Source organism: Streptomyces tendae (assembly GCF_014650435.1).
In the GTDB taxonomy this organism is placed as follows: Bacteria; Actinomycetota; Actinomycetes; order Streptomycetales; family Streptomycetaceae; genus Streptomyces; species Streptomyces tendae.
In genome coordinates this window covers 1-55165 of record NZ_BMUY01000021.1, presented here as the reverse complement: position 1 = coordinate 55165, position 55165 = coordinate 1, and the positions used below count along the sequence as shown (strand labels likewise).

The following is a 55165-nucleotide window of genomic DNA, read 5'->3' as shown; positions in this document are numbered from 1 at the left end:
GAGCTCGGGGCGTTCCTCCGCAGCCGCCGCGAGCGGCTCCGGCCGGAGGACGTCGGCCTGCCCTCGGGCCCGCGGCGCCGGACACCGGGTCTTCGCCGCGAGGAGGTGGCGGTTCTCGCGCACATCTCCACCGAGTACTACGTCCGGCTCGAACAGGGCAGGGCGCCGCGGCCGTCGGCCGAGGTCCTCGCCGGGATCGCGGGTGCCCTGCGGCTCACGGACGCCGAGTCCGACCACCTCCACGTCCTCGCGGGCACCGCGCCGGGCCGTACCGGACTGCACCGGCGCGACGTCCCCCCGAGCATTCTCGCGCTCGTCGAGCGGCTGCCGCAGACGGCCGCCTTCGTGGTCTCCGCCGCGTGCGACGTGCTCGCGTGGAACGGTCTCGCGGCCGCGCTCATGGAGGACTTCGCCGCACTCGCCCCCAGGGACCGCAATCTCGCGCGCTGGGCGTTCCTCGGCGCCACGCACACCGGTGCGGAGCTGTACGGGACCTCCCACGGCGCGGACTTCCGGCTGCACGTCGTCAGGTCACTGCGGTCCGCCGTCGCCCGGTACCCGTCGGATCCCGCGGTGCGGGAACTCGTCGACGAGCTGCACGACGCCAGTCCGGAATTCGCCCGGCTGTGGGAGCGGCACGACGTCCAGGCCACGCCGACGCTCACGAAGACGTTCCGGCACCCGGTCGTCGGGGAGGTCACCGTCGACTGCGACTCGCTCGTCCTCGACGACCGCGACCAGCGCCTCGTCCTCTACTCCGCGCCGGCCGGATCCCCGGCCGCCGAGGCCCTGGCGCTCCTGGACATGCTGGGCGGCCGGGCGGACGGGCATCTCAGCGCGGCGTCCCGGCCCGCCTTGAACTGACCGAGTAAAATATGTAACTCGGTAACTTCATTCCGGTAGGCTTGCCGGAATGACGTCGACCGACACCGCCCTCCAGCGCGCTCTCGACCACGAACGCGCCCACCACGACCACTGCCGGGCCGTCCTCGCCGCGATGGTCGAAGGCGCCCAGGAGCACGTCGTCACCGGCGAGGACGTCTCCGCCTCCGGTGCCGACGCCGAGGTCCTCGGGTACCGGCTGCGCAGCCGGGCCAAGGAGATGCGCGAACTGCCGCCGGGCCCGCTGTTCTTCGGACGGCTCGACTTCGCGGAGGGGGAGGAGACCGGTCGGGCGCTGCACATCGGGCGGCTGCGGATCACCGAGCACCCGGCCGCCCCGCCCCTCGTCGTCGACTGGCGCGCTCCCGTCTCCCGCGCCTTCTACCAAGCCACCGCGGGCGACCCCCGCGGCGTGGCCGTCCGGCGCCGCTTCGGCTGGGCACCCGGCAGCCGCGGCGAGAGCGCCGACCTCACCGGCATGGAGGACGAGCACCTCGGCCGGGGCGAGTCCCGGGCCAGCGCCATCGTCGCGCGGGAGATCGAACGGCCCCGCGTCGGGCCCATGCGGGACATCGCCGCCACCATCCAGCCCGAGCAGGACGACCTGGTCCGCGCCGGTCTCGGCACCACCGTCTGCGTCCAGGGCGCCCCGGGCACCGGCAAGACCGCCGTCGGCCTGCACCGGGCCGCGTACCTGCTCTACACCCACCCGCAGCGCATCAAGCGGGGCGGCCTGCTGATCCTCGGCCCCAACCCGACCTTCCTCTCCTACATCGCCGAGGTGCTCCCCGCCCTCGGCGAGAGCGGCGTACGGCAGTCCACGCTGGACCGCGAGATCGCCCGGCACCCGGTCACCCGCACCGACGACGTGCGGGCCGCCGCGCTCAAGCACGACGCCCGGACGGCCGAGGTGCTGCGCCGCGCCCTGTACGCGCGCGTGGACCCCGGCGCCGCGGGCGATCTCATCGTGCCGGACGGCTCCTACCGCTGGCGCGTCCCGGCCGAGGCGCTGGCCCGCGTCGTCGCGGACGTACGGCGGGAGCAGCCGCCGTACACCGTCGGGCGTGAGCGGGTCAGGGCGCGGATCGTGCGGTACGTCCAGGAGCGGGCCGAACGGCGCGCCGGGCCGCGGACCAACGCCTGGCTGCGCCGGGTGGAGCGGGCCCGGCCGGTCGGCGCGGTCCTCGACGCCGTATGGCCCCGGGTGCGCCCGGAGGAGGTCCTCGCACCGCTGCTCGGCGACCCGGCCGAGCTGGCGCGGGCGGCCGACGGTGTGCTCGACGACGAGGAGCAGCGGGCCCTGCTGTGGACGGGGCGGGCGCCGCGGTCGTGGAAGTCGGCGCGCTGGTCCGCCGCCGACCTGCTCCTCCTGGACGAGGTCGCCGGTTTCCTCGAACATCCCGAGGGCTACGGCCACGTCGTCGTCGACGAGGCCCAGGACCTCTCCCCGATGGAGTGCCGGGCCATCGCCCGCCGGTCCGCCTTCGGTTCGCTCACCGTCCTCGGCGACCTGGCCCAGGGGACCACGCCGTGGGCCGCGCGGTCCTGGCGTACCGTCCTCGCCCACCTGGGTCGCCCGGACGCCGCCGTGGTGCCGCTGACCACCGGATTCCGGGTGCCGAAGAAGGTGGGGGGCCTCACCAACCGGCTGCTGGAGCGGCTCGACGTGGACGTGCCCCCGGCCCGCTCGCTGCGCGGCGACGGCGAGCTGACCCTGCGCGAGGCCGCGCCCGGCGCCGTGCCGGAGACGGTCGTGGACGCCGTACGGCACGCGCTCACCCGGGAGGGCTCGGTGGGCGTCGTCGCCGCCGGCCCGGACGTGCCGGGGTTGCGGGCGGCGCTCGAGGCGGCCGGCATCGCGGCGGCGGGACCCGAGGCGCTGGGTGCCCGGGTCGCCGTCGTACCGGCGAGCGTGGTCAAGGGCCTGGAGTACGACCACGTCGTCGCCGTCGAACCGGCGGCGATCGCGGCGGCGGAGGGACCTGGAGGGCGGGGCCTGCACCGGCTGTACGTGGTACTCACCCGCGCGGTGTCCCGCCTCGACGTGGTGCACGCGCGGCCGCTGCCCTTCTGACGCCCGACTCCGCCCGGTCGGCGCCCCGCTCGACGCCCGTCCGGCGCCCGCTCGACGCCCGGTCAGCGCCCGGTGATCACGTCCGCGACCCGCGAGTACCCGTCGGAGCCGTGCCCCCGCGCGACGACCCGGCGGGCCTGCCCCTCGATCACCCGCATCAGGCTCGTGTCGATGCCGTGCGCCTCGGCGGCGTGGACGACGTGCGTCATGGTCGACACGGCCGAGGTGATCGGGTTGATCGCGCCCGAGTACGTACCGGCGTCCGTGTCGGCGGCGAACTCCGTGAACAGCGGCGGCAGGATCGCGGCGATGCCCTGCGCGAACGGCGCGAGTTCCGCGCCGGTGACACCCTCCGCCCGGGCCACCGCGAGGGCGTGCACGTAGCCCGCCATCGCCGTCCAGAAGATGTCGAGCAGGGCGATGTCGTAGGCCGCCGCCCGCCCGGGGTCCTCGCCCAGGTGGGTGTGGGTGCCGCCGAGCGCCGCCAGCACCGGCCGGTGCTCCTCGTACAGCTCCTCGGGGCCGCTGTGCAGGAACACCGCGTCGTCCGTGCCGATGGTCGGAGCGGGCGTCATGATCGCGCCGTCCAGGTAGCGGACGCCGTGCCGGGCGGCCCACTCGGCGGTGTCCCGGGCGCGGCCGGGGGTGTCGGCGCTCAGGTTCACGAGTGTCCGGCCCTTGAGCGCGGCGGTGACGGTCTCCTCGCGCAGTACGGCGTCAGAGGCGTCGTAGTTCACCACGCAGACCACCGTCAGCGGCGAGGCGGCGACCGCCTCCGCGGCCGAGGCCGCGGCCCTCGCACCGGCCGCGACCAGGTCGGCGTCCCGCCCCGGCGTGCGGTTCCAGACGGTGGTGGGCACTCCCGCGGCCAGGAAGGCGGCGGCCAGCGCCCGGCCCATCGGGCCCAGGCCGACGACGGTGACGGCCGAGGACCGGCCGGTGTGTGCGGACATGCTTCAACTCCCGTAACGTGAAGAACAATTGCTGATGAATGGGGGCACCTCATGGCACACCGGCGCCACGATCCGAACGTCTGCGGAGTGACCGCCGCGATCGCCGTGATCGAGGGCAAGTGGAAGACCACGCTGCTGTGGCTGCTGGAGTCCGGCCCGCACCGGCCGGCCGAACTGCGCCGGAAGGCGCCGGGACTCACCGAGAAGGTGCTGACCCAGGCACTGCGCGAGATGGAGGCGGACGGCCTGGTGGACCGACGGGTGTACGACGTGCTGCCGCTGCGGACCGAGTACTCGCTGACCGCGTTCGGCCGCGATCTCGCGGAGGCCCTCTCTCCCCTCTCCGACTGGGGCCACCGCCGCCTGGACCGGCTGACGGGACCGGAGGCCGCCGCCCGCACGCCTTCCTGACGCCCGCCTGCCCCCTCAGTCTCGGACGGGCACGGCGCGTTGCCCAGTACGCACAAAAAAGTGGGTACGGAGACCGGAGCCGCGCCTGTGGGACCCGGCGCGGAGGCCCGGGCTCGGCACGGAGGCCCGGGGTCCCGGGGTCCGGGGGTCCGGCGGGACACACTATTGCAAGCAGGTGCTTGCAATAGTTAGCGGTAGGCGGCATGCTGGACGCATGGCATCGCTCAACGTCGGCAATCTCGGTGAGTACCTGCGCGAGCAGCGGCGCAACGCGCAGCTGTCGTTGCGGCAGCTCGCCGACGCCGCGGGCGTTTCCAACCCGTACCTGAGCCAGATCGAGCGCGGGCTGCGCAAGCCGAGCGCGGAGGTGCTCCAGCAGGTCGCCAAGGCGCTGCGGATCTCCGCCGAGACGCTGTACGTCCGCGCGGGGATCCTCGACGCGGAGCGGGACCGGGACGACGTGGAGACGCGTGCGGTCATCCTCGCCGACCCCTCGCTGAACGAGCGGCAGAAGCAGGTGCTGCTCCAGGTCTACGAGTCCTTCCGCAAGGAGAACGGGTTCGGGGCCGACGCGGATGCGGACGCGGACGTGGACGTGAAGGCGGATGCGGGCACGGGCACGGGTGCCGGTGTCGACGCCGATGCCGCTGTCGACGGGGCGGAAACAGTAAAAAACCCTCATTCATAAGCAATTCCGGAGGACCATCACCATGGCCATCACCGACGACCTGCGCAAGACCTTCAGCGACCCCACCCCGCTCTACTTCGCAGCGGGCACCGCCGACCTCGCCTTCCAGCAGGCCAAGAAGGTGCCGGTGCTGGTGGAGCAGCTGCGCGCGGAGGCCCCGGCGCGGATCGACGCCGTACGCAACACCGACCCGAAGGCCGTCCAGGAGAAGGCGACGGCCCGCGTCAAGGAGACCCAGGGCAGCCTCCAGGCCAAGGCCAACGAGCTCTTCGGCTCCCTCGACGCCGACTTCAAGAAGCTCGGCGAGACCGCCCAGGACCTCGCGCTGCGTTCCGTCGGCGTCGCCGCCGAGTACGCCGTCAAGGCCCGGGAGACCTACGAGAAGGTCGCCGAGCGCGGCGAGCACGCGGTGCGCACCTGGCGCGGTCAGGCCGCCGACGGCATCGAGGACCTGGCCGAGGACGTGGAGGACTTCGCCGTGGCCGTCGAGCCGGCCAAGCCCGCCCCGGCCAAGCCCGCGGCCGCCAAGCCCGAGCCGGTCCGGGTCACCGAGGACAAGACCGCGGCGGCGAAGAAGACGCCCGCCCCGCGCAAGGCCCCGGCGAAGAAGTCCACCACCGCCAAGAAGACGACGCCGCCCGCCAAGTAGTGCGCTGCGTCACGAGTGCGGAGCGGCCGGGCACCCTTGGGGTGTCCGGCTCGTTCTGCGGGTACGGTGACCGCGTAATGAAGAACCGAGTCTGGTGGTGGACGTTGTGCTGATGCAGGGGTTCGCGAACTTCCTGGGGCTGCTGAACATCGCCCTGATGGTTTTCACCGGCTTCGCGTTGATCGACGCCGCCACGCGTCGCGAGGACGCCTACCGCGCGGCGGACAAGAAGACCAAGCCGTTCTGGCTGATCATCCTCGGGCTCGCCTTCGTGGTGAGCCTGATCTTCCCGATCCTGTCGTTCCTGCCGATCATCGGCCTGATCGCGGCGATCGTGTACATGGTCGACGTACGGCCCGCCCTGCGCGGCCTGTCCGGCGGCGGCCGCAGCAGCCGCCGCGGCTCCAGCAGCGACGGCCCGTACGGCCCGTACAACGGCGGCCGCTGACCCGTACGACGGGCAGCCCGCGGGCAGTCCCCGCGCCGGGTCACCGGGGACCGGGCGGCTCAGGCCGTCCGGTCCAGCAGGACCACCGCGACGTCGTCGGCCAGCTCGCCGCCGTTGAGTTCGCGGACCTCGTTGACGGTTGCCCGCAGCAGCTCCTCGCCCGCCAGACCCTCGGCGAGCTGGCGGCGGACCATCTCCACCATGCCGTCCTGGCCGAGCCGCTCCCGGCCCTCGCCGACGTGGCCCTCGATCAGGCCGTCGGTGTAGAGCATCAGGCTCCACTCGGCGCCCAGCTCCACCTGCATCCGCGGCCAGCGGGCGCCCGGCAGCAGCCCCAGCGCCGGGCCGTTGTTGTCGTAGGGCAGCAGGCGTGCGGGCTCGCCCGGGCGGCTGAGCAGCGGGGACGGGTGCCCGGCCAGGCACAGGCCCGCGCGACGTCCGTCCGGGGAGATGTCCACGGCGCACAGCGTCGCGAAGATCTCGTCGTCCGAGCGCTCGTGCTCCAGCACCTGCTGGAGCGTGCCCAGCAGCTCGTCGCCGCACAGGCCCGCCAGCGTCAGCGCCCGCCAGGCGATCCGCAGCTCCACGCCGAGCGCCGCCTCGTCCGGGCCGTGCCCGCAGACGTCGCCGATCATGGCGTGCACGGTGCCGTCCGGGGTGCGCACGACGTCGTAGAAGTCGCCGCCGAGCAGCGCGCGCGAGCGGCCCGGGCGGTAGCGGGCGGCGAAGCGCAGCGGAGAGCCCGCCAGCAGCGGGGTGGGCAGCAGGCCCCGTTCCAGACGGCGGTTCTCCTGGGCCCGCAGCCGGCCCTCGGCCAGCCGCCGCTCCGCCGAGTCGGACCGCTTGCGCTCGACGGCGTAGCGGATCGCCCGGCTCAGCAGGCGGCCGTCCAGCTCGTCGCGGAACAGGTAGTCCTGCGCGCCGACCGCCACGGCCTCGGCGCCGCGCTCGGCGTCGCTGGAGGAGGTGAGCGCGAGCACGGCGTGCCGGGGCGCGAGCTCCAGGACGTGCCGGAGCACCGCCAGCTCGTCGTGGTCCTCGGCGTCACCGTTGCCATGGGCCGGCGTCGACAGGGCGAGGTCCAGCAGGATGCAGTGGACGTCGTCGGTCAGCAGCCGTCCGGCCTCGGTGAGGTTGCGCGCGGTGCGGACGCGGATCGGCTTGCCGGCCTGGTCGAGCAGGTCGGGCACGATCGGCGAACCAGCCGGGTCGTCCTCTATCAGCAGCACGGTGAGGTTCGTGGGTGCCGCGCTCTGCGTCGTCCGGTCGGTGTGCGTCCGGCCGGCGCCGGTGTCCGTGCCGGTGCGGCTGTCCGTGCCGGTGCTGGTGTCGGGGCTGGTGTCCGTGGGCTTCTCGCGCTTCTCCGTGGGGTTCTCTCGCCGGGTGGTGGGGTGCTCGGCCGGGTGCGTCCCGGGCGGGGCCTGTTCCTTGGAAGGGCCGCTGTCCGGGGACGCGGCGGGCGCCTGACCACACTCCACGGCCGGGATCGCCCTCTGCCGCGGTACGGGTACGGGCATTGTCTTGGTTTCCTTCCCTCCCCCCGAGGGCATGGCGGGGCGAGGGACCTCGACCCACCGACGGGGACCATAGCGGGTGACCGCACCGCTGCGGAATGGTCCAGAACACGTCGGCCGGCCATCGGCCACTGTCATATGCCGCGTTATCCCCCGCAGTTGGACACCTCGGCCGGGGACCTGGGATGACGAACGTCACGCGGGGCGGTGCGCCGGGCGTGGACTGGGTCACGTGGCCCGTCTCACGCGCCCGGAACGGGGCGCGTGGCCCGCGTCACCCCTTGGGCGTGGACGCCTGCTCCGGGGCGGTGTCCGGGCGGACCACGCCGAGGATCGGCATCGAACCCGCGCCCGCGACGGTGATCGAACGCCCAGGACGCGGGGCGTGCACCATGGAGCCGTCGCCGACGTACATGCCGACGTGGCTGGCGTCGTCGAAGTAGATGATCAGGTCGCCGGGGCGCATGTCCTCGACGTCGACGTGCCTGAGCTGCTTCCACTGCTGCTGCGAGGTGCGGGGGATCGTCTGCCCGGCCCACACCCATGCCTGCGAGGTCAGGCCGGAGCAGTCGTAGGACGTCGGGCCCTCGGCGCCCCACTGGTACGGCTTTCCGAGCTGGGCGGTGGCGTACTCGACCGCCTTGCGGCCCCGCTCGGTCGCCTCGGTGTCGAGGTCCTCGAGGATGCCGGAGTCGAGCCAGGCGGTCTGCGCCTTGGCCTGCGCCTCCCGCTCCAGCCGGGCGAGGCGCTCCTTCTCCTCCGTCTCCAGCTCGGACTCCAGCTTCTCGGCCGCCGCGATCTGCTTCTCGATCTTCTTCTGGGCGGTGGCCTTGGCCTTGCGGTTCGCCTCCAGCTCCTTGAAGCGGGCGGAGGCGTCCGCCGCGTAGGTCTTCAGGTCCTCCTGGGTGCGGGTCAAGTCGCCGAGCAGGCCCTTGGTGGCGCGCTGGCCCTGGATCACCCGGCCCGTGCCGTCGAGGAAGTCCTCCGGGTCGTCACTCAGCACCAGCTTGGCCCCGTCGGGCAGGCCGCCGGTGCGGTACTGGGCGCGGGCCGCGGCTCCGGCGCGCTCCTTGAGGCCGTCCAGCTTCTCCTGGCCCTTCACGATCTTCTTGGCCAGCTCGACGATCTCGGCGTTCTGCTTCTCGGCCTTCTCCTCGGCGGCGTTGTACTGCTCCGTGGCCGAGGCCGCCGCGCGGTAGAGCTTGTCGAGCGTCTTGCGCACGGCCTCCAGGTCCTTGCCGGGAGTGGCGGCCGGGGCGCCGGCCGACGACGACGGTGCGGGCGACGACGGTGCCGGCGACGATGACGGGCCGGGGTCCGCGAACGCCGTGCCCGGCGCCGCCAGCACGGTGATCGCGCAGACCACGGTCACGGCAGCGGTCGTCAAGCCATGCTTCCCCGTGCGCATACCTCGCCCCCAAACTGATTAACCGTCAGTAACTTAGCCCGCTCGGGGGATCGTGCCATGCCGGCGCGAAAAGCGACAGAGGCCGTGCTTGGCCTGCTTTCCTCCTGCTTCCGCTCGATTGCTTCCGCTCGGTTGCTTCCCCCGATTGCTTGCCACGACTGCTCCCGGGTGTGTGACGAACGCCGCACGGAGATCGTTCCCGGGTCACGGTCACGGTCACGGTCGCGGTCGTCCGCGTCCGTCCCGGGTCCCAGGCCGTCCCCGACCGCCCCGGGCCCCAGGCCGTCCCCGACCGCCCCGCCGGTTCACGCGCGGGGCGCCAACGCCTCCCACCGCACCGTCACTTCGCCCTGCCGCCAGCGCACCGGCCCGTCCGTCACCGGCCAGTCGGCCGTCAGGTCCCGCACGGCCCGGATCCAGCGCTGCCGGGCGCCGTAGGAGGCGTACGGCGCGGCGGCGGCCCAGGCGCGGTCGAAGTCGCGCAGGAAGGCGTGCACGGGCTCGCCGGGGACATTGCGGTGGATGAGCGCCTTCGGCAGCCGTTCGGCCAGGTCGGAAGGGTGGTCCAGTGAGCCGAGCCGGGTCGCGAAGGTGACCGTGCGCGGCCCCTCGGGACCGAGCGCCACCCACACGTGCCGCCGCCCGACCTCGTCGCACGTACCCTCGACCAGGAGCCCGCCGCGCGAGGACCCCGACGCCGGCGCGAGCCGCGCGCACAGCAGCCGCCAGACGCCGGCCACCTCGCCCTCGTCGTACTGGCGCAGCACGTTCGCCGCGCGGATCAGCAGCGGCGGCCGGGAGACGGGGACCTCGAACCCGCCGTGCCGGAAATCGAGCCCCGCGCGCGCGTACGGCCGGGCCGCCGCCACCCGCGCCGGGTCGATCTCGACGCCCACCACGCGCGCGTGCGGCGCGACCGTGCGCAGGCGGAGCAGCAGTTCGACGGCCGTCCAGGGGGCCGCGCCGTAGCCGAGGTCGACGGCGACGGGCTCGGCGGCGCGGCGCAGTTCGGCGCCGTGCACGGCCGCGATCCAGCGGTCCATGCGGCGCAGCCGGTTGGGGTTCGTCGTCCCGCGCGTGACCGTGCCCACGGGGCGGGTGGCGGTGGCGCGGGGTGGCATACCTACGAGGGTATGCGGCCGAGGGCACGCGGCCGACCGCGCGGCATTCGTCCACGGGATGGTGGTACCCGCACACCACGGCAGGGCGCCCGCCGCCACCGACCCGGGTGGGGGACCCGAGGGCCCATCGAACGGTTGAGCGATCGACGGTAATGATTCGGCAAAGGTCCGAGAATCGGAATGGAGCACTGCCCCTTTGGTGTTCCCACCCCTTGGAGGGCATGGCAGGCCCTCCGACCGGCATGCCCGCAGCGAGGAGGAACGGCTCGTGAGCCAGTACGTCAGCAGGCTCGGGCGTCGCTCAGTGGCGGCCTCCCCGCGGCTCCGGCTCCTGCGCAGGCCCCGCCGCGTCGCCATGCTGTCCGTGCACACCTCACCGCTCCACCAGCCCGGCACCGGCGACGCCGGAGGCATGAACGTCTACATCGTGGAGCTGGCGCAGCGCCTCGCCGAGATAAACATCGAGGTCGAGATCTTCACGCGGGCGACCACCGCCGCCCTCCCGCCCGCCGTCGAGCTGGCCCCCGGCGTCCTGGTCCGGCACGTCGACGCGGGCCCGTACGAGGGACTGGCCAAGGAGGACCTGCCCGCCCAGCTCTGCGCCTTCACCCACGGCGTGATGCAGGCGTGGGCCGGACACCGCCCCGGCCACTACGACCTCGTGCACTCCCACTACTGGCTCTCCGGCCACGTCGGCTGGCTCGCCGCCCAGCGCTGGGGCGCGCCCCTGGTGCACGCCATGCACACCATGGCCAAGGTCAAGAACGCCAACCTGGCCGACGGCGACACCCCCGAACCGGCCGCCCGCGTCATCGGCGAGACCCAGATCGTCGCCGCCTCCGACCGGCTGATCGCCAACACGGCCGAGGAGGCCGACGAACTCGTCCGGCACTACGCCGCCGACCCCGACAAGGTCGCCGTCGTCCACCCCGGCGTGAACCTCGACCGGTTCCGCCCCTTCCCCAAGGGCACCGTCCCGGGACCCGGCCGGCACGGCAACGCCCGCGCCGCCGCCCGCGCCCGCCTCGGCCTGCCCCAGGACGCGCTGATCCCGCTCTTCGCGGGCCGCATACAGCCCCTGAAGGCGCCGGACGTCCTGCTGCGCGCCGTCGCCGTGCTCCTCGACCAGCGCCCCGACCTGCGCTCCCGCATCGTCGTCCCCATCGTCGGCGGGCCCAGCGGCAGCGGCCTCGCCAAGCCGGAGGGCCTGCAGAAACTCGCCGCGCGGCTCGGCATCGCCGACGTCGTGCGCTTCCGCCCGCCGGTCGGCCAGGAGCAGCTCGCCGACTGGTTCCGGGCCGCGTCCGTCCTCGTCATGCCGTCCTACAGCGAGTCCTTCGGGCTCGTCGCCATAGAGGCCCAGGCGGCCGGTACGCCGGTGCTGGCCGCCGCGGTGGGCGGGCTCCCGGTCGCGGTGCGCGACGGACACACCGGGCGCCTCGTCGACGGCCACGATCCCGCCGCGTACGCGCGCGTGCTGCGCGATTTCGCCGACAACCCCGAGCTGACGCCCCGGATGGGCGACGCCGCCGCCCGGCACGCCCAGTCCTTCGGCTGGGACAGCGCCGCGGCCGCCACCGCCGACGTCTACACGGCCGCGGTCCAGTCGCACCGCCGTCGCGTACGCTCGCTCCATGGCTGAGGCACCACAGCAGAAGGCAGCACAGGTCCTCGAGGCGGCGCTCAAGGACGCCGACCTGGAGTGGGAGAGCCCCGAGGCCGGCAACTACGTCGTCAAGCTCCCCGGCACCCGCAAGCTGTCGACGACGGTCTCCCTCCTCGTGGGCCGGCACTCGCTCTCCCTGAACGCCTTCGTCATCCGCCACCCCGACGAGAACGAACCGGCCGTCCACCGCTGGCTGCTGGAGCGCAACCTCAAGCTCTACGGCGTCGGTTACGCCGTCGACCGCCTCGGCGACGTCTACGTCACCGCGAAACTCCCGCTGGCCGCCGTCACCCCCGACGAGGTCGACCGCCTCCTCGGCCAGGTCCTGGAGGCCGCCGACGGCGCCTTCAACACCCTGCTGGAGCTGGGCTTCGCCTCCGCCATCCGCAAGGAGTACGAGTGGCGGACCTCGCGCGGCGAGTCGACGCGCAACCTGGAGGCGTTCCAGCACCTCGTCGAGCGCTCCGGCGACTGACCGGCGGCGTCAGGTCCGGGCGCCGCTCGCCCGGTAGCGCCCGGGCGTGACCCCCACCAACCGCTTGAAGTGCCGGGTCAGATGGGCCTGGTCGTAGAAGCCGGTGGCGCCCGCCACCTCCGCCGGGGAGTCCCCGGCGAGCAGCAGCCGCCGCGCCCGGTCGACCCGCCGGGACATCAGGTACTGGTGCGGCGCGATGCCGTACGCGCCGCTGAACGCCCGTACCAGGTGCGCCGGATGCGCGGGCACGAGCGCGGCCGCCTCCTCCAGCCCGATCCCCGGGACGACCCGCTCGTCGAGCAGCTCCCGCAGCCGCCGGGCGAGCACGGGGTCCCGGCGGGCCCCGGGTGCGCCGGCCCCGGACCCCAGGTGCGCGTGCAGCCGGTCGCCGATGAGCGTCAGCCGGCTCTCCGCCTCCAGCTCGTCGCCGGGCAGCGCGAGCGCGGCGTGCAGCTGCCCGACCCGCCGCCGCAGCACCGGGTCCCGCAGGTCGGGCGCGTCCACCGCCGGGCCGATCAGCTCGTCGCCCAGCCGGGAGGCGTCCAGGTACAGGACGCGCTTGCGGAAGCCGTCCGGGGTCGCCGGGGAGCCGTTGTGCGGCACGTGCGGCGGCAGCAGCGACACCGTGTCGTGCGGGGTGCCGTGCTCGTGCCGGTCCAGGTCGTACCGTACGGCGCCGTCGTCGACGATGAGCAGCGTCCAGGCGTCGTGGACGTGCATGGGATAGGCGTACTCGGTGTAGTGGGCGTGGAAGACCTCGACGACGCCGGGGACGCGGGGCCGCCACGCGGAGACGCTCCGCTTGTCCTTCGATCGGCCGCCCATGCAAAAAACGTACAAGACCGGGCGGGGTGCGGGTCGGCAGTCTTACCGTATGAGCACGCACGAAGCAGCCCCCGAGACTCCCAAGGCTCCCGAGACCGAGACCCCCGTCCGCTTCGACACCAAGATCGCCGTACTGCTGCGCGAGGACCTGGAGACCTGGCAGCGCCTCAACGTCACGGCGTTCCTGGTCAGCGGCCTGGGCAAGCAGTTCCCCGAGGTGATCGGGGAGCCGTACGAGGACGCGGACGCCGTGGGCTACCTGCCGATGTTCCGCCAGCCGGTGCTGGTCTTCGAGGGCACGAAGGAGACCCTGACCACCGCCCACGCGCGCGTACTGTCCCGCGCCTTGCCCCGGGCCCTCTTCACCTCGGACCTCTTCACCACGGGCAACGACCGCGACAACCGCGCGGCGGTACGGGCGGTGGCGACGGCGGACCTGGACCTGGTGGGCCTCGCGGTGTACGGCCCGAAGAACGCGGTGGACAAGGTGCTGAAGGGTGCGCGGATGCATCCGTGACGGGACGCATCCGCGAGCGAGCGGCGGGAGCAGAGGGCGCTCGGGGTCAGGCGGTGCTGGTGTCGGCCAGGGGCGCGGGGGCGGCGGACGTGTCCTGTGCCACGGGCGTCTCGCTGCTGTCGCTGTCGCTGTTGCTTGTGCCCTTGCCCTTGCCCTTGCCGTTGCCGTCGCCGTCGTCCGGCAGGCCCCGCATGAGCCCCCAGTACCCGGCCGCCGCCAGGGTGCCGACGACCGCGCAGATGCCCCACAGCCACTCGGCGCCCCAGTGGTCGATGACGAACCCGGACATCAGCGGGGCGACGAGGGCGGCGACCGCCCAGGACATGGTGTATATGCCCTGGTAGCGCCCGCGTCCGTGCACGGGCGACAGCCGGACGACGAGCCCGGTCTGGGTCGGCGCGTTGACGACCTCGGCCAGCGTCCACACGCACACGGTGAGGGCGAAGACGCCCACCGACCCGGCGAAGGCGGTGAGCCCGAAGCCGTACCCGGCCAGCAGCGACGAGGCGACGAGCAGCAGTCGCGGATCGCGGTGCTGGATGAACCGCGTGACGGGGATCTGCAGTACGACGATCAGGATGCCGTTGACGGCGATGGCCAGCCCGAAGTCCGCGGGCGTGAACCCGGCCTCGCCCATGGCGACGGGCAGCCCGACGTACGCCTGCTGGAAGATCAGCGCGATCAGGAAGGACAGCCCGACGACACTCATGTACCGCCCGTCGCGCAGCACGGTCCACAGGGAGACGGCCGCGTCCTTGCCCGGGACGTCGTCGAAGGCCGTCTCCTGCTGGGGCCGGGACTCGGGCAGCTTCACGAAGACGAGGACGGCGCAGACGAGCGTCATCCCGGCCTCGATCATGAACCCGGCGAGATAGCTGACCTCGGCGATGAACCCGGCCGCCATGGAGGAGATCGCGAAGCCGAGGTTGATCGCCCAGTAGTTGAGCGAGAAGGCCCGGATACGGTCCTCGGGCCGCACGATGTCCGCCATCATCGCCTGCACCGCGGGCCGGGAGGCGTTGCTGGCCATGCCGACCAGGAAGGCGACGGCGGCGATGGCCACCGGGTCCCGCATGAAGCCGAGCAGCGCGACGGAGAGTGCGGTGGAGGTCTGCGCCACCAGCAGCGTCGGCCGCCGCCCGAGCCGGTCGGTCATCACCCCGGCGCCCAGCGAGGAGATGACCCCGCCGAGCCCGTGCAGGGCGGCGACCAGACCGGCGTACGAGGCGGAGTAGCCGCGGTCGATGGTGAGGTAGAGCGCCATGAAGGTGGCGACGAAGGCACCGAGCCGGTTGACCAGGGTGCTGGTCCACAGCCACCAGAACTCGCGGGGGAGCCCGGAGACGGTCTCGCGTGTGGCACGTCTGAGTCCGGTGAGTCCGGCGACTGACATGGGTCCCCCGAGGTGGATGTAAGCGGCTGATGCGGCAAGCACAACTTACAAACGCCTCGTTCGAGGAGGCCACCCAATTAACACTTCCCGTCAACCGTCCGCCCACCGGGCGCACGCGCGGGGAATCAGGGCCTTGGATTACGCTCGGGAGCATGGCCGACGCACCGTACAAGCTGATCCTCCTCCGCCACGGCGAGAGCGAGTGGAACGAGAAGAACCTGTTCACCGGCTGGGTGGACGTCAACCTCACCCCGAAGGGCGAGAAGGAGGCGACGCGCGGCGGTGAGCTGCTCAAGGACGCCGGCCTGCTGCCCGACGTGGTCCACACGTCCGTCCAGAAGCGCGCGATCCGCACGGCCCAGCTCGCGCTGGAGGCCGCCGACCGCCACTGGATCCCGGTCCACCGCCACTGGCGCCTGAACGAGCGCCACTACGGCGCCCTCCAGGGCAAGGACAAGGCCCAGACCCTCGCCGAGTTCGGCGAGGAGCAGTTCATGCTGTGGCGCCGCTCCTACGACACCCCGCCGCCCGCGCTGGACCGCGACGCCGAGTACTCCCAGTTCTCCGACCCGCGCTACGCGATGCTCCCACCGGAGCTGCGCCCGCAGACGGAGTGCCTGAAGGACGTCGTCGGCCGGATGCTCCCGTATTGGTTCGACGCGATCGTCCCCGACCTCCTGACGGGCCGCACGGTCCTGGTCGCCGCCCACGGCAACTCGCTCCGCGCCCTGGTCAAGCACCTCGACGGCATCTCCGACGCCGACATCGCGGGCCTGAACATCCCGACGGGCATCCCGCTGTCCTACGAACTGGACGCCGAGTTCAAGCCCCTGAACCCGGGCGGCACGTACCTGGACCCGGACGCGGCGGCGGCAGCCATCGAGGCCGTGAAGAACCAGGGCAAGAAGAAGTAAGCGCCCACGAATAAGCCCCCTACCTGCGGGTTCTCCGCGAGTAGGGGGCTTGTCGCTGTCTCTGGGGCGTCAGGTGCGGGGCGACTCCGGCCGGGCCGTGTCGAAGACGGCGGCGACCGAGTTGCGGGTCCGCTCCTGGCTCGACGGCATGAGGTGCGCATACACGCGGAGCGTCAGGCCCGGTCCGAGTGACCTAGGTACTCGGCGAGGGCCTTGATGCTCTCGCCCGTGTCCAGGAGCACCGAGGCGTAGGAGTGGCGGAGCGCGTGCGTGCCGCTCTCGCGTGACTCTGCGCACGGCCGACCCCGCTCGGGCACGGGGATGACGCCCACCTCGGTGAGCGCCCGCTTCCACGCCTCCTCGTTGAGTGGTGTGCGCCAGACGTGCCCGCCGCCCGGCCCGGTGAAGATCAGCCGCTTGGTCACCGGAGGCCCGTCCGCCACCCTCCACGGCAAGGTGACCTCGACCGGAGGGAACCGCTTCATGTGCCCCGGAGCGCATCAGCGGCAGGGCTGGGGAGCGGCACGTCCCGCAGCTTGCCGCCCTTCGACGGGGCGAACACGGCGTTGCTGCGGCTCAGTTTCAGTCGCTGGACCACGTGGAGCGTGTCCGACTCGAAGTCGATCGCGTCGACGGCCACGCCCAGTATCTCGCCCTGGCGAAGCCCGCAGTCGGCGCCCAGGGAACGACGCGTTTGGGGTCGACGGTCGGCGGACGTTCGGACCGAGCGGCACACGGATTGCGGGGAAGGCGACCGTCGTCCACGGCCGCGCTCAGTGCTGCTCGCACGTTGGAGTGTCCGTGATCCACGAGACCACCCGAATCACCTGGACCATCCGGCCGGTGGCGTACCTAGCGCTGGCTCATCGAACAGAGCTCCCGCCCTGTGCTTACGAGTTCAGACCCGGGCCCGGGGTCCCCCTCTCAGCGGACACCGAAGGCCGGCCTCGTACCTGAAGCCGGGCCTCAGGCATGCTCAGGTACATGAGCGCCTACAGCAGCGACCAGGACCTGAAGGTCACGGATGCCACCGGCAACGGCGTCGAGGTGGACGTGGCAACGAACCTGCTCAACGGCACCGTCCGCCTGTCCGTGCTGTGGACCCAGGAGATCTACCTGCACCCCGACGCGGCCGAACAGGTAGCTCAGTCCTTGCTACGAGCTGCCGAACACGGCCGGCGCATAGCGAGAGCCCAAAGCCCGGAGCCTGATCAAAGCCCCTGCTCCAGCGTGTCGAGTCCCAGCTGATGCTTGACGATTCGGCCCCAGGTGATGCTTGACGTCTGACCTAGACATCGTGGCTTACTGGCTGCCATGACGGACCGTTTCCCTGAGATCACCTCCGTGGAGGAGTTCATCCGGCTGCGGGAGAGCGAGGATCCGGCGGAGTACAACCGCTCGGCGTGGGCGGCCATGCCGCTGTCAGTCTGGTGGGACCTGGTGCGCAACCGTCCCGACATGCGTGTCTGGGCTGCCCAGAACAGGACGGCGCCGTCGGAGATCCTGGCCGAGCTGATCAAGGATCCGGATTGGCGGGTCCGAGACCGGGTGGCCAGCAAACGCAACTGCCCGCCTGAGCTGCTGGAACGGCTGGTCGACGATCCGCATGACGCCGTGCGGAGGCTCGTAGCAAACCATCCGCACTCGCCGCGGGCGACGGTTGCGGGCTTGGTTGATGACCCGTGGCCGGTCATTGCTCAGGAAGCCCGCGCCCGACTGGCCAACTGGCCGTCCAAGCAGCCGTCCGAACCTTCCTGACACAGCGATCACACGATCTTCCGGCGGTTGTGTTCGCCCGACTTACGGACCACCACATCCTTCCTGGTGACACGCGGGACGGTGGTGATCAGATCCTGGCCGTGGAAGACCCGGATCGATGTCTCGTCCAAGTGGACGGTGACGGCCTGGTGGGCATAGCCGCGGCCGAGCTGGACGCGCTGTCCGGCGACCATGAAGCCGCCGACGCTGCTGACCGTCCGCTCGGCGATCTGCTGGCCGGGCGGAGGCAGCAGCGGTGGCGGCCCGGCCGGACGGCCCCCTTGCAGGCGACCGCAGGCCGAGGGCGGCAGCGGGCTGGGCAGGGTGGCCTGCAGGACACGCTGCTCGTCCAGGACCTGCAAAACCTTCCCGTCGAGGCGGAGGGTGACCCGCTGTCCCGCGAACGGCCAGCCGACCAGGACCTTGTCACCGCCCAGCCCGACGTAGCCGACCGCGTTCACGGTCCGGTCCACCTCCACCACCCCCTTCGCATCCTGGACCGGTCCGGGATCGTCCGCCCAGGGCCCGGCGGGTCGGGCGTCCCCGCCTGCCAGCAGGGTCTTGAGGTCCCGGCCGGACAGCTTCGAGGGCAGCGTCTTGTGCCGTCCGCCGCCGATCAGGACGTGCAGCCGGTTCACGTCGACCCGCAGGGTCACCGTGATGCCGGCCAGGGCCGGGCCGAACCAGATCTGCTGACCGCGCAGGCTCAGGTTCCCCGACGCGGGCACCACCCGCTCCACCTCGATCGCACCGACCTCCCCCTCCGCCATCGGCCAGACCGCCGCGACAGGCTCGGGTGGAGGCTCTGGGACATCAGGTTGGGGGACAGGGTCGAGGCGGGCGGGCAGCACCACCGGCAGCGCATCCTGCTCGGACCGCGGGCGGGGAACGAAGCGGCTGGCCGGAACGGCCATGTCCAGTCCCTGGTGCGGCCGCATCCGGTTGTAGTCCTCCAGCCAGGCATCCACCACCGCCTGCGCGGTAGCCAGGTCGGTGAACGGATCACGCCGGTCGAGGAGTTCGCGCCGCAGAGTCTGGTGGAAGCGTTCGATCTTGCCCGTGGTCGTCGGGGACTGCGGCTTCGTCAGCCGGTGGGTGATGCCGTTCTCCCGGCAGATCCGGTCGAACATCGTCTCTCCGGGCTTGCCAGGACTGAAGCGGGCGGTGAACTGCTTGCCGTTGTCCGTCAGCACCTCGCCGGGCACTCCGAACCGCACCAGTGCCTCGCCGAAGGCCAGACACACCGCTCGGGCCGTGGCCCGCTGCACCACTTTCGCGATCACCATGAACCGGGAGTGGTCGTCGATCCCGGTGACCATCTTGCACTCGCTGCCGTCCGCCAACAGGATGCCGCCGACGATGTCCATCTGCCACAGTTCCATCGCCTCCGACCGCTCCCACCTGCGGTAATCCGACCGGCGACGCTTACGCACCCCGGGCTCAATGAGTCCGTTGCGGACCAGGACCCGGTAGATAGTCGCCCGGGACGGCAACGGCGTGACGCCCCTGCGTCCCAGCTCGTGCACCAGCCTGCGCGGACCCCAGCCCGGATGCCGGCGCCGCAGTTCACACACCAGAGCCTCCACCTCCGGCGCTGTCCGGTGCGGACACGAATCCGGCCGGTGCGACCGGTCCGTCAGACCCGGCAAACCCGACTGCTCGTACTTGCGCACCCAGGAGTGCACCGACTGCCTCGACACCCCATACCGGGCGGCGACTTGAGTGACCGGGACCCCCGCGGCGACCTCCATCACCGCGTGATACCGCTGCTCGACCACGCTCAACTCCACCAGCACGGCCCCGGCCCTCCCTGCACGCGGATACGACGCGCACAGCCAAGCCGAGACAAGCGGTGTCAAGCATCAGGTGACGCCACAGCGTCAAGCATCAACCGAGACAAGACAGCCCCTGCTCCAGCGACTGAGTTACAACTTTCCCTACTGGTTCAAGGCGGCTCACTCCGCTCCCCGCGCGCGGCCCGGCCCCCGACCGGTCCTGCGCTCCTGTCTCCGCCCCGCTCCAGCCCGGCTGGCGCCCGTGCCGCGCTCGCAACAATCAGTCGCCTGATGCGAGAGAAGGGGTACATCGCGGCTGGGGCGGCCGGCTCCACGGCTTTACGGAGCCACTTTGGCGCGAGCCTCGAAGATCATGGCCTCAACTTCGTGCTTTACCGGGCAGGTCCATAGACTGCCCGACGCGCCGGAAGCTTACGGGGCCATGATCGCTCGCGCCAAAGCAGCGCCACCCCAAAGCCGCTCCGCCGACCGCTTGTGTATCTGCGGCTCGCAGAGGGCAGGACATTCAGTGCCCAATGAGCCTCTGGGGCGTGAAGCCATCAGTGCCGCGCACCTCTCCTGCGCCTTCAACCCGAATCACGAATTCACCGACATCTCGCAGAGGCGCCAGGTCAACCGCTTGGGATTTATTGCAAAGAATCCTGAACTCCTTCAAGCCAGGGAACTTATCCTGAAAAATGCGCAGATCCATAGCTTCCGTGTAGGATATAACCAGTCTCTGAACTTGGGCCATGACTGGCGCGCGGCTGGCAATTAAGGCAGCAAGGGGCCCCTGGATGTCAAGGCTCCGCAGATTCGGAAGATTTACCAGATCGGACAAACCTTCTACTGGCTCATATGCATAGATCGAGAAGTCTTCGATTGTAGGCCAGTCGCTCACGCCGAACAGGGATCCACAATTCATCGGCCCGAGGTAGACGGAGGTCAACTCGGAGAGTGGCATGAAGTCACGGAGGCTCTCAAATTGACCATGTGAATTAATCCTGAACTCTTTCAAGCTTCTGAGGAATGCTAGGCTCCTCAGATGGTCGGGATTGGACTTCCAGATACTCAAGGATGTCACACTGGAATCATTCAGCGCAGAGAAATCGTCAAGCCCATTACATATGTCCAATGTAAGCCGCCGAGTTCGCAGATATGCGCCTATAAACTGCATGTCGCTCAGCTCGGAGTTGTAGCCGATATCCAGAGATAAAATACGCTTTGCATCTGGCACTGCCGAAATTTGTTCTGCCGTAAAGTCACCTTGAAATGTAACTGAAGGGGGGATCTTGATCCTGTGTAATTCGGCAATCTGTTCAGGCACGCTGATCGTCAGATAATCCAGGTCGGCGTAAGAGAGCACCTCGCGCGCGTACTCGGCAATATCGTGTCGATTCCAATGGAGCTGCAGATAGAAAGGTACTTCGCCCTTCGTGCACTGCCGGTAGCGTTTCAATAGCGTCAGAGACTGGTCGCCGCCCAATAGTCCTGCCGTGTGAACGACTGCCGCGGCTTCGGGACCTTTTAGATTTTCGGGTCCTGGGAGGAGGTCCAGAATTACTGGGCCAACTCTAGCTAGCCTCGCAGCCTCATCCGCGTTACGCGGGGGTAGAACGGCTGCAGCGCGTGAGCGCACTTTATTTCGGGTCTCGGGATCCAGCTCGGCAGCGTAGTCAAGGCTGGCGGCAGCCAGCAAGTGCAATCGATGCCGCACATCCGCGTTGGAGGTGTTCCGATCTCCACGGGAAATCAACCTCCGCAGCAGTTGTTGCGCATCTGCGGGACTAGCGTGAGCTACTGCCATGCGAATAACATCTTCCCAGCGATCGTCATGCGCATGATTTGCCAAGACGCCGAAATTTCTCCTTTCGACAGCTAGTTTGGCGGCTAGATAATCCTGAAAAGTTCGATGCACGAAGTCAACGGTGTCATCGTCAGGCGCGCGTAAGATTCCGCTACGCTCAATAAGATGGTCAAGAACTTGCTCAGCAGATCCTTGACAAGCAACTTCAGGCATGGAAGGTAGAGCATCTGCGATATGATGCACGGCATCATATCGGCTAATTTCGTCTTGCCCGTTATCTACCATCCAGTATGCTAACCGCTGCAATAGGCGGAAGCTCTGACGTTCGCTTAGGCTGATTCCTCCATTTTCAATCTGCCGCTCTCTATCGCGGCGATACAACAGCATGCTTAGCGCGGCCTCATAAAGCTCCATTCGTCCGTTTGGGAGATGGCCGTGCCGGTCTCTATGAAGCGCGCAAGCCAAAGCTGATAGCAAAGGAGAGGTGGCCATCTGCGCCAGTCCACGCTGCGCTCGAACTGAATCCCTCAGCTTTTCCTTAAGCAGACCCAGCTGTAGCTTTTCCTCTTCGCTTGCGGCATTCGCCGAAGCCGCCGCGTGCCATCGATCAATAAAGACTGCCACCTCTTTTGGGGTCATAGACTGAATGGTGAGTTCACTGAACTCAAATTCCGAGAGCCACCCCTCACGGACGGCGTTGGGGCGAGTGGTTACTGCGAAGAAGTTATCGGGATAGCATGCCAGCAGCTCTTGCAACCATGTCCGCGTTTCATCCCTACGATCTTGAGCAACTTCGTCGATCCCATCAACCAGAATGAGGCCTCGGCCTTGCGTCAAGATGTCGTCGACCCAGCCTTGCGGCTGACCATCAGCCAATTGGCATCCAGTTGACGCCAGGTAGCCGCTTGGCACCGGAAGACCACCGGCACGCGTTAGAGTTCTTAGACGCAGGAGAAAGGGAACACGATCATTTAGGTGCGACAGGCTTTCGGGAAAGTTTCTGCGTGCGGCGCTGACGGCTAGCCATTGCAGCAAAGTGGTCTTTCCGCATCCAGCCAGTCCGCGTATCAGGATTCGCGTTCGGTCAGCAAATCCTTGTTCGACGTGTATGCCTGTCGCTGGCCGCTTCGTTGCTCTATTTGAGTCTTGAGAGAGCGGCCTTGTTTTTGATTCCCCGAGACTCAATCCCAAATAGGCGACGTCTAGGGGCCATGATGATCGCTCCGGATGAGCCACATCTAACCCGATGACAGAAAGTTTTCCCCATCGGTTGTCAACATACCGACGGTACTGCCTCTCAAACGCCGTCTCGCCCTTTGGAGTATCAAGGGTCCCATCCCGAGCTTCGCCCCGCACCGCGGGATCGAGTGCATCAGCACGAGACAGCGCCGCACGGCGTAGTTCGAGCAGCGGCTCAGGGGCAGCACCGAGCTCCCGAGCCAGAGCGATGACAGTCTCTTCAGTCGGAACGGTGGCCCCGTTCAGCGCTTTACTCACAGTAGTCCGCCCCAAGGCGGCTCTACCCGCCAAGGCCGCGACAGTCATGCGCCGTTCTGCTCGAAGACGCTTGAACTCACCGGCTAGCTGCGCAAGGGAGTGCTCCTGTGTGATGCCGATTGCCGTTCGACTCGTCGTATCGCCCATCCCACTCCACTCCGGCGTACCGATGTGTTCATCATCGTTCAGCGTGAACACTCCTGCACGCTCTTTGGTCCAACTTCCCAATGCAACCGCACCTGCTGCATTGGAGGAGTCCTATGAACTCGACTGCTGGCGTACTGAGCTTGTTCATCCTCGTGGTGCTCGCCTCGGGGCTGATGGCGGCTCTCGTTGCCGCCTTGGCAGGGCTTCTGGCCTGGCTGGACGGCGTCTCCCTTCCCGAGGCTTTGCGCCGCGCCGGCACAGCGTTCGCCGCGACACTGACCGTGCTTTCGGCACTGGCAGCACTCGCGGCTGGGATGCGCCACTGAGTGGGTGGCACGGAAGGGCGAAGCTGGGGCTCGGCCAGGACTCCGGCCACTGCCGCGTCGCAGATGGCAAGAACCCGCACCGCAAGCGCACCAGATCGAGCGGGGAACAGCTGGGAATCACGGTGAAGGCAGCCGCAACCGGCGAGGCCGCGCCCTGGCTGTTCGCCCAGGTCAGCATCTGAACCGGTCCCCAACGCTCGCAGGTCCCAAGCTGATGGCTCCTGGGCGAAACGCAGCAGCTCTTGGAGCAGTTGCCCCACAGCCGAACCCTCCCTGCACAGGCTCTGCCAGACTCGCTTCATGGGACGTTGTGCTGGGGTGACACGGCAGGGACGAGCGTGCGGAAACCCGGCCAGATGGAACGGCTACTGCCATCTGCACGGTGGTGGAGGTCGACGAAGCCGAAGCCCACGTGGCCCTACTCCTCCCCGACTTCCGCGCATGCCGGTGCCTCCGCTACCGCAGCAATTGGGCAGGCGGAGAGGCTGGTTCTGGCGATTGAGGTGGCTCGTCATGGGTCGGTTCGAGGCATTATGCAACGCGATAGGCCGACGCTCGTGACGGTGATGGCTGGGCCGTCCCTGGGGCGTCCGCGGCCGCTCGACAGTGGCCAATGACGACCAACGACGACCACTAGGCGGTCGATCCCGTTGCCTCTCACCAGCAAAAACGCAGGGTCGCCAAGAGCCCCGATAACACTCAGGGCAAGAAGAGGTAGGCCTACCTCAGTCGGCCCCTGTCCTGCCGATACTCAACAGGGCTGGGGCCGACTGGTGTACCGGGTAGGCGATCGTGCGGGCGGTCAGGTCAGGGCGGTGGCCAGGTGTTGGCCATGTCGAAGGAGACCATCGTTCCGCCAAAGCGGCTGGGGCCGGCGTGCCAGGAGTCGGCGACGGAGTCGACCAGCAGCAGCCCGCGCCCGTGCGCGTCGTTGGCCTCGGGGTGCCTGAGCCGCACGCTCTCCGGGAGCCCCGGGTTGTGCACCTCTACCCGGAGTGACGCCTCCGCACGGAACCACTCGACCTGGACGAGCCAGGGTGCGTCTGACGTGCCGTGGACGACGGCATTGGTCACCAGCTCGGAGAGCAGCAGGACACAGTCGTCGATCGAGCACGTCAGCTGGTAGGGAGTGACGAACTTTCGGAACCAGCGTCTGGACCGGGGTACGGACTCGGCGACGGGATGCAAGGTCATCGCGCCGAGGCGCGGCGACTCCGCACACGGATAGCGGTCGATCGCGTAGGCCACCCGGACTCATTCCCCGCCGCTGAGTTCGCGATGGGGGCGATGCAGCCGCCGTCTGACGAGTCCCTGTCTGTCCGTGCCGACGAACGTCCGAGTCGACGCTCTCGCCGCTGCCAACGCTGCAGCCGAAGGACCGATCCCGTACGACGCCATACAACACCCCTCATTCAGGAAGCCATTCGTGACATCTCTAGACAGATACTGTGGCCTAAGGTGTCTAGAGAAGGAGAGGAGGCCCACGGGATGGCCAATACCGGAGACGACCGACGGCCCAAGTACCAGCGGATCGCCGACACGCTGCGCGAAGCGATCCGGTCGGGCGAGTACGGTCCCGGTGATCGGCTCCCGGGGGAGAACGACCTCATGGCGACGTACGGCGTGGCGCGTATGACGGCCCGCCAGGCATTGAGCGTCCTCCGGGACGAGGGCGTCGTCGAGGCCCGCAAGGGCGCCGGTGTGTTCGTCCGGGAGTTCCGCCCGCTTCGGCGACGGGGCATCCAGCGTCTGGCCCGGCAGCAATGGGGCAACGGCAGGTCCATCTGGTCGGCCGACATCGAGAACCGCTCACTCGATGTGGACCAGGTCGCGGTGTCCGAGGAAGCGGCGCCCGACGGTGTCGCCGCGGTCCTGGACCTGGCCGACGGGGAGACGGTGTGCGTGCGGCGCCGGCGCTTCGTCCTGGACGGCAAGCCGGTCCTGCTCGCGACGAGCTACTTGCCCGCCGCCCTGGTCGCCGGGTCCGCGATCACTCAGGAGGACACCGGGAAGGGCGGGACGTACGCCCGGCTCGCCGAACTGGGCCACGGGCCGGTGCACTTCCGTGAGGAGATCCGCTCTCGCATGCCCTCGAAGGGCGAGGCCGACCAGTTGGGCATGGCCGCGGGCACCCCGGTCATCGTCATCTGCCGTACCGCGTTCACGAGCGAGGGGCGCGCCGTCGAGATCAATGAGATGAAGCTGGACGCCGCCTCGTACGTCCTGGAGTACGACTTCGACGCGTAGGCCGGGCGGTTCGCCCCACGCCACGACGCCAACTCCGAGCCTGAGGGGTGCTTGAGAGCCTCGTGGCTGTGCGGAACCAGATCGTTCGGTTCCGCACGGCCGCGAGGCCCTCGCCGTGCCGGGGCCGTTACTGGTGCGTGGCCAGGAACGGTAGGAGGACGGCGGCCATCTCGTCGGGTACTTCCTCCGCGAGGTCGTGGCCGGCGTCGAAGACGTGGCCGGTGACGTCGTTAGCCATGTGCCGCATCTGGGATTCGTTGCGGTCGCCTATGAACGCGGATCCGCCCAGCGCCAGGACCGGGATGTCCAGCTTCTTCTCTGCGGCCCGCCGGTTCTGTTCGGCGTCGACGAGCATGGCCCGGTAGATGGAGAGCATCGCGCGGATGCCGCCGGGCATGGAGTAGCAGCGCACGTATTCGTCGAGCGCGTCGGGGGTGGCGGTGTCGGGCCGGCTGCGCTCGTACTTGATCATGTAGGTGATCAGCTCGCGCTCGTGTCCGCTGATCAGCATCTCGGGGATGTCCGGCTGGAAGTAGAAGCCCAGATGCCACAGGTGCATGCCGCTGGAGACGTTCTCGGGGGTGAGGGCCGTGTGGTCCTCGAAGCCGAATCCCGGGAACAGCGCCTCGGCGAACACGAGAGCGGTGACGTGGTCGCGGTGGCGGGCGGCGAGCTGGTAGCCGATCACCGCTCCCCAGTCCTCACCCACCACGGCGTATGTCCGGTGGCCGAGGTGGTTCATCAGCTCGGCGATGTCGTCGCTCATGGTCGCGGAGTCGTAGCCGTCAGACGGCCGGGCGGAGTCGCCGAGACCGCGGAGGTCCGGCACGACGACGGTGTAGTGGGGCGTCAGCTTGGGAAGGAGGTGGCGCCAGTGGTAGCTGGTCTTGGGTACGCCGTGCAGGAGCACCACCGCGGGGCCGGACCCGGCTGTGCGGTAGTGCAGACTCGTTCCGTTCACGGCTGCTCGGCCCGTGCGGGCGGGCGTTTCTTCATGGTCGAGCATCATGTTGTTCTTCCTCGAACTTCTTGGTGTGCGTGGCGATGTGGGCGTCAGCGGGCTTGCGCGGGGTTGACGAGGATCGCCAGGCGGCTCGGTCCTGTGCCGTCCGTGGTCGTCCGGGCAGCGGGAAGGGCAGCGGAACGGTCCGCGGAGTGGTCGGCGGGGCGCAGGGCGAGGTTCTCCGGGTAGAGGCGGCCGAGCAGGGCCAGTACGACGAGGTCGTCCTGAGCGGTGGCGTCCAGGGTGGTCTCGCCGCTCCGCGTCCACACCAGTCCCGGCGCGCGCAGCGCGGACCAGGCGTCGGCGGTGCCGGATGCGGCGGCTGCGGCGGGGCTCTCACGGTGGGCGAAGCGGTGGCCGCGCAGGGCTTGGCCGAGGTCGACGTGGGCGGTGGTGCCGTCGTGGGTGACCTCGATGCGCGCGGTGCGGGTCCCGTCGACGACCGGCGCGGTGACGGGACGGGCGGCGAGCGGGCCGGATGTGGTCGTGGCGGGCGGCAGGTCCTCGACGAGGGTGCGCGGTGCGGCGTAGTAGTCCTGTAGCTCGGCGACATACGTGGCGGCTTCACCGACGGACGGGTCGGGGCGCCAGGTCAGCAGGTGCCGGGGCGCGGTCAGGGGCGGCTGGTCGAGGACGGCGGGAAGGGCGGTGCCGCCACTCGCCTCGAAGCCGTAGCCGGCTGGACCGGAGGTGCCGGTGACGACGTTGCGGGCGAAGGCCACGATGCTGGTGTGCCGGATCTGCCGTACCAGGAGTTCGGTGAGGAACGCGTCGCGGGCCGGTTCGGTGTGCCGCAACCCGGTCGGGGTGATCAGGAGCGGGGCATCCTGCCAGTTGGTGAAGGGCAGCAGGGCGTCGCGCAGCAGGACCAGCTGGTGCAGCCACTCGTTGTAGAGCTGCATCGAGACCGGTCCACCGCGACGTCCGAGGAGCAGATCTGCTGCTGAAGGGGTGAGCAGGTGGCCGTAGCAGTGGCTGCGGACGACCAGCGGGCCGGCGGGCAGCGGTACCGGATCGGTGAGTAGCCTCTCCAGTGCCTCGGTCGACCAGGAGGCAAGCACCCGGCCGATCGTCTCGGCCTGCGCGCCCAGTTCGCGCGCTGCCGAGGCGCTGTCCGGGCCGAGGTACAGCGGGAGGGAGGTCTCCCGGGTGCCGAGGGCGAGTGTCGCGCGGATCTGATCCTCCAGCACCGCGATGTCGGCGCTGGTGAGGGCGCTGTCGTCGACGATGCCCTGGAGCAGCGGCTCGGTGGCGGTGAAGAACTCGCGGGCGGTCAGGGTGGTGCCGGCCGCAGGGAAGGTGTTCCAGCGGCTTCCGCCGAGAGCGGGCGTGTCCGGGGTGGTGGGCGTTCCCAGGGTGGCGGGCGTTCCTGGGACGGCGGGCGTTCCCGGGATGGATGTGCGGGGCATGGGGGCCTCCGAAGTCTTGGATCGGATCAGGGTGCAAGCGGGGCGGGGTCGCCGGATCCCGTGTCTGGGCGGGCAGCGGCGACTTTACTGGATCGTCTGTTACAGATTTCGGCCATGAAAAAGTCAGTCGAGGGCGGCCAGCGCGACCTCCACGAGGGGTTCGAGGGTGCGGACGTCCGGCGTGATCTTCGCGGATACCAGCAGTCCGTTGAGGAAGGTGACGAGGAAGGCGGCGAGGGTGTGCGGGTCGTGCCGCTTCGCGATCTCGCCGCGCTCCGCCGCGACCCGGAGCACTTCGGCGAGCGCGTCGCGGCTGGCGTCCTGCATGTCGCGCACGGTGCGCCGGGTCGCCGCGTCCTCCGGCAGGCGCTCACAGACGGCGTTGACCGCCAGGCAGCCCCGGCCGTCGTCCTTCACGGCGATCCGGATCCGCTCGACCAGCATCGTGCGGATCGCCGACCGGGCGTCCGCCCTCTCCTCCAGGCTACGCAGGGCGGCCGCCGCGAGGGTGGTGCGGTAGTGCTCCAGCGCCGCCCGGTAGAGGCCGTCCTTGTCGCCGAACGCGGCGTACAGGGACCCCTGTCCGATCCCCAGGTGCCCGGTCAGGTCGCGCACCGAGGTGGCCTCGTAGCCGCGCGTCCAGAACAGCTCCATCGCGCGGCTCACCGCCGCCTCCGTGTCGAACTCCCGGGTCCTTGCCATGGCCCCACCGTAACCTATCTGGATCGACCGCTCAAGAAAGTCGGAGTCGAGGGGTGGCCGGTTCGGTTCACCGCCGAATCGGCCCGGCGGGTGATGCGGGGCCGGTGGACAGGACATGGTCGACGGCCGCGTTGAGGGTCTCGGTCTCGGCGATGAGGACGGATTCGCGGGTGGGCAGGGCGCGTTCGACCGAGAGCCCGTTGAGGACGGTGAGGAGGAACCTGACGTTGCGGGTGTGGTCGCCGGGAGGCAGTGCACCCTCCTCGGCGAGCACGGTCAGCCAGTGCTCGACCCGGCGCTCCGCCTCCCGCTCATGGGCGAGGTACGCGGCGCGTACCTCTTCGGTCTGCTCGGGTTCGATGAAGGTCCGATAGGCCGTGCCCCATGCGGTTCGCGCGTCCTCGTTGGTGCCGAGCGGTGCGAGGACCTGCCGCAGGCAGTTCAGCAGCCGTTCGCGGGGCGGCAGTGTCCGGTCCCGGATCGGGTCGTCGGGCAGGAGGTGTTCGTAGATCCGCGCGAGCAGGCTGTCCTGCAGGGCGCGCTGGGTGGGGAAGTGGAACCTCAGCGAGCCGGTGCTCACTCCCGCACGCGCGGCGACCGCGCGCACGCTCAGCTTCGCCGTCATGTCCTCGGCGATCATCTCCGCGGCGGCCTGGAGGATCTTCTCGCGTGTTTCCATGCCCCACTCTCTCTCGCTTCTTCCAACCCTCTCACTGTACTAGTACGCCGTACTAGTACAGTGTGCTAGCGTTTCTCTAACACGCTGTACTAGTGGCTCGCGGGCGATGTGAGCAGGAGGGACGGAGCGTGACCTGGAAACAGTGGGCGGCATCGAAGCGCCTCAAGCCGGGAGACGGCAGGGCACTGCAACGGTTCCGCTGGTGGCAGCTCCCCCTGCGCTCCCTGTTCTGGCTGCGGCTTCCCGGCGCCGGTGGGCACGCCCGTGTGCACGCCGTCGACGTACGGCACTGGGCGCGGTTGGACAGCGGCAGGATCCGGGCGCATCTGTTCCTGGACGGCAGGCACGTGGCCGAGTCGAAGCTGCCCGCGGCCTTCCCTGTCGAGGGAGGCGTCATCGAGGTGGCGATGAGCAACTACGGCATCAGGCGCTGCCACTACCGCCCCTTGGGCGGACAGTCGCGTCAGCTCACGCCCGACCCGGCGTCGGCGGAGGGACGGCGGGCGCGCCTCGCCGCCCGCCGTCCGGGACTGAGCCGGGCGATCGGCGTCGGATCGGTGTTGCTGCTGGTGATCGGCGTCGGCCTGAACCTGCTGCAGCTCGCCGAACCCGTCTCTCGGATTCCTCCTGTCGCGCAGCGGGTCGGCACGTTCGAATCGCCGGTACACCTGCCGGTCTGGCTGAACCTCGCCCTGGGGGTCATGGCCGTTCTGGCGAGCATGGAGCGCGCGCTCCGCCTGCGGTACTCCTCGCTGCTCGACATGGCCGGTCACTGAGCCGGTCACTGAACACGCATACGGTGAAAGGGAGATCAGCATGGTCCGGTCGAGACCAAGGCCCGCCGCCCGGTACGGAGCGGTGGTCGCCGCCGCCCTCATGGTCCTGACCGGGTGTTCGTCCGGCGCCTCGGGGCCGCGCGGCACGTCGTCCGCGGGGGCCCCGTCGGCCTCCGCCCCGTCCCCGGGCCCGCCCACCTGGAGCACGTGCGGGAAGAACCTCGAATGCGCCACGATCAAGGTGCCGCAGGAATACACCGAGCCCGACGGCGCGCAGATCCCGCTCGCGGTCATGCGGCACCGAGCCACCGATCCCGAGCACCGCATCGGCAGCCTGTTCTTCAACCCGGGCGGCCCCGGCGTCCCCGCCACCGAAACACTGCGCAACCTGCCCAAGACGGCCGGCACTCCTGGCGCCTTCTCGCCCGCGGTACTCGCCAGATTCGACGTCATCGCGATGGACCCGCGCGGCGTCGGCGGATCGCAGGCCGTTCGCTGCCTGACCGACGAACAGCGAGCCGACTTCGGCACTTCCTTCGACCCGGCCGTCCCCGGGGGCAAGCCCCTGCCGCGGCTGCTGGCCGATGCCGCCGCGTTCACCGACGGCTGCGTCGAGCACCAGAGCAAGGAGTTCCTGGCCAGCCTGTCCACCGACAACGTGGCCCGCGACATCGACCAGGTCCGCTCCGCGCTCGGCGAGGACAAGATCACGTACTACGGCTTGTCCTACGGCACCGTGGTCGGCCCGATGTACGCCACCCTGTTCCCTCACCGCGTCCGCCAGATGGTGCTCGACGCGCCCGTCGACACCAACCTGTGGTTCGGCAACTCCCTCAGCTTCCTCAACGACGTCGCCGTGGCAAGCGAACGGACGCTCAACGCCTGGTTCGAGACCTGCCGCACCGAAGGGAGCGCGGTGTGCCCGTTCGGAGCGGGAGACCCGCAGGCGGCGTTCGACGCACTGATTGACACGCTGGAAGCGAAGCCGCTGAAGATCGCACCCGCGAAGGGGGCCGCTCCGGGCGGCGAACTCGACGGCGCCATGGCCCTCGAGGCCACCCGGGCTCTGGCCGGCGACCAGAACACCTGGCCGCTGCTGACATCGGCGCTGCTGGCCGCACAGGACGGCAACGGCGCACCCCTGTACACCCTGTGGAGCAGTGTCACGGTGTCCCCCTTCCCGGTCCCCACCGCGATGTTCGAAGCCCACACCGCGGTCCGCTGCGCCGACTGGCAGACACCGACCGGCACCGCCGCGCACAAGGCCGCGGCCGCCAAGGCCGTCACCGAGGCCAAGCGGATCGGAACCCGGGCGGCCTACTCCGCCCTGAACTGTGCCCGGTGGCCCGCGCCGAACAAGGACCGCGTCACCAAGCCGCTCACAGGCGCCGGCACGCCGCCGTCACTGGTGGTCGCGGGCCGGCTGGACCCCGTCACCCCGCATCACTGGGCCGAGAACATGACCCGAACCCTGGATTCCGCGGTCCTGCTCACGCGTGAAGGAGTCGGGCACGGCTCCTACGGCACCAACTCGTGTGTCGACAGCGCAGTTGACGCCGCTCTCATCCACGGCACCCACCCTGCCGACGGCACCGTGTGCGAGACGGACACGCCCGCCACCACCCGCCCCCTCGTCCCCGCGAACCGTTGAGTGACAGCCGCTCGGAGGGGATGCAGAAGGTGGCCGAGCGTGATTCGCTGGTATACGCGACTGCACACTCACGATGCGAGGACGGATCTCATGAGTGCCGGTGGAGAAACTCGCGCCCGACTCCAGCAGATGCGCGACAAGGCCCAGGAACTGAAAGCCGCCTCGGAACGGGCCAGTGACCCTGACGAGCGCAAGAGGCTGCAGGAGAAGGCGCGAAGGCTGCAGAGCCAGAGTGAAGAGGAAAGCATGGAGCGGGGCGGGGACATCTATCCCCCGGAGTGAGGCCCCGGCCCCAGCCCCGGCGTCGCCCCCGTCTCGGCCCCCGGCCCTGGCCCCGGGCCCGGCGCCACAGCGTTCGATGGGCTACGTTGTGCAGTCATGACTACCGGGACGGCTTCGCGCCACTCACGGATTGGTGACCCGGTGCTCCGCTGAGCGCCGCGCGGGCTCCGCCTCCCGTCGGGTTGATCACAGGCTTGACACATCAACCACGACAGGAGAGTCCATGCCCACCAAGATGCTGCAGATCCCCACCGCGGACGGACAGGCCGACGCGTTCGCCGCCTTCCCCGGGGGTGGCGGGCCGCACCCGGGGGTGTTGATGTACGCGGACGGCTTCGGGATCCGGCCCGTGCTGCGGGAGATGGCCGGCGAACTGGCCGGGCACGGGTACTGCGTACTCGTCCCCAACTTCTTCTACCGGCACGGTCCGGCACCGGTGATCGAGCTTCCCGAGCACATCGGGGAAGAGGAGCGACCCGCGGTCTTCGCGGAGCTGATGCCCCTGATCGAGGCGCACACCGCGGAACGCACTCTGAGGGACGCCGACGCCTTTCTCACGTTCCTCACCGCTCAGCCCGAGGTCGGCTCCGGACCGGTCGCGGTGACCGGCTACTGCATCGGCGGCCTCCTGGCGACGCGCACCGCCGTGGCCCACCCGGACCGGGTGGCCGCCCTCGCCGCATTCCACGCCCCGGTGGGAGCCGACGGGCCCGACAGCCTCGCCAAGCTCGCCGCCGAGGTTCACTTCGGGCATGCGGAGGGCGACTTGACGCCTGAGGCTCTCGGTGGGATCAACCGGGCCCTGGATGCCGCCGGTGTCGGCTACACCTCCGAGATCTATCCCGGCACCGTCCACGGCTTCACGATGTCCGACACCGATTCCTTCGACTCCGCCGCATCGCGACTGCACTGGGACTGCCTGCTGTCCCTGCTCGACCGCACCCTGACCGACCGCTGAGCCTCCCGCCGGGAGGACGGCGCGGGCTTGCTCCGGCGTGAGGGCTACCCCGTTGCTTCAGTGCCCGGCGTCCCGCGCGCCGGAGTCGTCCCGCTCGACGACCGCGTACCCGGGCACGGACGGCCACCGCACCGTCAGCACCACGGACTCCTCCTCCGCGTACCAGGAGTGGTCGACGCCCCTGCCCCACACGACGTAGTCGCCCTGCTCGGCCAGGACGACGCTGCGGCCGGGGAAGTCCACCCGGAAGCGTCCGCTGACGAGGACCTGCAAAGCGGTCCGTTCCTCGCCGGTGACCCAGTGGGCGCGCTCGTCGCCCTTCGGGTGGACGCCCCACTTGATCTCCAGCGCCTCGCTGTACCGGGGGTCGGAGGGATCCTTGAAGTGTCCCAGCAGCCACCCCCGGTCCAGTGCCGCGTCCTTGCCCGCGTTGCCCACGTACACGCCGTCCGTCATGGTTCCGGAAGCTAGCAGTGGCAAGCCCTTCGCCTCCGCCCGGCCTCAGGGCGCGTGTCGGGCCCTGTGAGCCGTCGGCTCGTCAGGCCGGTTCCACCGGGAGCCACAGTTCCGTCGTCGCCGTCGTGAAGTCGTCCGCGCGGTCCAGGACGGCGACGATCGACGGGCCGGGGCGCAGGCGCCACGGGTTGGAGGGGAACCACTCGGACGCGGTGGCCGCCCAGGTGGTCTGGAGGGCGTCCGGGTAGGGGCCCGAGCTGCGGAAGACCGCCCACGTGCCCGCGGGGACCTCGATGGCGTCGAGGTCGTCGGGGGCCGGGGTGCCGGCGGTGACGGCCACGCCGTGGAGGTAGGTCAGTTCGGTGCCCTCCGGACTGTCCTGGGCCAGGTCGTCGCTGACCTGGAGCAGGCCCGCCGGGTCGGTGTCGCCGAGGGACTTCAGACGGGCGTGCTCCTCCTGCGGCAGCGCGGCGATGTGCTGCTGGATGTGCGGATTGACGCCCTCGTGGATGAGCGGGACGCGGGTCGCGTGGCCGATCAGGCGGAACGCGGGGCGGTCGGTGAAACGGGTGTCCATGGGGGTGCTCCCTTCGACGGTCAGGCGGAACCTGAGCTGCGGCTGTGTCCGAAGGGGGCCGCCGTCGCGGCGTACGTCGCGCGGGGCGGCGCCGTGGACCGTCCGGAACGCGCGTCCGAACGCCTCCGTGGAGCCGTAGCCGTACCGCACGGCGATGCCCAGCAGGTCGTCCCCGCCGCGTACGACGTCGGCGGCGGCGACGGTCATACGGCGCCGGCGGACGTACTCCGACAGCGGCATGCCCGCCAGCGACGAGAACATCCGGCGCAGGTGGTACTCGGTCGTGCCGAGCCTCGCGGCCAGCGCGGGGACGTCCGGTTCCTCGCCGAGGTGATCCTCGACCAGGTCGACCAGGTGGTTCAGTGCCGAGATCATGCGGCCTCCCTTCGGCATCCACCGTGGCAGCGGGTGTCCCTGCCGCGCCCGATCGCTCCGGTCCGGTTCGGTCGGCGCCCGCCGCTCCGGTCAGAGGCCGGGCAGCTCTGCCTGGCCCGGCTGGGCGCGGAGTCCGTCGAGGACGATCACCAGATAGCGGCGCCACGGCTGGGACGGCTGCTCCGCGGGCAGCGCCATCACCGCGTCCATCATCGCCGCGATCGGCGCGAGGTCGGCCTCGGTGACCCCGTCGCGCAGCACGCCCTCGGTGCGGGCCCGGGCCAGGAGGTGCTCGCAGTGCGCGGTGATCGCCTGCCGTGCTCTGGTGAGACCGGCCCCCTCCACGGTGCCCTGGCGCATCAGTTCACGCAGCCCGCGGTTGTGTGCCGCCCGTGCCAGCGCCTTCTCCAGGAAGTCGGCCAAGGCGCCGAAGGCGTCGTTCGTGTCCCGGGCCTCCCCGGCCATCGCCGCGATCTCTTCGAGCTCCTCACCGAAGACGGCCTCGGCCAGCGCCTGCTTGTCGGGGAACTTCCGGTAGACGGTGCCGACTCCGAGTCCGGCGTGGTGCGCGACGTCGTTGAGCGTGGCCTGCAGCCCGCGTGCGGCGAAGACCTCCCTCCCCGCCTGAAGGATGCGGCGGCGGTTCAGCTCCGCGTCGCGTCTGAGCGGGCGTGCCGTTGACGCGGCCGATGTCGTCCCTCGTGCGGCGTCGGCTTCCCCGGCCTCTCGGTCCCCGCTCATGCAAGCCCTCTCCGCCGTCTTGACCGAACACAATCGGATACATCGTATCCGCTTCGTGCTAACGTCCTGACGACGGTAAGCGGATATTTGATATCCACATGTGGCTGAGGAGCTGGCGATGCAGACCGTGGTCATCACCGGAGGTACCGACGGGCTCGGCAAGGGGCTCGCTCTGCACTATCTGCGCCAGGGGGCGCGGGTGATCGCTGTGGGCAGTACGCCCGCCAAGGGCGAAGCCCTGCTGACGGAAGCGGCGGCGTTCTCCGACGGCGGCCGGGCCGTCTTCCTGCGCTGCGACCTCACCTCGGTCCGGGCCGCCCGCGAACTCGTCACCACGATCGAGGGCATCTGTCCCTCGGTCGACAAGCTCGTCCTCTGCGCCCAGCGCTACCGGCTCTTCGGGCCTCGTACCGTCACCGCGGAGGGGTTCGAGCACAGCTTCGCGCTCGCCTATCTGAGCCGGTACGTCCTCGGCCACGGACTGCGTCACGCGCTGGAGTCCGCCCCGCGGCCCGTCATCATGAACGTCGGCACCCCCGGCATCCCGCTGGGCCGGATCCACTGGGACGATCCGCAGCTGGCGGCGGGGTACAGCGGGACCAGGGCCACTCTGCAGTCCTTCCGCGCCAACGACCTGCTGGGCGTCGCCTACGGCGCCGTCCACCCCGAGACGCCCGTCCGCTACGTCGGCTACAACCCCGGAGTCGTGGCGACCGGGATGCCCGAGCACCTGCCACCGCCCCTGCGGACTCTCACCAAGGCGTCCTTCGCCCTGCTCGCCGCCTCCGTGGCCAAGGCGGTCACCCCCATGGTCCGCCTCCTGGACGAGCCCCCGGGCGAACCGTTCACCGCCTACCGCACCACACGCCGGCTCTCACTGAAGGGAGCCTCCTTCGACCAGGACGCAGCCCTGCGCCTGCACCGTCTCACCGCGCGGGCGACCGACCCGGCGCGGTGGCCACCGGCGGCTGGTCCGGCCACGTGAAGGCGTACCCGGGGGAGCCCCCGCGGGCCAGGCGTACGTAGCGGAGCAGCTCGCGGACGATTCCCGCGTTGCCCATGGCCCAGCCGGTCTGCGGTTCGAGGTCGCCCGGGGTGGACCGGTAGTCGTGGTTGGACCAGCGGGCGCCCTCGCCGTCCCGGGTCGCGCGGGCGGTCAGGTCCGCGACCAGGACGTCGGCGAAGTCGAAAGCGTCCCGCTGCTCGGCGATCCGGTCGCAGGCCAGGGCCAGGACGCCCGCGGTGCCGCAGCAGCGGCCGTTGTTGTCCCAGAAACCGGGGCGCAGCCGCTCCGGGACGCCGGAGTGGGTGACCGTGTGCCAGCAGCGGTCGGCCAGCGCGGTCCAGACGGGATCGGCCGTGACGTCCCGCAGGGTGCGGAAGAGCTGGGCGTCGCCGGACGGGCCGTGGCACCAGCCGTAGCTGACCGGGTCGATCAGGTCCGGGTGGAACTGCGGGGTGGAGTGCGGGGCCAGGAAGCCGTCGGGGCCCGCGGAGTTTCGGGACACGACGTCGGCCGTGGCGGACAGCGCCAGGTCGAGCAGGTCCCCGCGGCCGGTGGCCCCGCCGACCCGGGCGAGGGCCAGGGCGATGCCGAGGGTGCCGTGCGAGACGTGGTGCAGGCGGGAGTCGGTGTCCGGACGGTGCGGCCAGTGGACGCCGTGCGCGGTCCGCTCCGCCGTACGCAGGTACGGCTCCACGGCCAGGACGGCCAGGTCGGGGTCGCCGGCCAGCAGGGCGCCCAGGCCGATGCCCGCGTTGCCGCCCATCAGCTCGAACAGTGCGCCCCAGCGGGTGCCGTCGAAGCGGGAGCGGACCAGGCCGAGGGCGCGGTCCGCGGCTTCGCCGGCGGCCGCGTCGCCCAGACAGTCGTGGACGGAGCGCAGGACCAGGGCCAGGCCGGTGCGGCCGAAGTAGAGGGAGTCGTCGTCCAGGTCGTCGACGCGGGCGGCCAGGGCGCGGGCCGCGCGCAGGGCGGTGTCGGCGTACGCGTCGTCGCCGAAGTGCCGCCAGGCATCCAGGAACACGGGGACGGTGCCGGCCGTGCCGTTGTAGAGCATCGGTTCGTCGGCGTCCTCCGACGGCCTGGTCGGCCAGGCGAGGCCGCCGTCGGCGGCCTCCCGCGCCGCCCCCGTCAGCCAGCGCAGTCCGTCCACCGCGATGTCCTCGACCTCGTCGACCGCCACGACCGTGGCTCCTGGTGCCGTCATGGGGTCACTCTCGCACCCGCGCCTCGGACCGGCCCAAGGGCCCAGGTGGCGCGGTCAGTTCGCCGTCGTCAGGCGGGCGCGGTCGCCCCTGCGGCCCCGCAGGGTCTGCCACACCGCGCCCAGGGCCAGCGACTGGACCAGCGCGGAGAGCACGATGCCGCCGATGAGGAACCACGTCGGGGCCTCGCCGCCCCAGCCCGCCTCGCCCAGCCAGGCCACGAAGCCGAAGGCCGGGAAGGTGAACAGGGCGGGCCAGACCCAGATGAGGGAGGCGTCGGGGCCGGTCGCGAAGAGGGGCTCCGCCGCGGCGACGGCCATCGCGCCACCGACCAGGGCGAGGTAGACCGCCGAGACCCGGTTGGTGACGGTCAGGCGGGTCAGGGTGCGTATGCGGCTGGTGGCGTTCGTCATCGGGATCAGGCTCCCCGTGCTCGTCGTCTGCTTCGTCCGGCTTCCTGTCTCCAGGGTCGGGCGGGAGCGGAGCCGGAGCCTGAGTACCCGTACTCAAGTCGTACGACGCGACACTCACGGGTGGCCGTGGGCGGTGGCCGTCAGCGGCGGCCGTACGGCGGCCGGGGCTGCCGGCCGCCGCCGTACCGTCGTCGCGTCAGCCGCACTGGCAGGGGCTGCCGGACTGGCAGCCGCAGCCGCAGCCCGAACCGCAGCCGCAGGCGGCGATCAGCGGGAGGCTGCGGATCTCGGTGGGCTGCTCGGTGGGACGCTCCTGTGCGGGGTCGGGCTTCGTGCTGGGGGAATCGGCCATGGTTCCTCCTGGAAGCGGGTGCCTGGGACCCGGGTGTCTGGGTCCATTGCACGCCCCTAACGGCCGTCGCATCAACGGCGCACGGAAGCGAACGCGCGCCCCATTGCGCCGTTGACGCGCGGGACTCGGCCGGACTCGGCCCCTCAGGCCCCCTCGACCTGTGTCGTCGGCTGGATGTCCGACTGGAGGTCGTCCGCGTGCTCGCCGGTGACCAGGTAGACCACCCGCTTGGCGACCGAGACCGCGTGGTCGGCGAAGCGCTCGTAGTAGCGGCCCAGCAGCGTCACGTCGACCGCCGTCTCGATGCCGTGCTTCCAGCGGTCGTCCATCAGGTGCTGGAAGAGCGTGCGGTGCAGGAGGTCCATCGCGTCGTCGTCCTGCTCCAGCTGGAGGGCCAGGTCGACGTCCTTGGTGATGATCACCTCGGCGGCCTTCGCCATCAGGCGCTGAGCGAGCTGGCCCATCTCCAGGATGGTGGCGTGCAGGTCGTGCGGCACCGCACGCTCCGGGTAGCGCAGCCGGGCCAGCTTGGCCACGTGCTGGGCCAGGTCGCCCGAACGCTCCAGGTCGGCCGACATCCGCAGCGAGGTGACGACGATCCGCAGGTCCGTCGCCACCGGCTGCTGGCGGGCCAGCAGGGTTATCGCCCGGGCCTCCAGCTCGTGCTGGAGGTCGTCGACCTTCTGGTCCGCCTCGATGACGGCCTCGGCCAGCTTCAGGTCGGAGTCGAGGATCGCGGTCGTGGCGCGTCCGATGGCCGACCCGACCAGCCGGGCCATCTCCACCAGACCGTCACCGATCGAATCAAGTTCCTCGTGGTACGCGTCCCGCATCAGGATTCCCTCTCGTACGTCCGTTTCGGGGGCTCGAAGACGGCCTCGCGCCCCTCGCCGTGCCCCCACGCTTACACGTTCCGGCCTGTACGCGTCCGTTTCCGGCACCCCAAATGAACCGTCCCTGGCTCCAAGGTGAACTCTGGGCGACGAGTGTTCGAGGTCGCACTCCGATGGCTGGGGCGGGACGGTTCGGCGTGCCTAACCTGGAGACATGGACGTGAACGCGGCGGTCGCCGCAGTGGCGGCGATCGCCGGAGTACTCACCGGCGTCATCGCCGTGCTGGCGTTCCGCTGGAGCGAGCGGGAACAGAAGCGCCCCACGCGCACCTCGCTCCACACGGACCCCGTGCTGCCGCCGGGTGTCGACACCGTCCTTTCCGTGCTGCGCTCCTCCGCCGTCGTCCTCGACGAGGCCGACGCGGTGGTCAAGGCCAGCTCGGCGGCGTACGCCCTCGGCCTGGTCCGGGGCGGCAAGCTCGCCGTCGAGCCCATGCTGCAGATGGCCAGGGACACCCGGCGGGACGGAGAGATACGGCAGGTCGAGCTGGACCTGCCGCGGCGCGGGAACGGGCGGGGGGAGGCCCTCGCCGTCTCCGCACGCGTCGCGCCCCTCGGCTCGCGGCTGGTGCTGCTGCTGGTCGAGGACCTCACCGAGGCCCGCCGCATCGAGGCCGTACGGCGTGACTTCGTCGCCAACGTGAGCCACGAGCTGAAGACCCCGGTCGGGGCGCTCTCGCTGCTGTCCGAGGCCGTGATGGACGCGGCGGACGACCCGGAGGCCGTGGAGCGGTTCGCCGGGCGCATGCAGATCGAGGCGACCCGGCTGACGAACCTCGTCCAGGAGCTCATCGACCTCTCCCGGGTCCAGAACGACGACCCCCTCGACGACGCTGAGCCCGTCCGGGTGGACGAGCTGGTCGCCGAGGCCATCGACCGCTGCCGGCACGCGGCCGGCACCAAGCAGATCACCATGGCCGCCGGAGGCACGGCGGATCTGCACGTGCGCGGCAACCGCGGCCAGCTCGCCGCGGCCCTCGGCAACCTCGTGGAGAACGCCGTCAACTACTCGCCGGCCCGCACTCGCGTCGGCATAGCCGCCCGCCGTGTCGCCGCCCCCGGCGGCGACCTGATCGAGATCGCCGTGACCGACCAGGGCATCGGCATCTCGGAGAAGGACAAGGAGCGCGTCTTCGAGCGCTTCTACCGCGTCGACCCGGCCCGCTCCCGGGCCACCGGAGGCACCGGTCTGGGTCTCGCGATCGTCAAGCACGTGGTCGCCTCGCACGGCGGGGAGGTCACGGTGTGGAGCGCCGAAGGCCAGGGCTCCACGTTCACCCTGCGACTGCCGGAGGCGGGCCTCGCCCGCGACCGCGCACAGCGGCGCTCCGACCGCGCCGGGCTCAGCGACGAGACCGAGCGGTCGTCCGCTTCCCCCCATGCCCCCCATTCCTCGCATTCCGTGCATTCCCCCCATACATCCCCGTACGAAACGTTTCCCGCCCCGGAGGTCCTTCCGTGACCCGTGTGCTCGTCGTCGAGGACGAGGAGTCCTTCTCCGACGCCCTGTCGTACATGCTCCGCAAGGAGGGCTTCGAGGTCGCCATCGCGACCACCGGCCCCGACGGACTCGACGAGTTCGAGCGCAACGGCGCCGACCTCGTGCTCCTCGACCTGATGCTGCCCGGCCTGCCGGGCACCGAGGTCTGCCGCCAGCTGCGCGGCCGCTCGAACGTCCCCGTGATCATGGTGACGGCCAAGGACAGCGAGATCGACAAGGTTGTCGGGCTGGAGATAGGGGCCGACGACTACGTCACCAAGCCCTTCTCCTCGCGCGAGCTGGTCGCCCGCATCCGTGCCGTACTGCGCCGGCGCGGCGAGCCGGAGGAGGTCGCCCCGGCCGCCCTGGAGGCCGGTCCCGTCCGCATGGACGTCGACCGGCACGTGGTGACCGTCGGCGGCACCAAGGTCGACCTGCCGCTGAAGGAGTTCGACCTGCTGGAGATGCTGCTGCGCAACGCCGGTCGGGTGCTGACCCGCATGCAGTTGATCGACCGGGTCTGGGGCGCCGACTACGTCGGTGACACCAAGACCCTCGACGTCCACGTCAAGCGGCTGCGCGCCAAGATCGAGCCCGACCCGGGCGCGCCGCGGTACCTGGTGACGGTGCGCGGGCTGGGCTACAAGTTCGAGCCGTAGGCCGGCGACCCCCGGACACGGGCGAAGGGCGGGACCTCACGGAGAGGTCCCGCCCTTCGGTCGTACGTGGCGTTCGTGCGCGTGGTCGTACGCGGGTGCGTCCGTACGGTACGGCGCTCAGTGACCGGCTTCGGTGCCGGTCCCGGTGCCCGCGTCGGTGCCGGTGTCCGTGCCCGCGTCGGTCCCGTTCTCCTGGCCGGAGGAGTCGCCGGTGGACTCGCCCGCGCCGGCCGTCTGGCCGTCCGCCGGGGTGCCCGAGGACTCCCCGTCGGCCGGCTCGCCCGAGGTCTCGGCGGAGGCTTCCCCGGAGGGCTCGGCGGAGGCGCCCGGGGCCGCCGGGGTCTCGCTCGGGCCCCACTCGGAGAAGAAGCTCTCGGCGGGGACGACGAACGCGCGCAGGCTGACCGCGCCGGTCTCGCTGAAGGTGAAGGTGATCTTCTGCGCGTTGCCGTCCCGGATCGCCTCGCGGCTGCTGGGCAGGACCGCGGCGGCGTTGTCCTTGCCGCCGAGGATCAGCGAGCCGCCGGCCGGGACGGTCAGGTCGCCCTTCTCGCCCTTGGCGGGCTTCAGCTCGGCGGACTTGTCGGTTCCGGCCACGGTGACGGACTCGAGGGTCTGGTCCTTGTCGCTGCCGTTGAACAGGGTGGCGGAGACCACGGCCGGGCCGGTCGACTCCAGGTCCGGCTGGGTGATGACGACCGCGTTCTGGATCTTGATGTTGCCGACGGACGTCGCGGCGTTGTCCGGCTTGATCTCCAGCGTCTGGGCGTTGTGACCGGCGCCGCACGCGGCGAGCGAGGCGATCGAGAACGCGATGGCGGCGGCGGCGAGGGCACCGCGTCGAAGGCTGCTGCTCACGGCGGCGGCAACTCCTTGGACTCGAGCGGGGTGGCGGCAACGGATAAAGCCGCCCTAAGTGGCTGTCAGCGGCCTTAGGCTACCGAGCCGTTCTCGGGCCGCCGCACCCGACCCTCCCCGAAGACATCCCGCTTCGCTCGGCAGGCGGTAGGCCCCGGACGCTCGGACGGGCCGTTTAGCGGCTCGTACTCGTCCGACATTCAGCTATGAAGCCCTCCGCCATACAGGTCGAGGATCGGCACGCGAAATTTCCGTGAAGGAATGCGCGGGCGGCCGGGGAATTGATCACCGGTGGGCCCGCCGGGGTGGCTCGTGATCAATTCCGGAATCGTCCGGAACCCCGTCACGGCCACCGAACGGAGTAGCGGAAGTCGCACGCGTGGAACCGGACATATCGGGATCTTCGGGCGGGTGGCGGAGGCTCCGGATGTGTGTGACGTGCGTGTTTCGCCCGGCCTGGAGAGCCGCTCCGACCTGCGAATACTTTCTTCCGCCGGCCCGGCGCAGCACGTTCGTGTCGCTGTTGTCAAGCCCCGAGATATGCCCTGACCTGCGAAAACGCCATTCAGAAGACGCCGTTTCCGTGTTACCCTGGATAGCCACGGAAGGGGTACCTGTCACATGACGTTCAAGGTTGGCGACACCGTGGTCTATCCCCATCACGGGGCCGCGCTGATCGAGGCTATCGAAACTCGCCAGATCAAAGGCGTGGACAAGACCTACTTGGTGCTGAAGGTCGCCCAGGGCGACCTGACGGTACGTGTGCCAGCGGACAATGCGGAGTTCGTCGGCGTGCGTGATGTGGTCGGTCAGGACGGGCTGGACCGGGTCTTCGAAGTACTGCGCGCGCCGTACGCCGAGGAGCCCACGAACTGGTCGCGTCGTTACAAGGCAAACCTGGAGAAGCTCGCCTCCGGCGACGTCATCAAGGTCGCGGAAGTAGTGCGCGACCTGTGGCGCCGGGAGCGCGAGCGCGGACTCTCCGCAGGTGAGAAGCGCATGCTCGCCAAGGCCCGCCAGATCCTGGTGAGCGAGCTGGCTCTCGCGGAGAACACCAACGAGGACAAGGCGGAGGCCCTGCTCGACGAGGTGCTCGCCTCCTGATCCGACTGGATCCGAGGCGAGGCGCAGACCGTCAGCCACTCGGTTCAGCGCACTGAAATGCCGCGGTGCCCGATGACATCCTTGCTGTCGCCGGGCGCTGCGGCATGTTCGTACCCGGACACGGTTTCCGGCATCCGGACGTCCGGATGCCCATGATCCTCGTACGCTCATCCCGGGAGGTTTCCCCGGGTCCTGGCGTGCCGGGCCCGGGCTGCTGGCTCGACCAGGGTCACGGAAGGGTCCGGTCAAGGCATCGCGCCCGGCACGGTGAGGCCATACCCAACTAGGTCGAGCACACAAACCTGACAGGAACCGATGTCTGACGAATCGCGTCCCTCACCCACCGAGACGTCTGCCGGGACGTCCTTCGAGACGTCTGCGGAGGCGTCTTCCCCGGACCGTCCGCATGCCAGGACCGCAGCCGTGATTCCGGCCGCGGGCCGGGGCGTACGGCTCGGCCCGGGTGCCCCCAAGGCCCTGCGCGCGCTGGGCGGCACGCCCATGCTCATCCACGCGGTCCGGGCGATGGCCGCCTCCAACGGGGTCTCCCTCGTCGTGGTCGTCGCCCCGCCCGACGGCGCGGGAGAGGTCAAGAGCCTCCTCGACGCGCACTCGCTGCCCGAGAGGACCGACTTCGTCGTGGTGCCCGGCGGCGAGACCCGGCAGGAGTCGGTACGGCTCGGCCTGGACGCGCTGCCGCCCGAATACGACATCGTCCTGGTGCACGACGCGGCCCGGCCGCTGGTGCCGGTGGACACGGTGGACGCCGTGATCGACGCCGTACGGGAGGGCGCGCCCGCCGTGGTGCCGGCGGTGCCGCTCGCCGACACCGTCAAGCAGGTCGAGCCCGCCGCGGTGCCGGGGGAGCCGGAGCCGGTGGTGGCGACGCCGGAGCGGGCGCGGCTGCGTGCCGTGCAGACCCCGCAGGGTTTCGACCGCGCGACGCTGGTGCGGGCCCACGGGACGGTGACCGACGACGTCACCGACGACGCGAGCATGGTCGAGCAGCTGGGGCTCGCGGTGGTGGTGGTGCCGGGGCACGAGGAGGCGTTCAAGGTGACGCGTCCGCTGGACCTGGTGCTCGCGGAGGCGGTACTGGCGCGCAGGAGGCTGAACGATGGGTTCTGAGAGTCCCGGTACGGGAGAGCTGCCGCCGCTGCCGCAGGTCGGGATCGGTACGGACATCCACGCCTTCGAGGACGGGCGCGAGCTGTGGTGCGCCGGGCTGAAGTGGGAGGGCGAGGGGACCGGGCTCGCCGGGCACTCCGACGCGGACGTGGTCGCGCACGCGGCGTGCAACGCGCTGTTCTCGGCGGCGGGGGCCGGGGACCTGGGGCAGCACTTCGGCACCGGGCGGCCGGAGTGGTCCGGGGCGTCCGGGGTGACGCTGCTGACGGAGGCGGCGCGGATCGTGCGGGCGCGGGGGTTCCGGATCGGGAACGTCGCGGTGCAGGTGGTCGGGGCGCGGCCGAAGATCGGCAAGCGGCGGGACGAGGCGGAGGCGGTGCTCGCCGCGGCGGTGGGGGCGCCGGTGTCCGTGTCGGGGGCGACGACGGACGGGCTGGGCTTCCCCGGGCGGGGGGAGGGGCTGATGGCGGTGGCCACGGCGTTGGTCGTGCGGGTGTCCTGAGCGCGGGGGTGGGCACCCCGCGTCGTCCGGCCGCGCGCCCTGCCGTGCGGGGCCCTGCCCCGCGCCCCGCCAGGGGCTCCGCCCCTGGACCCCGCCTATGCCCACCCACCACCCGACTCGCGGGGACGAGAAGTGGCCGCAACAACTGGGTACGCGTGCCCCTGGCACTGCTCGGCGCCTACTACCCTGGACACGTGACTATTCGCCTGTACGACACCAGCGCCCGGCAGATCCGTGACTTCGCCCCTCTCACGCCGGGCTGTGTCTCGATCTACCTGTGTGGTGCCACCGTGCAGGCCGCCCCGCACATCGGGCACGTCCGGTCGGGGCTGAACTTCGACATCATGCGCCGCTGGTTCGCCTACCGCGGCTACGACGTCACGTTCGTCCGCAACGTCACCGACATCGACGACAAGATCATCAAGAAGGCGGCCGAGCAGAACCGCCCCTGGTGGTCCATCGGCTACGAGAACGAGCGGGCGTTCAACGACGCCTACACCGCCCTGGGCTGCCTGCCGCCCACCTACGAGCCGCGCGCCACCGGCCACATCACCGAGATGGTCGAGATGATGCGCGGCCTGATCGAGCGCGGCCACGCCTACGAGGCCGACGGCAGCGTCTACTTCGACGTGCGGTCCCTGCCGGGCTACCTGTCGCTGTCCAACCAGGACCTCGACGAGCTGCGCCAGCCCACCGGCGAGGGCGAGACGGGCAAGCGGGATGCGCGGGACTTCGCGATGTGGAAGGCGGCCAGGCCCGGCGAGCCCAGCTGGGAGACGCCGTGGGGGCGGGGGCGGCCGGGCTGGCACCTGGAGTGCTCCGCGATGGCGCACAAGTACCTGGGCAGCGAGTTCGACATCCACGGCGGCGGTATCGACCTGATCTTCCCGCACCACGAGAACGAGATCGCCCAGGCCAAGGGGTTCGGCGACGCCTTCGCCCGGTACTGGGTGCACAACGCCTGGGTCACCATGAGCGGCGAGAAGATGTCCAAGTCGCTGGGCAACAGCGTGCTGGTGAGCGAGATGGTCAAGGCGTGGCGGCCGGTCGTGCTGCGCTACTACCTGGGCACCCCGCACTACCGCTCCACCATCGAGTACAGCGAGGAGTCCCTGCGCGAGGCCGAGTCCGCCTATGCGCGGATCGAGGGCTTCGTGCAGCGGGTCACCGAGCTGGCCGGGCACGCCGTGGAGCCGGCCGGCGAGGTGCCGCCCGCCTTCGCCGAGGCGATGGACGACGACCTGGGCGTCCCGCAGGCCCTGGCGATCGTGCACACCACCGTCCGGCAGGGCAACAGCGCGCTGGCCGCCGACGACAAGGACGCCGCCGTCGCCCGCCTCGCCGAGGTCCGCGCCATGCTCGGCGTCCTCGGCCTGGACCCGCTGGACGCGCACTGGGCGGGGGAGCAGGAACAGGGCGAGGACCTGCGCGACGTCGTCGACAGCCTCGTACGCCTCGTCCTGGACCAGCGCGAAGCCGCCCGCGCACGCAAGGACTGGGCCACCGCCGACGCCATCCGCGACCAGCTCGGCCAGTCCGGACTGGTCATCGAGGACAGCCCGCAAGGACCCCGCTGGACCCTCGGCCCCCGCTGACCCGGCCGGGCGACGAGACCCGGGCCCGTAGATCGATTGTGCCGCCCGGCCCTCCGGGCGGCACACTGCATAAGACGCACGTACGACGCACACTCCCGTAGAGACGCGAAGTCGCAGAGAGCGAGACAGGTACTCATGGCCGCGAACAACCGCCGCATGTCCGGCAAGAAGGGCGCGCAGGTCGGCAGTGGCGGCAAGCGACGCCGGGGCCTGGAAGGCAAGGGGCCGACGCCCCCCGCCGAGATGCGCAAGGGGCACGCCAAGCAGCGCGCCGCCAACGCCAAGGCGCGCCGCGCCACAGGCGGCCGCCCGCAGCAGCGGCGCGGCGGCGGCCGGTCGACGTCCGAGCTGGTCGTCGGCCGCAACCCGGTCTATGAGGCGCTGCGCGAGGGCGTGCCCGCCTCCACGCTCTACGTCCAGCAGTTCATCGACAACGACGAGCGGGTGCGCGAGGCGCTGCAGCTCGCCGCGGAACGCGGTGGCATCAACCTCATGGAGGCGCCGCGTCCCGAGCTGGACCGGATGACCAACGGGCTCAACCACCAGGGGCTCGTGCTCCAGGTGCCGCCGTACGAGTACGCGCACCCCGAGGACCTGGTCGCCGCCGCCCACGACGAGGGCGCGGACCCGCTGATCGTCGCCCTCGACGGGGTGACCGACCCGCGCAACCTCGGCGCCGTCGTCCGCTCCGTCTCCGCCTTCGGCGGCCACGGCGTCGTCGTGCCCGAGCGGCGCGCGGCCGGTATGACGGCGGGCGCGTGGAAGACGTCCGCAGGTACGGCCGCCCGCACGCCGGTGGCCCGCGCGACCAACCTCACCCGGGCGCTGGAGTCGTACCAGAAGGCCGGCATCACGGTCGTCGGCCTCGCCGCCGACGGCGAGGCCGAACTCGGCGACCTGGAGGCCCTCGACGGCCCCGTGGTCATCGTCGTCGGCAGCGAGGGCAAGGGCCTGTCCCGACTTGTCGGCGAAACCTGCGACTTCCGGGTCCGCATCCCGATGCCGGGCGGGGCCGAGTCCCTCAACGCCGGTGTGGCGGCGGGGATCGTGCTGTACGAGGCGGCGCGTCGGCGCTCCTGAACAAGCGTTCGCCGGATAGCTCATACGGGGTGTTCGAGGCTGTCCGGACATGCTTGACGCGGTCCGGACAGATCGGGGCGGTCAAGGCAGTGTCCTAACGACACATCACTCGGTTAGATGAGTGTGGACACCAGAACACCCCGCACACCCACGGGGGACCGCTCGTCGGGATACGACGACGCTCCCGCGCTGAGCATGGTGAAGGTGCCGAGCGATCCGGCCCAGGTCATCGTCAACCACGCGAGTTTCCGCGTGCAGTTCGGTGCCTCCGCCCGGCGGACCCAGTCCCCGCGGATCGCGCGGCACCTGAGCGCCACCCAGGACCCCGCCCGCATGCCCGGCGCCCCGGCCGCGGGCCGTCGCCGCGCCGTCGTGTGGAGCGGGCGGTCCGACCCGGACGACACCGGCGCGCACCGGCTGCTCCAGGCGGTGCGTGCGGGCGCCGGTCAGCACGTCGAGGACCCGGCCGCCGACCACGCGGGCGACGCGGGAGCCACGCAGGTCATCCCCCGGGTCGACCTCGACGGCGGCCCCCTGGACTACGACGACGGCCCCGCCACCCAGACGCTCGAGACCCCCCTCGTCGGCGCCCAGCGCGGCCCCCTGCCCGACGGCACCCGGCTGCTGCCCGCGATGCGCACCGTGGGCAGCGCCTACGACGAGCCGGCCTACGACGAATCCGCCTACGGTCCGCAGGACTTCGGGACCGGAACCGACGGCTACGACGACGGCTACGGCCCCGACGGCTACGACGACGATCCCGACGCCGACCGGCCGCGCAGCAGGCGCCGCACCGACGACCCGGCACGGCACGCCTACTTCCCCGGCCGCCGTATGAACCTCGGCGTCGTGCTGCTGCCGCTGCGCGTCTTCCTCGGCTTCATCTCCATCTACGCCGGCATGGGCAAGCTCTGCGACCCCGTCTACTTCGACGGCGGCGAACGCGGCTCCATGGTCAAGTGGCTCAACACCCTGCATCCCTGGGACGTCGCCGAGCCGCTGCGCCAGTTCGCCCTCGCCCACCCGGTGGGCGCCGGGCTGGTCATCGCCTTCCTCCAGGTGCTGGTGGGCGTCCTGACCGTGCTCGGCTGCTGGCAGCGCGTGGCCGCCGTCATCGGCGCCGCCCTGTCCGCCGCGCTCCTGGTCACCGTCAGCTGGAAGAGCGTCCCGGTCTACGACGCGCCCGACATCATCTACCTCGCCGCCTGGTCCCCGCTGATCATCGCCGGGGCGCCCGTCTACTCCGTGGACGGCAGGCTCGCGGGCAGCGCCTGGCGCCGGCTCGGCCCCCGCTCCGACATCTGGGACCTGCGCCGCTACGTCCTGCGCCGCGGCGCCGTCATCACCTTCCTGGTCGCCGGTGTGACCCTCCTCGTCGGCTCCGTCCTCGGCGGCGCCGTACGGGACGCGGACCGCGTGGTCGTCCCCGGGCCCGGCGAGGCCCCGCGCAACGAGCTGCCCGGTTCCCCGCTCCCGCAGGAGCCCGGCACCCGCAAGCCGAAGACCTCCTCCCCGGAGGCGTCCGCCTCGCCCACCCAGGGCGCCACCAGCGGGGCGTCCACTCCCTCCGGGGACTCCGCGACCACCCCGGGAGCGACCCGCGACAGCAGCGGCACCGCCACCGGCGGTGGTACGCCGAGCCAGACCCAGGGCACCACGGGTCAGGCTCCGCCGCGGCAGTCCACTCCGGCGGACCAGGCGCCGAGCACCACGGCGGGGCCGACCGCGGGCGGCACCTCGACCGGCGGCGGCAGCGGCGGCTCCACCGGCTCCACCGGGAGCGGTGAGGGCGGCGGTTCGTCGTCCACCGGAGAGCCGGGCGGCCGCCTGGTGGGCGGCCTCCTGGGCTAGCGGCAGCACGCCACACCGGGAACGGCAGCAGGGCCCCGCACACGAGGTGCGGGGCCCTGCTGCTGCCGTCGTCGTGGTGGAGCCCTCAGCGGCCGCTCAGCGCCGCCAGTTCCCGGGCCGCCTCCGTCAGGTCCTTCGCGGTGTCGATCGCGCGCCAGTAGGAGCCCTGCGGGATCGGGAAGCCGGCCAGGCGGTTCTCGCGGGCCAGGCGGGGGAAGGTGGTGCGTTCGTGGTCGCCGCGTTCCGGGAGCATCGCGGCGAACTCGGGCGAGAAGACGTAGACACCCGCGTTGATCTCGAAGGTCGAGGGCGGCGCCTCGATGAAGTCGGTGATGTGGCCGAAGCCGTCCGTCTGGACGGCGCCCCACGGCAGCCGGGGGCGGGCCAGGGCGAGGGTCGCGACGGCGTCCCGCTCGGCGTGGAAGTCGGCCATGTCGCGCAGCGAGAAACGGGTCCAGATGTCGCCGTTGGTGGCGTACCAGGACCGGTCCGGGTGCGGCAGGTGGGCGGCGGCGTACCTGAGGCCGCCGCCGCGGCCGAGCGGCTCGGTCTCCACGACGGTGGTGACGGAGAGCGGCAGGTCGGCGCTCTCCAGCCACTTCTGCAGCACCTCGGCCAGATGGCCGCAGGAGACCACGACGTCGGTGACGCCCTCCTCGGCGAGCCAGGCGAGCTGATGGCCGATGATCGGAGTCCCGGTGCCCGGGATCTCGACCATCGGCTTGGGCCGGTCGTCGGTGTAGGGGCGCAGCCGGGAACCCTGCCCGCCGGCCAGGACGACGGCTTGAACGGGGCGGCGGGACGCGGCGCTCGGATCGGTCATGCCCGAACTGTACGCGGCGCCCCCGCCGCCTCCGGAGGGCGCTCAGCCGTGCGCGGCCAGGACGCCCGAGGCGAAGGCGGTGTCGCAGACGGGGCGGGCGTACGACTGGGCGCGCGTCGGGCCGTAGACCTTCACCGCGGCGCGGCCGAGGGCGCGGGCGATCGTCGCGCAGTGGTCGGCCAGCGACGGGCGCTCGTTCACCGCCTGCTGGAGGTGGGTGAGGGCGACGCCCGGGTCCTCCTCCTGCAACTCGGTCAGCAGCCGGTCGCGCAGCACTTCGTGCGGGGCGCGGGCGGCGCGGGCGGATGATGCCTTGGCGGAGGACGCCTCCGACGCGGCGAGCACCGAGTCCGAGGGATCCCCGGACCAGTTGACGCGGGTGACCGCGAGAGTCCCGGAGAGCACCAGGACGACGGGCAGGACGAAGGCGAGAGAGCGGCCGATCCGGCGGGCGGGGCCCCGGCCGCGTCGCGTCTGTCGGGTGGTGGAGTGCTTCACGGAGTGCTTCACGCGAGTGAGGGTAGCGCCCGGTAATGATTTGGCGACATTTAGTCACCCTATCGGGGGATGAAGAGCTGCCTTCGGCGCGGTAGGGGATTGACGAACACGGGTCGAAACGTCCGTTGTGCCGGGGTATTTGTCGACAACGAAAAGAGCCCCGCAGCAGGCCGCGGGGCTCTTTTCGTCAACGCGGGTGAAATCACCCGGTCGCGTGGTTTCTCAGCGGGGGGTTTCGCGGGCGGATCACCCGCGCGACCGCGCTCAGTCGGTGAGGCGCTCGCCCGTGGAGGACGAGAACACGTGGGTCTCGCCCGGACGCGGCACGACGTGGACGGTCGCGCCCTTCTCCGGCACCGCACGGCTGCTGACGCGGACCACGAGGTCCTTGGTCTCGCCGCCGACGTCGACCGTGCCGTAGATGTAGCCGTCGGCGCCGGTCTCCTCCACGACGTTCACCGAGACCGCGAGGCCGGCCGGGGCGTCCGCGGAGTCCTTCGACAGGGTCTTGGCGGCGCCCCCGTTCAGCTCCACGACGTCGAAGTGCTCCGGGCGGACGCCGACGGTGACCGTGCGGTCGCCCTTGTCGGAGGCGGCCTTCAGGGCGTCGCGGTTGACCGGGACGACGCTGTTGCCGAACTTCACGCCGCCGTCGGTGATCGGGACCTCGACCAGGTTCATGGCCGGGGAGCCGATGAAGCCGGCGACGAAGAGGTTCGCGGGCTTGTCGTACATGTTCCGCGGGGTGTCGACCTGCTGGAGCAGACCGTCCTTGAGGACCGCCACGCGGTCGCCCATCGTCATGGCCTCGACCTGGTCGTGGGTGACGTAGACGGTGGTGATGCCCAGGCGGCGCTGGAGCGAGGCGATCTGCGTACGGGTGGAGACGCGGAGCTTGGCGTCCAGGTTGGACAGCGGCTCGTCCATGAGGAACACCTGCGGCTCACGCACGATCGCGCGGCCCATCGCCACACGCTGGCGCTGACCGCCGGAGAGCGCCTTCGGCTTGCGGTCCAGGTACTCGGTGAGGTCGAGGATCTTCGCGGCCTCCTCGACCTTCTGCCGAATCTCCGCCTTGTTGACGCCGGCGATCTTCAGGGCGAAGCCCATGTTGTCGGCGACCGACATGTGCGGGTACAGCGCGTAGTTCTGGAACACCATGGCGATGTCCCGGTCCTTGGGCGGCAGGTGCGTCACGTCGCGGTCGCCGATGCGAATGGCGCCGCCGTTCACGTCCTCGAGTCCCGCGAGCATCCGCAGCGAGGTGGACTTGCCACAACCGGACGGGCCGACCAGGACGAGGAACTCGCCGTCCGCGATGTCGATGTCGAGACCGTCGACGGCGGGCTTCGTGGAACCCGGGTACACGCGGGTCGCCTTGTCGAACGTAACAGTGGCCATGGTGAATGGGCCCCCTTCTACCGGCAGGAACGTGCCGGACGATCCGTTGTAGGAAGGTGGTGGTGTAGTCCACACGGGTGAAGCTGAGCAGGACGGTACCCGGCGTTCACCTGATCTGTCAGTAGCTGGGGGTCTGTGAATTTCGCCGAAACTTTCGAATCACATCGTTCACCGGCTCTGTGTACAGTGGAGCAGCCTGCGCGCGCCCGCCGCGCGCCTGCCTCCTTAGCTCAGCTGGTCAGAGCGCCGCTCTTGTAAAGCGAAGGTCGTCGGTTCGAATCCGACAGGGGGCTCCGCACCCGGCACACCGACGCCCCCGCGATCCGTGATCGCGGGGGCGTCGGCGCGCGGTGCCGGTTACTTGCCCTCCGGCAGGGGCTCCGCCTCGCAGACCGTGCCGGGCTTCGGGAGGGTGCCGTTCAGCAGGTAGGCGTCGACGGTGTCCTGGACGCAGGTGTTGCCGCTGTCGTAGGCGCCGTGACCCTCGCCCTCGTACGTCAGCTCGACGCCCACCTTCTCGCCGAGGCGCTGCGCCATGCGGGCGGCGCCCTCGTACGGGGTGGCGGGGTCGCCGGTGTTGCCGACGAGCAGGACGGGGGGCGCGCCCGGGGCGCCGACCTCGGGGTGCCGGGCGGCTCCGGGGACCGGCCAGCCGTCGCAGGACAGGGCGCTCCAGGCGAGGCCGGGGCCGAAGAGGGGGGAGGCTTCGAGGAAGTCAGGCAGGCGGGACTCGACGTCCGCGACGGTGTAGCGGTTGCTGGAGTCGTCGCAGGTGATGGCCCGGAAGGCGTCGTCCTCGTTGCTCTCCTCGGTGTCCGCGTCGTCCGTGTCGCCGCCCCTGCCGTGCTGGCCCAGGGCTTCGGCGAGGTCGTGCAGGACCTCGCCGTTGTCGTCGGCCGCGGCTTCCAGGCCGACGCGGAGGGCGGGCCAGTAGTCCTGCCGGTAGAGCGCGCCGCTGATGGCGTCGACGAGTCCGTCGCCGTCGAGTTCGCCGTCGTCGGGGGTGGCCAGCGGGGTGTCGTCGAGGGCCGCTTCGAGGCCGACGACGAGGTCCACGATGTCCTCGGCGTCCTCGCCGAGCGTGCAGCCCTGCCGGGCGCACCAGGCGGCGAAGTGCTCGAAGGCGAGCTGGAAGCCGCCGGCCTGGGCGAGGGCCTCCTCCATCAGGTCGTGGGTGGGGTCGACGACGCCGTCGAGTACGGCGCGGCCGACGTGCTCGGGGAACAAGTGCGCGTAGACGCCGCCGAGTTCGGTGCCGTAGGAGATGCCGAAGTAGTGCAGCTTCTCGTCGCCGAGGACCTGGCGCATCAGGTCCATGTCCTGGGCGGCCTGGGTGGTGCCGACGTAGGGGAGGACGTCGCCGGAGTTCTTCTCGCAGGCGGCCGCGGTCTCCCGGTTGAAGCGGACGAGGGCGTTGGTCTCGTCGCCGCCGTCGTCGGGGGTGTTGTCGATCTCCTCCTCGCTGGGGAGGCCGGCGTCCAGGCAGCGCACGCCGGCGCTGTTGCCGACGCCGCGCGGGTCGAAGCTGACGAGGTCGTAGCGGGTGCGGAGCTTCTCGTAGTCGGGGGCGAGCCCGGGGAGGGTGGCGACGCCGGAGCCGCCGGGGCCGCCGAAGTTGAAGAACAGGGAACCGATCCGCTGGTCCGGGTCGCCGGCGGCGCGGGCGCGGATCAGCGCGAGGTCCATGGACTCGCCGGAGGGGTTCTTCCAGTCCAACGGCGTGCGCAGGGTGGCGCACTGCCACCGGGTGCCGTCGGGGAGTGCGCCGGGGGCTTCGCCGCCGCCCTGGACGGGCGCGGGGGCGGGGCAGTCCTTCCAGGCGAGGGACTGGTTGCGGAGGCCGGTCAGGGCCTGTGCGTCGGTGGTGGCGCCGCCGGTGTCGCCGTGCCGGTCGCCGTCCCGGCCCGTGGGCGCGCAGGCCGCCAGGGAGGAGGCGAGCAGGGTGGCCGTGGACAGCAGGACGGCGGTGGATATCGCTCGTGCTGTGGGCATGGCCTCAGCCTCCGGTGGCCCGGAGGGGGGCGCATGGTGTGGCGTCCGTTCGGGTGGGCCCCGCCGGTCGGCGGCGGTGAGTGGCGGGGCCCGGCCCGGTCAGGAGGAGGGGTTGGCGCTGGACGGGCCGAAGAACTCGATCTCGGAGATGGCCACCTGCTTCTTGGCGGACGCCGCGTGGGCGGACTCGATGGTGAAGCGGACCTTGGTGACCTCGCCGACGCGGAACGGGCGTCGCTGGCCGCCGGCGCCCTGGTCCAGGGTGAGGTCGCGGGTCTTCACCGAGCCGTCCTTCATGGTGATCGTCGCCTTGACGCGGTGCGGCAGGGCCGACTCCCGCAGCTTGTCGGCGCGGGTGGAGACACCGGGGGTGATGATCACGTCGAGGAGCCGGGTCGGCTCGTTGAAGGTGGCCTCGACCCACTGGCCCTGGCCGGACTCCGAGATGCCCGGACCCCACCAGGTGTTGCTGAGCTTGTCGATGAGGAGTTCGGGATTGTGGCCGGGGAAGGAGCGCGACGCCTTGATGCCGTCCGGGGAGACAGGGGCGCGCTTGGCGAAGTGGTCGCGGGTGTTCTGGACGCCGTCGGGGATGTACATGAAGCCGAGGACGGCCAGGGTGGCCACGACGGCGACGGTGATCCAGGTGCCGATGCGGTCGAAGACGCGGCGCAGGCGGGGGCGGTCGCCGGCCCACGGCGTCTCCTGGCGCCGTCCGCCGAAGAGCCGGCGCCACCAGGGGGCCCGCACGGTGGCCTGGTCGCCGCTCGCGACCAGCGGCATGGCGCAGCGGGCGCAGTAGTGGCGGTCGGGCCGGTTGGGCGTGGAACACCAGGGGCAGGGCGGGCCGTTGGCGACGTCCGGCTGGTGGCCGGGGGCGCGGACCTGCGGCCGGTCGGCGTCGGGGCGGCCGGGCAGGACGGGGGCGACGGCGGGGGGCGCCGCCGGGGCGGGGGCCTCGGGGTCGGCGACCGGGACGAGGAGGGAGCGGGCCCGGTCGGACATGGTGTCGGTGAGCGCGTTCGGGGCGGGCGCGGAGGCGGCGGCGGAGGGCACCGGGGCGGTGGGTGCGGTCTCGTCGGTGCCGGGCGCCGGGCGGGCGGCGGCTGCCGGCGCGTCGTCCGGACCCTGGGCGCCTCCCGCGGGGCCCGTGCCCTGCGCGTCCCCGGTGGCGGCCGCGGCGGCGGGCGTGGCCCCGGCGCCTGCCGGGCGGCGCGGCTGGGG

53 protein-coding genes, 1 tRNA gene and 1 pseudogene (1 of these 55 cut by a window edge) are annotated in these 55165 nt (G+C 70.9%); 28 read left to right on the top strand and 27 right to left on the bottom strand.

Annotated elements, in window-relative coordinates; all coding sequences use genetic code 11:
- Positions 1 to 864, top strand: the 3' portion of a protein-coding gene (locus IE258_RS37115; RefSeq protein WP_189750223.1) for a helix-turn-helix transcriptional regulator. Its footprint begins 15 nt before the window's first position; 864 of the gene's 879 nt are visible here — the last part of the coding sequence; its start codon lies off the left edge, out of view; it ends in the stop codon at positions 862 to 864.
- A 49-nt stretch (positions 865 to 913) separates the two neighbouring features.
- On the top strand, positions 914 to 2956 hold the full coding sequence (locus tag IE258_RS37110; RefSeq protein ID WP_189750222.1) for a HelD family protein: 2043 nt from the start codon (positions 914 to 916) through the stop codon (positions 2954 to 2956).
- A gap of 62 nt (positions 2957 to 3018) precedes the next feature.
- On the opposite strand, the gene IE258_RS37105 is transcribed toward IE258_RS37110, so the two are convergent.
- Positions 3019 to 3909 carry an NAD(P)-dependent oxidoreductase gene (locus IE258_RS37105; protein ID WP_189750221.1) on the bottom strand — a complete coding sequence of 297 codons (891 nt, stop codon included), beginning with the start codon at positions 3907 to 3909 and terminating at the stop codon, positions 3019 to 3021.
- 51 nt (positions 3910 to 3960) lie between these two features.
- Between IE258_RS37105 and IE258_RS37100 the strand changes: the two genes are divergently transcribed.
- From IE258_RS37100 to IE258_RS37085, 4 genes are all read left to right on the top strand, one after another.
- Positions 3961 to 4320 (top strand): winged helix-turn-helix transcriptional regulator, encoded by a 360-nt coding sequence (locus tag IE258_RS37100; RefSeq protein ID WP_127895481.1) that lies wholly within the window; start codon positions 3961 to 3963, stop codon positions 4318 to 4320.
- A 214-nt stretch (positions 4321 to 4534) separates the two neighbouring features.
- On the top strand, positions 4535 to 5008 hold the full coding sequence (locus IE258_RS37095; protein ID WP_189750220.1) for a helix-turn-helix domain-containing protein: 474 nt from the start codon (positions 4535 to 4537) through the stop codon (positions 5006 to 5008).
- Positions 5009 to 5030: 22 nt separating this feature from the next.
- Positions 5031 to 5657 carry a hypothetical protein gene (locus IE258_RS37090; protein ID WP_189750219.1) on the top strand — a complete coding sequence of 209 codons (627 nt, stop codon included), beginning with the start codon at positions 5031 to 5033 and terminating at the stop codon, positions 5655 to 5657.
- Positions 5658 to 5769: 112 nt separating this feature from the next.
- Complete coding sequence (locus IE258_RS37085) at positions 5770 to 6105, top strand: DUF2516 family protein (protein ID WP_189750266.1); 336 nt, start codon at positions 5770 to 5772, stop codon at positions 6103 to 6105.
- A gap of 59 nt (positions 6106 to 6164) precedes the next feature.
- Here the strand turns inward: IE258_RS37085 and IE258_RS37080 are convergent, their stop codons facing one another.
- The 3 genes from IE258_RS37080 to IE258_RS37070 all read right to left on the bottom strand — a co-directional run bounded on the left by IE258_RS37080 (position 6165) and on the right by IE258_RS37070 (position 10148).
- Entirely contained in the window at positions 6165 to 7622 is a 1458-nt protein-coding gene (locus IE258_RS37080; RefSeq protein ID WP_189750218.1) for a PP2C family protein-serine/threonine phosphatase, read from the bottom strand.
- Between the two features lie 271 nt (positions 7623 to 7893).
- Positions 7894 to 9027, bottom strand: a complete 1134-nt coding sequence (locus IE258_RS37075) for a C40 family peptidase (protein ID WP_189750217.1) — start codon at positions 9025 to 9027, stop codon at positions 7894 to 7896.
- 305 nt (positions 9028 to 9332) lie between these two features.
- Positions 9333 to 10148, bottom strand: a complete 816-nt coding sequence (locus tag IE258_RS37070; protein ID WP_189750216.1) for a class I SAM-dependent methyltransferase — start codon at positions 10146 to 10148, stop codon at positions 9333 to 9335.
- Positions 10149 to 10416: 268 nt separating this feature from the next.
- On the opposite strand from IE258_RS37070, the gene mshA reads away from it, so the two are divergent.
- Both mshA and IE258_RS37060 read left to right on the top strand, forming a co-directional pair.
- Positions 10417 to 11790, top strand: a complete 1374-nt coding sequence (gene mshA, locus IE258_RS37065) for a D-inositol-3-phosphate glycosyltransferase (protein WP_189750215.1) — start codon at positions 10417 to 10419, stop codon at positions 11788 to 11790.
- Positions 11783 to 12289 carry a type III secretion system chaperone family protein gene (locus IE258_RS37060; protein ID WP_189750214.1) on the top strand — a complete coding sequence of 169 codons (507 nt, stop codon included), beginning with the start codon at positions 11783 to 11785 and terminating at the stop codon, positions 12287 to 12289. The genes mshA and IE258_RS37060 overlap by 8 nt, the downstream gene beginning before the upstream one ends.
- A 9-nt stretch (positions 12290 to 12298) precedes the next feature.
- Here IE258_RS37060 and IE258_RS37055 read toward each other — a convergent pair whose 3' ends face one another.
- Complete coding sequence (locus IE258_RS37055) at positions 12299 to 13114, bottom strand: helix-turn-helix transcriptional regulator (RefSeq protein ID WP_189750213.1); 816 nt, start codon at positions 13112 to 13114, stop codon at positions 12299 to 12301.
- Positions 13115 to 13163: 49 nt separating this feature from the next.
- Here IE258_RS37055 and IE258_RS37050 point away from each other — a divergent pair, with 49 nt between their 5' ends.
- Positions 13164 to 13631, top strand: a complete 468-nt coding sequence (locus IE258_RS37050) for a DUF2000 domain-containing protein (RefSeq protein WP_189750212.1) — start codon at positions 13164 to 13166, stop codon at positions 13629 to 13631.
- Between the two features lie 46 nt (positions 13632 to 13677).
- Here IE258_RS37050 and IE258_RS37045 read toward each other — a convergent pair whose 3' ends face one another.
- A complete protein-coding gene (locus IE258_RS37045; RefSeq protein WP_189750211.1) occupies positions 13678 to 15024 on the bottom strand; it encodes an MDR family MFS transporter in 1347 nt (448 codons plus the stop codon).
- 152 nt (positions 15025 to 15176) lie between these two features.
- Between IE258_RS37045 and IE258_RS37040 the strand changes: the two genes are divergently transcribed.
- Positions 15177 to 15938, top strand: coding sequence for a phosphoglyceromutase (locus IE258_RS37040; protein ID WP_087808622.1), 762 nt, complete (start codon positions 15177 to 15179; stop codon positions 15936 to 15938).
- Between the two features lie 69 nt (positions 15939 to 16007).
- Here the strand turns inward: IE258_RS37040 and IE258_RS41500 are convergent.
- A pseudogene (locus IE258_RS41500) lies at positions 16008 to 16736 on the bottom strand (tyrosine-type recombinase/integrase); the annotation flags it as partial.
- Between the two features lie 186 nt (positions 16737 to 16922).
- Here IE258_RS41500 and IE258_RS37025 point away from each other — a divergent pair.
- Positions 16923 to 17186, top strand: coding sequence for a hypothetical protein (locus IE258_RS37025; protein ID WP_229892663.1), 264 nt, complete (start codon positions 16923 to 16925; stop codon positions 17184 to 17186).
- Between the two features lie 66 nt (positions 17187 to 17252).
- Positions 17253 to 17696 (top strand): hypothetical protein, encoded by a 444-nt coding sequence (locus IE258_RS37020; protein ID WP_189750208.1) that lies wholly within the window; start codon positions 17253 to 17255, stop codon positions 17694 to 17696.
- A gap of 8 nt (positions 17697 to 17704) precedes the next feature.
- Here IE258_RS37020 and IE258_RS37015 read toward each other — a convergent pair whose 3' ends face one another.
- Positions 17705 to 19480: an IS481 family transposase gene (locus tag IE258_RS37015; RefSeq protein WP_189750265.1), complete on the bottom strand. Its 1776-nt coding sequence runs from the start codon at positions 19478 to 19480 to the stop codon at positions 17705 to 17707.
- Positions 19481 to 19997: 517 nt separating this feature from the next.
- A complete protein-coding gene (locus IE258_RS37010) occupies positions 19998 to 22973 on the bottom strand; it encodes an NACHT domain-containing protein (protein WP_189750207.1) in 2976 nt (991 codons plus the stop codon).
- Between the two features lie 62 nt (positions 22974 to 23035).
- Here IE258_RS37010 and IE258_RS37005 point away from each other — a divergent pair, with 62 nt between their 5' ends.
- Positions 23036 to 23248 (top strand): hypothetical protein, encoded by a 213-nt coding sequence (locus IE258_RS37005; protein WP_189750206.1) that lies wholly within the window; start codon positions 23036 to 23038, stop codon positions 23246 to 23248.
- An 807-nt stretch (positions 23249 to 24055) separates the two neighbouring features.
- On the opposite strand, the gene IE258_RS37000 is transcribed toward IE258_RS37005, so the two are convergent.
- Complete coding sequence (locus IE258_RS37000; RefSeq protein ID WP_189750205.1) at positions 24056 to 24496, bottom strand: ATP-binding protein; 441 nt, start codon at positions 24494 to 24496, stop codon at positions 24056 to 24058.
- A gap of 240 nt (positions 24497 to 24736) precedes the next feature.
- Here IE258_RS37000 and IE258_RS36995 point away from each other — a divergent pair, with 240 nt between their 5' ends.
- On the top strand, positions 24737 to 25495 hold the full coding sequence (locus IE258_RS36995; protein ID WP_189750204.1) for a GntR family transcriptional regulator: 759 nt from the start codon (positions 24737 to 24739) through the stop codon (positions 25493 to 25495).
- Positions 25496 to 25622: 127 nt separating this feature from the next.
- On the opposite strand, the gene IE258_RS36990 is transcribed toward IE258_RS36995, so the two are convergent.
- The 4 genes from IE258_RS36990 to IE258_RS36975 all read right to left on the bottom strand — a co-directional run bounded on the left by IE258_RS36990 (position 25623) and on the right by IE258_RS36975 (position 29288).
- Positions 25623 to 26504: an alpha/beta fold hydrolase gene (locus IE258_RS36990; RefSeq protein WP_189750203.1), complete on the bottom strand. Its 882-nt coding sequence runs from the start codon at positions 26502 to 26504 to the stop codon at positions 25623 to 25625.
- Between the two features lie 44 nt (positions 26505 to 26548).
- Entirely contained in the window at positions 26549 to 27853 is a 1305-nt protein-coding gene (locus IE258_RS36985; protein WP_189750264.1) for a hypothetical protein, read from the bottom strand.
- Between the two features lie 177 nt (positions 27854 to 28030).
- On the bottom strand, positions 28031 to 28609 hold the full coding sequence (locus tag IE258_RS36980) for a TetR/AcrR family transcriptional regulator (protein ID WP_189750202.1): 579 nt from the start codon (positions 28607 to 28609) through the stop codon (positions 28031 to 28033).
- 67 nt (positions 28610 to 28676) lie between these two features.
- On the bottom strand, positions 28677 to 29288 hold the full coding sequence (locus tag IE258_RS36975; protein ID WP_189750201.1) for a TetR/AcrR family transcriptional regulator: 612 nt from the start codon (positions 29286 to 29288) through the stop codon (positions 28677 to 28679).
- Positions 29289 to 29416: 128 nt separating this feature from the next.
- On the opposite strand from IE258_RS36975, the gene IE258_RS36970 reads away from it, so the two are divergent.
- From IE258_RS36970 to IE258_RS36955, 4 genes are all read left to right on the top strand, one after another.
- Entirely contained in the window at positions 29417 to 30064 is a 648-nt protein-coding gene (locus IE258_RS36970; RefSeq protein ID WP_189750200.1) for a hypothetical protein, read from the top strand.
- 40 nt (positions 30065 to 30104) lie between these two features.
- Positions 30105 to 31715, top strand: coding sequence for an alpha/beta hydrolase (locus tag IE258_RS36965; RefSeq protein WP_189750199.1), 1611 nt, complete (start codon positions 30105 to 30107; stop codon positions 31713 to 31715).
- A gap of 90 nt (positions 31716 to 31805) precedes the next feature.
- Positions 31806 to 31997 carry a DUF6381 family protein gene (locus IE258_RS36960; protein WP_189750198.1) on the top strand — a complete coding sequence of 64 codons (192 nt, stop codon included), beginning with the start codon at positions 31806 to 31808 and terminating at the stop codon, positions 31995 to 31997.
- Between the two features lie 223 nt (positions 31998 to 32220).
- Positions 32221 to 32955: a dienelactone hydrolase family protein gene (locus tag IE258_RS36955; protein WP_189750197.1), complete on the top strand. Its 735-nt coding sequence runs from the start codon at positions 32221 to 32223 to the stop codon at positions 32953 to 32955.
- Between the two features lie 57 nt (positions 32956 to 33012).
- Here the strand turns inward: IE258_RS36955 and IE258_RS36950 are convergent, their stop codons facing one another.
- The 3 genes from IE258_RS36950 to IE258_RS36940 form a co-directional block, all read right to left on the bottom strand.
- Positions 33013 to 33411: a cupin domain-containing protein gene (locus IE258_RS36950; RefSeq protein WP_189750196.1), complete on the bottom strand. Its 399-nt coding sequence runs from the start codon at positions 33409 to 33411 to the stop codon at positions 33013 to 33015.
- A gap of 82 nt (positions 33412 to 33493) precedes the next feature.
- On the bottom strand, positions 33494 to 34363 hold the full coding sequence (locus tag IE258_RS36945) for an AraC family transcriptional regulator (RefSeq protein ID WP_189750195.1): 870 nt from the start codon (positions 34361 to 34363) through the stop codon (positions 33494 to 33496).
- A 90-nt stretch (positions 34364 to 34453) separates the two neighbouring features.
- On the bottom strand, positions 34454 to 35104 hold the full coding sequence (locus tag IE258_RS36940; RefSeq protein WP_189750194.1) for a TetR/AcrR family transcriptional regulator: 651 nt from the start codon (positions 35102 to 35104) through the stop codon (positions 34454 to 34456).
- Positions 35105 to 35222: 118 nt separating this feature from the next.
- Here IE258_RS36940 and IE258_RS36935 point away from each other — a divergent pair, with 118 nt between their 5' ends.
- Positions 35223 to 36089, top strand: coding sequence for an SDR family NAD(P)-dependent oxidoreductase (locus IE258_RS36935; protein ID WP_189750193.1), 867 nt, complete (start codon positions 35223 to 35225; stop codon positions 36087 to 36089).
- On the opposite strand, the gene IE258_RS36930 is transcribed toward IE258_RS36935, so the two are convergent.
- The 4 genes from IE258_RS36930 to phoU all read right to left on the bottom strand — a co-directional run bounded on the left by IE258_RS36930 (position 36031) and on the right by phoU (position 38910).
- Positions 36031 to 37314, bottom strand: a complete 1284-nt coding sequence (locus tag IE258_RS36930) for a lanthionine synthetase LanC family protein (protein WP_189750192.1) — start codon at positions 37312 to 37314, stop codon at positions 36031 to 36033. The two genes, IE258_RS36935 and IE258_RS36930, sit on opposite strands and share 59 nt — an antisense overlap.
- Before the next feature lie 54 nt (positions 37315 to 37368).
- Complete coding sequence (locus IE258_RS36925; protein WP_127892465.1) at positions 37369 to 37725, bottom strand: SCO4225 family membrane protein; 357 nt, start codon at positions 37723 to 37725, stop codon at positions 37369 to 37371.
- A 196-nt stretch (positions 37726 to 37921) separates the two neighbouring features.
- Positions 37922 to 38077 carry a hypothetical protein gene (locus IE258_RS36920; protein WP_164883312.1) on the bottom strand — a complete coding sequence of 52 codons (156 nt, stop codon included), beginning with the start codon at positions 38075 to 38077 and terminating at the stop codon, positions 37922 to 37924.
- A 143-nt stretch (positions 38078 to 38220) separates the two neighbouring features.
- Positions 38221 to 38910: a phosphate signaling complex protein PhoU gene (gene phoU / locus IE258_RS36915; RefSeq protein ID WP_159328884.1), complete on the bottom strand. Its 690-nt coding sequence runs from the start codon at positions 38908 to 38910 to the stop codon at positions 38221 to 38223.
- Between the two features lie 214 nt (positions 38911 to 39124).
- Between phoU and phoR the strand changes: the two genes are divergently transcribed.
- Positions 39125 to 40432, top strand: coding sequence for a two-component system sensor histidine kinase PhoR (gene phoR, locus IE258_RS36910; RefSeq protein WP_189750191.1), 1308 nt, complete (start codon positions 39125 to 39127; stop codon positions 40430 to 40432).
- A 5-nt stretch (positions 40433 to 40437) separates the two neighbouring features.
- A complete protein-coding gene (phoP, locus tag IE258_RS36905; RefSeq protein WP_011029519.1) occupies positions 40438 to 41109 on the top strand; it encodes a two-component system response regulator PhoP in 672 nt (223 codons plus the stop codon).
- A gap of 117 nt (positions 41110 to 41226) precedes the next feature.
- On the opposite strand, the gene IE258_RS36900 is transcribed toward phoP, so the two are convergent.
- Complete coding sequence (locus IE258_RS36900; protein WP_189750190.1) at positions 41227 to 41967, bottom strand: copper chaperone PCu(A)C domain-containing protein; 741 nt, start codon at positions 41965 to 41967, stop codon at positions 41227 to 41229.
- 621 nt (positions 41968 to 42588) lie between these two features.
- Between IE258_RS36900 and IE258_RS36895 the strand changes: the two genes are divergently transcribed.
- The 6 genes from IE258_RS36895 to IE258_RS36870 all read left to right on the top strand — a co-directional run bounded on the left by IE258_RS36895 (position 42589) and on the right by IE258_RS36870 (position 49227).
- On the top strand, positions 42589 to 43071 hold the full coding sequence (locus IE258_RS36895) for a CarD family transcriptional regulator (protein ID WP_003953493.1): 483 nt from the start codon (positions 42589 to 42591) through the stop codon (positions 43069 to 43071).
- A 315-nt stretch (positions 43072 to 43386) separates the two neighbouring features.
- Positions 43387 to 44199, top strand: coding sequence for a 2-C-methyl-D-erythritol 4-phosphate cytidylyltransferase (gene ispD, locus IE258_RS36890; RefSeq protein WP_229892661.1), 813 nt, complete (start codon positions 43387 to 43389; stop codon positions 44197 to 44199).
- A complete protein-coding gene (gene ispF / locus IE258_RS36885; RefSeq protein ID WP_189750188.1) occupies positions 44189 to 44701 on the top strand; it encodes a 2-C-methyl-D-erythritol 2,4-cyclodiphosphate synthase in 513 nt (170 codons plus the stop codon). The genes ispD and ispF overlap by 11 nt, the downstream gene beginning before the upstream one ends.
- A 194-nt stretch (positions 44702 to 44895) precedes the next feature.
- A complete protein-coding gene (cysS, locus tag IE258_RS36880) occupies positions 44896 to 46296 on the top strand; it encodes a cysteine--tRNA ligase (RefSeq protein ID WP_189750187.1) in 1401 nt (466 codons plus the stop codon).
- A 135-nt stretch (positions 46297 to 46431) separates the two neighbouring features.
- The gene (gene rlmB / locus IE258_RS36875; protein WP_189750186.1) at positions 46432 to 47376 is read left to right on the top strand and encodes a 23S rRNA (guanosine(2251)-2'-O)-methyltransferase RlmB; all 945 of its coding nucleotides are present in this window, start codon (positions 46432 to 46434) and stop codon (positions 47374 to 47376) included.
- A 117-nt stretch (positions 47377 to 47493) separates the two neighbouring features.
- A complete protein-coding gene (locus IE258_RS36870; RefSeq protein WP_189750185.1) occupies positions 47494 to 49227 on the top strand; it encodes a DoxX family protein in 1734 nt (577 codons plus the stop codon).
- A gap of 85 nt (positions 49228 to 49312) precedes the next feature.
- Here the strand turns inward: IE258_RS36870 and IE258_RS36865 are convergent, their stop codons facing one another.
- The 3 genes from IE258_RS36865 to msiK all read right to left on the bottom strand — a co-directional run bounded on the left by IE258_RS36865 (position 49313) and on the right by msiK (position 51949).
- On the bottom strand, positions 49313 to 50050 hold the full coding sequence (locus IE258_RS36865; RefSeq protein ID WP_189750184.1) for a nucleotidyltransferase family protein: 738 nt from the start codon (positions 50048 to 50050) through the stop codon (positions 49313 to 49315).
- Between the two features lie 42 nt (positions 50051 to 50092).
- Complete coding sequence (locus IE258_RS36860) at positions 50093 to 50548, bottom strand: hypothetical protein (RefSeq protein ID WP_127895436.1); 456 nt, start codon at positions 50546 to 50548, stop codon at positions 50093 to 50095.
- 264 nt (positions 50549 to 50812) lie between these two features.
- Positions 50813 to 51949, bottom strand: coding sequence for a diacetylchitobiose ABC transporter ATP-binding protein MsiK (gene msiK / locus IE258_RS36855; RefSeq protein ID WP_127895434.1), 1137 nt, complete (start codon positions 51947 to 51949; stop codon positions 50813 to 50815).
- A 219-nt stretch (positions 51950 to 52168) separates the two neighbouring features.
- On the opposite strand from msiK, the gene IE258_RS36850 reads away from it, so the two are divergent.
- Positions 52169 to 52242: transfer RNA gene (locus tag IE258_RS36850), tRNA-Thr, on the top strand.
- Between the two features lie 64 nt (positions 52243 to 52306).
- Here the strand turns inward: IE258_RS36850 and IE258_RS36845 are convergent.
- Positions 52307 to 53941 carry an alpha/beta hydrolase gene (locus tag IE258_RS36845; protein ID WP_189750183.1) on the bottom strand — a complete coding sequence of 545 codons (1635 nt, stop codon included), beginning with the start codon at positions 53939 to 53941 and terminating at the stop codon, positions 52307 to 52309.
- A gap of 99 nt (positions 53942 to 54040) precedes the next feature.
- A partial coding sequence (locus IE258_RS36840) for an NADase-type glycan-binding domain-containing protein (RefSeq protein WP_229892659.1) occupies positions 54041 to 55165 on the bottom strand: 1125 nt, incomplete at its 5' end.

What these genes read in the sequence shown, in the direction of transcription:
- IE258_RS37110 (WP_189750222.1), top strand. Translation starts at nt 914, where the DNA reads ATGACGTCGACCGACACCGCCCTCCAGCGCGCTCTCGACCACGAACGC.
- IE258_RS37105 (WP_189750221.1), bottom strand. Translation starts at nt 3,909, where the DNA reads ATGTCCGCACACACCGGCCGGTCCTCGGCCGTCACCGTCGTCGGCCTG.
- IE258_RS37100 (WP_127895481.1), top strand. Translation starts at nt 3,961, where the DNA reads ATGGCACACCGGCGCCACGATCCGAACGTCTGCGGAGTGACCGCCGCG.
- IE258_RS37095 (WP_189750220.1), top strand. Translation starts at nt 4,535, where the DNA reads ATGGCATCGCTCAACGTCGGCAATCTCGGTGAGTACCTGCGCGAGCAG.
- IE258_RS37090 (WP_189750219.1), top strand. Translation starts at nt 5,031, where the DNA reads ATGGCCATCACCGACGACCTGCGCAAGACCTTCAGCGACCCCACCCCG.
- IE258_RS37085 (WP_189750266.1), top strand. Translation starts at nt 5,770, where the DNA reads ATGCAGGGGTTCGCGAACTTCCTGGGGCTGCTGAACATCGCCCTGATG.
- IE258_RS37080 (WP_189750218.1), bottom strand. Translation starts at nt 7,622, where the DNA reads ATGCCCGTACCCGTACCGCGGCAGAGGGCGATCCCGGCCGTGGAGTGT.
- IE258_RS37075 (WP_189750217.1), bottom strand. Translation starts at nt 9,027, where the DNA reads ATGCGCACGGGGAAGCATGGCTTGACGACCGCTGCCGTGACCGTGGTC.
- IE258_RS37070 (WP_189750216.1), bottom strand. Translation starts at nt 10,148, where the DNA reads ATGCCACCCCGCGCCACCGCCACCCGCCCCGTGGGCACGGTCACGCGC.
- IE258_RS37060 (WP_189750214.1), top strand. Translation starts at nt 11,783, where the DNA reads ATGGCTGAGGCACCACAGCAGAAGGCAGCACAGGTCCTCGAGGCGGCG.
- IE258_RS37055 (WP_189750213.1), bottom strand. Translation starts at nt 13,114, where the DNA reads ATGGGCGGCCGATCGAAGGACAAGCGGAGCGTCTCCGCGTGGCGGCCC.
- IE258_RS37050 (WP_189750212.1), top strand. Translation starts at nt 13,164, where the DNA reads ATGAGCACGCACGAAGCAGCCCCCGAGACTCCCAAGGCTCCCGAGACC.
- IE258_RS37045 (WP_189750211.1), bottom strand. Translation starts at nt 15,024, where the DNA reads ATGTCAGTCGCCGGACTCACCGGACTCAGACGTGCCACACGCGAGACC.
- IE258_RS37040 (WP_087808622.1), top strand. Translation starts at nt 15,177, where the DNA reads ATGGCCGACGCACCGTACAAGCTGATCCTCCTCCGCCACGGCGAGAGC.
- IE258_RS37025 (WP_229892663.1), top strand. Translation starts at nt 16,923, where the DNA reads ATGAGCGCCTACAGCAGCGACCAGGACCTGAAGGTCACGGATGCCACC.
- IE258_RS37020 (WP_189750208.1), top strand. Translation starts at nt 17,253, where the DNA reads ATGACGGACCGTTTCCCTGAGATCACCTCCGTGGAGGAGTTCATCCGG.
- IE258_RS37005 (WP_189750206.1), top strand. Translation starts at nt 23,036, where the DNA reads ATGAACTCGACTGCTGGCGTACTGAGCTTGTTCATCCTCGTGGTGCTC.
- IE258_RS36995 (WP_189750204.1), top strand. Translation starts at nt 24,737, where the DNA reads ATGGCCAATACCGGAGACGACCGACGGCCCAAGTACCAGCGGATCGCC.
- IE258_RS36990 (WP_189750203.1), bottom strand. Translation starts at nt 26,504, where the DNA reads ATGATGCTCGACCATGAAGAAACGCCCGCCCGCACGGGCCGAGCAGCC.
- IE258_RS36980 (WP_189750202.1), bottom strand. Translation starts at nt 28,609, where the DNA reads ATGGCAAGGACCCGGGAGTTCGACACGGAGGCGGCGGTGAGCCGCGCG.
- IE258_RS36975 (WP_189750201.1), bottom strand. Translation starts at nt 29,288, where the DNA reads ATGGAAACACGCGAGAAGATCCTCCAGGCCGCCGCGGAGATGATCGCC.
- IE258_RS36965 (WP_189750199.1), top strand. Translation starts at nt 30,105, where the DNA reads ATGGTCCGGTCGAGACCAAGGCCCGCCGCCCGGTACGGAGCGGTGGTC.
- IE258_RS36960 (WP_189750198.1), top strand. Translation starts at nt 31,806, where the DNA reads ATGAGTGCCGGTGGAGAAACTCGCGCCCGACTCCAGCAGATGCGCGAC.
- IE258_RS36955 (WP_189750197.1), top strand. Translation starts at nt 32,221, where the DNA reads ATGCCCACCAAGATGCTGCAGATCCCCACCGCGGACGGACAGGCCGAC.
- IE258_RS36950 (WP_189750196.1), bottom strand. Translation starts at nt 33,411, where the DNA reads ATGACGGACGGCGTGTACGTGGGCAACGCGGGCAAGGACGCGGCACTG.
- IE258_RS36945 (WP_189750195.1), bottom strand. Translation starts at nt 34,363, where the DNA reads ATGATCTCGGCACTGAACCACCTGGTCGACCTGGTCGAGGATCACCTC.
- IE258_RS36940 (WP_189750194.1), bottom strand. Translation starts at nt 35,104, where the DNA reads ATGAGCGGGGACCGAGAGGCCGGGGAAGCCGACGCCGCACGAGGGACG.
- IE258_RS36935 (WP_189750193.1), top strand. Translation starts at nt 35,223, where the DNA reads ATGCAGACCGTGGTCATCACCGGAGGTACCGACGGGCTCGGCAAGGGG.
- IE258_RS36930 (WP_189750192.1), bottom strand. Translation starts at nt 37,314, where the DNA reads ATGACGGCACCAGGAGCCACGGTCGTGGCGGTCGACGAGGTCGAGGAC.
- IE258_RS36925 (WP_127892465.1), bottom strand. Translation starts at nt 37,725, where the DNA reads ATGACGAACGCCACCAGCCGCATACGCACCCTGACCCGCCTGACCGTC.
- IE258_RS36920 (WP_164883312.1), bottom strand. Translation starts at nt 38,077, where the DNA reads ATGGCCGATTCCCCCAGCACGAAGCCCGACCCCGCACAGGAGCGTCCC.
- phoU (WP_159328884.1), bottom strand. Translation starts at nt 38,910, where the DNA reads ATGCGGGACGCGTACCACGAGGAACTTGATTCGATCGGTGACGGTCTG.
- phoR (WP_189750191.1), top strand. Translation starts at nt 39,125, where the DNA reads ATGGACGTGAACGCGGCGGTCGCCGCAGTGGCGGCGATCGCCGGAGTA.
- IE258_RS36895 (WP_003953493.1), top strand. Translation starts at nt 42,589, where the DNA reads ATGACGTTCAAGGTTGGCGACACCGTGGTCTATCCCCATCACGGGGCC.
- ispD (WP_229892661.1), top strand. Translation starts at nt 43,387, where the DNA reads ATGTCTGACGAATCGCGTCCCTCACCCACCGAGACGTCTGCCGGGACG.
- ispF (WP_189750188.1), top strand. Translation starts at nt 44,189, where the DNA reads ATGGGTTCTGAGAGTCCCGGTACGGGAGAGCTGCCGCCGCTGCCGCAG.
- rlmB (WP_189750186.1), top strand. Translation starts at nt 46,432, where the DNA reads ATGGCCGCGAACAACCGCCGCATGTCCGGCAAGAAGGGCGCGCAGGTC.
- IE258_RS36870 (WP_189750185.1), top strand. Translation starts at nt 47,494, where the DNA reads ATGAGTGTGGACACCAGAACACCCCGCACACCCACGGGGGACCGCTCG.
- IE258_RS36865 (WP_189750184.1), bottom strand. Translation starts at nt 50,050, where the DNA reads ATGACCGATCCGAGCGCCGCGTCCCGCCGCCCCGTTCAAGCCGTCGTC.
- msiK (WP_127895434.1), bottom strand. Translation starts at nt 51,949, where the DNA reads ATGGCCACTGTTACGTTCGACAAGGCGACCCGCGTGTACCCGGGTTCC.
- IE258_RS36845 (WP_189750183.1), bottom strand. Translation starts at nt 53,941, where the DNA reads ATGCCCACAGCACGAGCGATATCCACCGCCGTCCTGCTGTCCACGGCC.